The following is a 56,239-nucleotide window of genomic DNA, read 5'->3' on the forward strand; positions in this document are numbered from 1 at the left end:
CACTCCAACAACTGCGGCACTCCCCGCGGTTTCCTCCCCCGAGGCTTGTACGACGCCTGCCCTTAGGTTTACGTGAACTCATCCACGCCAGTGCTCACGGGCAGGCATCCTACAAACCTTAACTTTACCGGAAGAAGAAACACAGGCTCCAGTGCTCCATTTTTGTGCCACCTGCATCACTTTGTGTGACCATTTCTGGGGTGCGACATTCTCTGCGGGTGCTCACTCAACGACCATCATTCAGCGTGATCACGCCAGGTCTTGAAAGTGGTGCCAGAAATTGCAGGCACCGCACCAACTGCGATTGGGCATCCCTCCCGCTGAAACGATCCAGCAAGCTCATTGGCAACGCGGCATGCTCGATTGGCGGCATAAAACGGCCTCTGCCTAAATTCCAGAATGGGGTTGCCACGAATATCTCGCGCCACCAGTGCCGCCATCCCATACGCAGATGGCCCGCTCAAAAGCGAAGTGCAACACCCCTGAGACTAAACCCAGTAAGGTGTAAACATGAAGCTACAAAACCATTACCGACAGATTGACTACCAGGAGCGGGAAACCATCTCTCTGGGCGTTGAGACAGGTCTGAGCATCCGGGCAATTGCCCGGATGCTCAGCCGCGCACCGTCCAGCATCAGCCGTGAGATTGAACGCAACGCAGGAGGCTCGGGCTATAGTTGTCGCTACGCCCAGCAGCGCCGCGAACGCAGGCGCAGTCATGCCAGGCCCGCGGCTAAGCTGGCAGCAGGTAACGCCCTGTTCAATGTGATCACACCCTTACTGCGCCAGCACTGGTCACCCCAGCAAATTGCCTCTCACCTGGCTAAACTGCACCCCAGTGAGCCTGCCAAACGCGCCTCACACGAAACCATCTACAACGTCATCTACGCCCAACCCAGAGGGGAGCTGCGCAAAGAACTCATTGCCTGCTTGCGCATGGCGCGTGCCAAACGCTGGCCACGCTCCAAGGGCGAAGATCGGCGCGGCCAGATCGCTGATTTGCTGAGCATTCATGTGCGAGCGCCCGAGATTGAAGACAGGCAGTTTCCCGGCCACTGGGAGGGTGATCTGATCAAGGGCGCGCTCAATGCTAGCGCCGTTGGCACACTGGTGGAGCGCACCACAAGGTTGCTGATGCTGGTCAAGCTGCCTCATCCACATCCAGCCAGTGCGGCGCATGTGCTGCAAGCATTTACTGACAAGCTTATTGGCATTGCCCAGCCCATGCGCAAGACCTTGACGTACGACCGGGGCAAGGAGATGGCCTATCACCGGGAGTTAACCCAAGCCACGGGCATGGCGGTGTATTTCTGCGATCCTCACAGTCCATGGCAACGTGGCACTAACGAGAACACAAATGGGCTGGTGCGCCAGTACTTGCCAAAGGGAACTGATCTGTCAGGCTATACCCAGGAGCAGCTTGATGCGATCGCTGATGAGATGAACAACCGGCCTCGCAAAACGCTGGGCTGGGAATCGCCCATTGCGGTCTACCGACAGTGGCTGGCCAAGCTTGAGCAGCCCGCTGAGTCCATCCAATAGACTACGATGTGTTGCACTTGGATTTGAGCGCGCCGATTCATAAACGTGCTGTGCATGCTTCTATTTTCAACAGTGAGTGCGTGCAGCGGCAGCGGAGACGAAGGTACCGTTGCCCAGTTTGGAGCGATGTCTACAGCCCGATAGCAGCGACAATCCACACCCAGCCTCTCTCCTCCTGATCCGCCATGGCCAATCGACTCACTGAACTTTCCGATCGCGACTTTCCCTGGTACATACGCTTGGTATTCGCCTATCAGACGCGCAAGTATGGCCAAGTCCTCTCGCCGATGTGGGCGTGGGGGCGGCAGCCGGCGATCATGTTTGTCTTTCTGCTCCTGATCGGGCGCTTCAACCGGCTGGCCTCTCCCAGCGGGCTGCTGCGCACCCTGATGAGCGTGCGCATTTCGCAAATCAACCATTGCGATTTCTGCGTGGACTTCAACGCCCACAACTTCCTGGCCGCGCACGGCGCACACGAGAAGATCGACTTCATCGACCGCTGGTCTGAACACCCCGAGGTGTTCAGCGAGGAGGAGCGCGCGGCGCTGGCCTACGCCGAGGCGGTGACGCTGAACGACGACGCCGGCACCGACCGCGCGATGGCCGAACTGAAACGCTTTTTCAAGGACGACGCGATCGTCGCCATTACGGCGTGGGTCGGCGTGCAGAACCTGTCGAGCAAATTTAACGACGCGCTGGCCATTCCGCCGCAGGGCTTCTGTCGCATCCAACCCAATCCGCCCCGTTCTTCCAACGATTGACCCCGCCATGCGATTCATCCGCGAGCTTCCGTTTTCGATTCTGATCATCGTCACCGTGCTGATGCTTGGCGCGCCCTTCGTGCCCGAGCCGCATCTGGTGGAAAAGGCACGCATGCTGGCCAACGGCACGCTCACCTAGCCGCTCGACATCTTCGACGTGGTCTGGCACCTCTTGCCGGCTGCGCTCCTGGTCTGGAAGGCGGTGCTCTGGCGGCGCGATCGTGCGGCCGCCACGGTGGTGAAGGTTTAATCCCCGCCCGACACCACGAGATAACCCCGGTTCTCCAGCGTGTCGAAGGTGCGCATTGCGGCAATCAGCGTCGGGGCCGGGATCCACACCCATGTCGTGAATCCTTTCTCTCACCGAGTCAAATGATTTGAATGACCACTGTCTGGAAATTTGGCGGTCGGCTTTGGGTCTGTTGCGGGAAAAAAAATACAGGCTCCAGCGTCCCGTTTTGATGTCAAGCAGCAACTTGTTGAACCCTCCAGCAATCTTGAACGCCATGGTGCCACTTGTTGCGCACATTGGATGCATGTGCCCTCGCCTGCCAATTTTTCCAGACTGACCGTGGCCACCTCAAGCAAAAGCACACCCACCCGGACCACCCGAGTTCGGACAACCTCCGCAGGGACTCGCGGGCATTGACACAGCGGCAGGCATTGACGCTGTCGTTCCAAAGACAGACAACAATTTGTCAAGTTTTTGGGAATGACAGCCAGGGCATTCAGGGACTGTGCTTGAACGAACAAGTGCCTCAAACTCGTGACCGCAGTCTTTACAGGCATATTCATAAATTGGCATAGCAATTCCTTCTGTATGGGGGAAATTATCAACGCAAGCCGATGCGTAGCCCGGTTCAACTTGGACACCCTGGTGCAACCTCCCCCCATTGCCCACGCATCTTGATCACATCCATCATGAACACCACCACGAGAGTTGACCGTGCTCAATCTCGCTGGTCGATACCAAGTTCAAAGGGCACGCTGGTCTCCCTGGTGACCCCAACTCACGCCCTCAGGTCATTCAAGCCTCATTGAAGGCATCAAGCAGATGAAGGCGTGGATCACAACTACTGAGTTGTTGATGGGTTCAACGCGCACTGTGCATGGACAGTCCAATCAATATCAGCGAATACCTGCCACGCAGCATCGGCGTTGCAGTTGGGTATTGCAGTTGTCAAAACGTCCACTGAAATAAAACCAATCCATGCACGCTCAGTGCAAGCAATGGTGCTGTCCGTTGGCTCAATGTTTGAGTATTTATTGAATACCATCCCAGAGGACAAAAATCCTTCTTTTTTGAGAAGAAATCGTCTAAATCCTATGAAAGTTAAAAATAACTACGCTGCAAATCATCGAAAGAGATTGCCTTTTTATTTAAAAATGACATCAGACGTCTCGGATCCACAACATAATCTTTAGATACAAATTTTTTGTATATCTTTTACATATGTCACCAGTTTTCCACTAAGTGATTGATTTTAATAACATTTAATTATAAATATACACCTTAAATGATAGCAAAATTTATTTGCATATATAAATATTCTAGTATTTTGATACTTGACACCTATACAAACCAGAAAAGCATTATTAGAATTTAGTCACTTAACAAACAAAGGAAAGTATGAAACAAGCTTTAATAGGACTAACCGGAAATGAAACTCGTCCGTATTGTGGGGATGATCTGGACTCCTTCAAAAAACAATACGGATTAACCACGTCTGAACTTGCAGTTATTTTCGGTCAACCAAGTAGCAGTTCCGCGCTAAAAAGAGTGATTGAATGTAGTGAAGAGGTGTTGTCGCCAACCATTCAACTCCTTATGCGCTTATATATACGCTTTCCAGACACCATTCCTCTCCCAGAGAGATTGACAGTATCTACATTCTTTGAAGACTGCCTCGGTGGAGAAACATTTGTTGCCACGCGATTTCGAGGAATTCTATTCGGCGTGGATAGAAACAGTGGTTACAACTGGGGAAAAGATGCCACACCAATGAGTCAGGTGAGAGCGATCATGTTTGCGGCTAAAAAACTCAAGGAACACAACGGTCTAACACAGGAAGCATTGCTACAACACTTGCTTGATAATTTTAATATGACGACGGCATCCCTCAACGTAAACCCTTTAAAAACTGGAAGTTGGGGTCGGAAAAATACTGCCAATGAGTCGCTCAATTTATCAATTAAAGATGTATGCGATAAAGCTGTCAAGAATCGTGGCCGAAGGGTTACGATTTCCAATATTTCAAAACTTTTACCTAATCAAATTCACGAATTGTCTAAAAATATAAAAGTCAAATTACACAAGGAAATCGATCATCATCAGATTTGATTTCCGACACACATCTCTTTCAACAAGTTATTTAGTTATTTCAATTTTACAAGGAAAATTTAATATGAAAACTCCATTTAAAAACCAATCATGCTCAACCGCATCTTGCACAACCGTATCCTGCGTTCAGTGGACTCAAAAAGGATCTTCACTTGATCAACATTTGAAGTCCGGTCAACTGGCCGGTTTCGAAAACAATTTTCAAGATAGCACAGACCATCTTTCATCGATGTACGTTGGGCTGACGGGGAATCATCGTTTTAAGGTCATCAAGTGGCTTCGGGAACAGGCAAATAAGTTGAGCTTGGATCAACATGTCACAGAAGTCAAAATCATGTTGAAACACACTTATCGGGATCGAATCAATGGTACAGATGAGAAAGGTTTCGCAACGAATGAATATGACTTGACCAAAGCTACCTGTTCTTTGAAAGATAAAATTACTTCAGCATGGTCCAGCGTAGTGATTAAAAACCAGTCGTTTGATGCAAATGACAAAATTGGGTTACTCACAGCCGCATTGTCAGGAAATATCAGCGAATTTATTCCTATTTCATCAATCTTATTTGCACAAACCGTTGAAAAAATGCACTCAGAGTTTAAGAATGCGAACGTGATATTTTTCCCGGCTTTTCCAATTGAGCACGATGAGTGGAAAGACAATCCAGCCAAGCTTGTTGCCTTTAGCAAAGATGTGATTGTCGATGTCAAGTATACCGGTGCCGACACTTGTGCTTATAACTAGAAATTTTTCAAAATTGGCACCCAATCAACAAACCCTGAATCCTCGGGGGTCGTCGACTTTGGGTGGCCATCGGTGATGGTGTCTGAACAGACTGCCAAGCAGTGTGAGTGTCACGACCTCCCCAGTTGGTGACTTCTCAATCGAAGACAGGCCCGCGTCACATCTTTGTGCTGCAAAACGCAATCGGAATTCATCAGCCAAACCGTGATTGCAATTTCTGCCATCAGACCGTCGCCTTGTTCGCCAGCCAGCAGATAAATACGACCTGAACTCGTTGTGGCTTGCATGCGAGTCAAGTCGCAATTCACGAGTTCTGTCGTGACTCGACCGCTGGTTTGAGGTGTGCTGCCTGTCAAGTGCAGCGTTCGCCTAGCCCTTCCGTTTCCGTTGCTATCAAGGTTCCAAACCCGCATGATGCGCCAGTTGGTCAGTACAGTTGCAGGCTCTGTCTCCACGCTTGGACTTGGCCGATCAACGATGAAGCCCACTGATTTTGAATTTTGGTCGCTTCTGTTCATCCAATCACCGTCTTGAGTTTGGCTTCCAAGCTTTTGATGGATGCCTCAACGAGCGAAGATGACTGATCAGCCCTACACATGACCGCCAGTTTTTCTGAAATTTCCACCATCACAGCAGGATCGCTGATGCCCGCAAACTCATGGGTTTTGACATATTTGTCCAGACACCATTTCGGCCAATGCAGCCAGTCATCGTCCAGGGCGATCCAGTCTTTGGGTTTGCGCCGCACGACATCACCCCAGACCTGCATGCCGCGTGGTGCAGCAATAAATTCGGTCTTGTTCATGCGTGAATGAAACGTTGCACCGATCACCCTCTGCTGCAATGATTGGGGTAGGCGTTTTGCTGCACCAGTGCAGCCATAACTTCGCACCCAAGAGGTACTCAGAACAATCAAAATTTGAGGATAAGGTACCAGCAATTTTTCAAGCAGCGGAGCATGCTGAAATAGGCTGTATCCGGGTGGTGCCTTGAGGTAGGGTCCACGCTTGGGGAGCCAAAGGCAATTTTCATGGTGAAGCACGCCGTCAAAATCCAGATACATGATGAGTTCACCAGCACCTTTTGGCACTTTCTGCGGGGGCCACATGGTCAGACCTCCACCTTGAAAGCTGGATTGAACTTCGGGTTTTCGAATCCACCGTTTTTATGCATGTAGCCACGTGGATTGCACACGATCCGGGTTCCGTTGACGTTGTAGTCCACACTGTGGTGCATGTGCCCGTGAATCCACAGTCCAGCTTTGCCCATCAATCGCGTCAGATCGCTGGCATACACCGCTGAAAGCATGTCTTTTGCGAAATGTATTGGCACCGAATTTGGGTGCGGCGCATGGTGCGTGACCACGACCGTCTTTTGCGGGCTATCCCCTTTTTCCAGCTTCTTTGTTAACCATTCGACGCTGCCCTGGTGGCGCATCGCCGCCATTTCTGGCGTCAAATATTTCGAATGTGCCCAATGAAACTCGGCATACCGCGACAAACTGATGCAATGAAAGTCGTTCATTTGGGCTTTGGCCACCCGCATAGCAATGGTTTTTTTGTCTGCGCCAAACAGTTCAAAATCTGTCCAAAGGCTGCAACCCAGGAACCGCACACCTGCCAGATCAATGCCATCGGCTTCCAGAAACTCGATGTCGTATTTCTGGGCAGCGTCGCGCATGTCGTCAACGTGCCTGAACCAGTGCTTGTCGTAAAACTCGTGATTGCCTGCCACCATGACAATAGGTTTATCAGGAAACGCCTCACGCGCCCAACGAAAGCCGCTTAATCCATCATCGATGTCACCAGCCAAGACAACTACATCAGCATGCTCGTCTATGCGTTTGCCATCCGTCACCACCGGAAACGTTCGGTGCGACAGGTGCAGGTCGCTGAGGACAAGGATTTGCATCAAATGGACACTAGCAAATTTGGATCAAATGCCAGGTTTTCAAACTCGTAATCGTTCAAATCCGATGCAAAATTCCTGTTGAGCACGTAACCAGATGGGTTTGCCACGACTCTGCAGCGCCCAACAGAATAGTCGAAGCTGTCGTGCACATGTCCGTGCAGCCACAGGTCAACATTTGGCATCAAATCAGAAAGGTCGCTTACAAATGCGGCATTCAGATGATTGCCTAAATAACGAGGGTGAACTGACAGTGGATGTGGCGCATGGTGCGACACGACTACTGTCTTGCCATCGAATGGCTTTGCCAATTCCGTCTCAAGCCATGCTCGGGCAATTTCATGGCGGTCCAATGCATCTTGCGGAGTGAATTCATGTCTGCCGGTTCGAATTCGATAATGGTCGTTGAGCCGTGTGCCGCAATATTCCATCAACTGTGACTGTGTTCGGTTTGAACGTAAGCGATAGTCAGTCCATAACGTTGCGCCCAAAAACCTGACGCCTTCAATCACAACGGCATCGTTTTCTAGAAAATGGATGTTGTTGAGCGCAGCACCTTTACGGAGCTTGTCGTAAATTGGGTCAATAGGATGACCATAAAAATCATGATTGCCAGCTACATAAATAACGGGTGCACGCTTTTCTGATGGCCAATCCGAAAACAGCGAGCAAGCATAAGTACCGTCTGCAATGTCGCCAGCAAGCACCAGCACATCAGCGCCGGGCACTGGTCCGATGATGCGAACTGGCTGATCTTGGCTATCAATTCGATTGATAAGCTCCAGGTGCAGGTCACTGGCGAGTTGAATTTTCATAACATGCTTGCGCTCATGGTTGAGACCTTTTCCTGTCCCGCATCCGCATCAGTGCCCTAGTTTGGTCAGCGTGTTGTGTTGATTGATTTGCCCTGAGCCATTGCTGAAAAATCCAGGCAGCATCACCATCCCGTCCTGGTCGCCCTAATGCATAGACACGTCCAGACTTGGTTGCGGCTCGCATTCGGACAACATCCAGCGAAACAATGTTTGTTGACACCCTACCCTCGCCACCAGCACGTCCTATCAAATGCCGAGAGAACATGCCGCCGTTGTCGCGTACTTTGATTAATTGCCAGTGCGATAAGGAGGTCTGCGGCTGAGATAGAACAGAGTCAATCATGTGCACATATCCAGGAACAAAAATCAGGCTAGCGTTAATTTTTGTGTCCACCATCACCAGCCCTTAGGTCCCGAATGAATGAGGTGTCCAAGCCCATTCTTGATGCTGCAATAGCCCACCGCCTTGGCATCAAATCCCATTTTGTCGCGCACCAGGGCGTATTCTTCGCTGCGATCATCATGTTGGTGTCCATGAAAGCTGCGAACCACCCGCATTGATCGAGCTAATTCATCAATGGCTTCAAAGCCGTAGGGATGGCAGGATGGCGCTTCGTGCGTCACCAAAATGTCGGCACGTTGCTTGGACAAATGCTCGAAATCATTCGGATAAATGGCGGCATGCAACGATGGATTTGGACGCTGCCCATCCCGCCATTTGTAAGGACCGCGATTCATCGCCTTGTCTTTGCTCTGAAAACTGGCTTGAGCAGGAGGGCTCCAAATACGACCCATGAAGTTACCGCCCAAGCCAGCCACTTTCACGCCATCCAGGTCAATCACTTGCCCATGTAGGGCGACAGCATCACCGGATTCGTGGAGCATCTGCCAGTGCTCGTAGGTGTCGGCATCGTGATTTCCGTAGATAAAGGCGATTTTGGTATCAGAAAAATTTCGACGCAAAGGCTCCAAAATTTCGGCAAACGGCTTGTGATCAATATCAATATCGCCGAGAAAAATCAGCCATCGCGGACTCTCAGGTGCATCAAGCAAGGCTTTCGCGATGTGCTTGAACTCTCCGTGCACGTCCCCCAAAAACCAAAGGCGACTCAGCGCCAGAGCATGCTCGGTGTCGAAGGCTTGCATATTTCGGTTCATATCAGCCTCGCTCGGATCATGTCGCGCAGAGATTGTTTGTCGTGTTCAACAAAACCGCTTGCTGCCGATGTCACCAACAGATTAGGGCAATCTGGTTCAAACCACTTTGGATAGTCATCAACGGCAATCCACACGGCGTCAGGGCTTGCGTTTTCACGCATCCACAGTTCAATTTCCCGCTGCCGCTCGAAATCAGTAGTCACAGGATTAGACAGATGATTGAGTGCTGGATCGTAAAACTTCGTTGTACCAATTACACACAGGCTAATGTCTTCAGAAAACATACGTTTTAAACTCATTAAATCGTAATGCTCACGCCAACTCGAACTGATCACAATTTGCACAGATGGGAATTCGCGCAAAACATCTTCGATGAGCGGTAGCTGACAAAATGCATTCCCCCGATAGGGTTGAGGATGCATCACACCGTCAAAATCGAGAAACAAACAAAGCTTCATTCGTCTTCCGCCTTCGGCCAGATATCAAGATCACCACCTCCGGCTTGCAGTTTTGCATGCATGTCGCAAAGCATCAGAACATATCCCTCGTGCTGGTCAATTTTTCCGGGCGCACCGCACACGATGCAGTGGCCACGTGTTTTGCCCTCTGCGGCATCAATCAGTTCAGAGATCTGATCAAAAAGTGCTTGCGGTTGACCTTTGGAACTTGGTGGACTTGTTTCGTATGAAACAACTTTTTTAGTAGAAATTAAATCGACTCGCACTGAATCCTGTTTTCCTTTGATAGACCAGTAATATCTGGCACTGCCAAATTTCTCCTTTAACTGAATCCAGTGAAAACCACGTTTATTTTCACCCAAGAGTGAATCAATTTTTTTGCATAACTCGCTAAATTCTGGCAACCATCCATTCGCAATGCTAAAACCTAAATTTTTACCTTTAAATTGGTAGGGATAAAGTTGCTTGATTTCTTTGAGTGTTTTCATGTGGCTTCCATATTTAGTGAATTAAGCGTGGTTTTTCATCATCCTGATCTGATTTGCTCTGATGGTCATCGGAGAAGACAAAATTTGGAATATCCCTTATTTCAATGCAAGTTCGATCATCATCATATGCACTGGCATAGGCTCGCTTGAGTAACTGCATTTGCTCTCGCGCAGTCAGATGAGCAAGCAATTTTGAGATATTTGACGGAACCGGTTTCATTTCAGGAATATTTAAATCTTGAAAAACACTCTCAGAAATATATTTAGGAACTTGAAGTGCCTGTTGGCCTAAAGGCGACTGGATAAAAAATTCAATGAACCATGAGCGTAGCGAGGCCGGGACGCGGATTGCATCATCGGCGGTGGCAATCCAGATCACAAAGCTCGCATCAAAGGTCAATTCAACACTCAAATCAGTTAATTAATTTACATTTCAGTTATTATTTTTAGAATATCAGGAAAATATGGAGAAACTTCAGATGAGTCCGAGTAATTTTCAATTACACCAAATTTTGCGAATTTTCTTCGAGCTTCTTCATAGTAAGGAATTTGTACCCTTCTAATGAAATCGACGAATTCATCTATGTTGAGAATGACTTTAGACGAACCTTGGCAAGTTATTTTTTTTATTGGCCCAATACTCAAAAATGAAGTTAGATACACCAACCCATTTACCCCAAGAAAATGATTTAAGGCGGTTGATGATAAATATGATTTTGAATCGCACTTGATTTGATGAATAATTTTAAAATCAAAACATTTTAATTCGTCATTTGTGTTCCAGATAACATATCCATCAGATACATTTTCAATAATGTATCCGCAGACATCGCAGTACCAATATTCAGGAGGTTTATCCATTTTTCTTTCTCTAATGATGCGGGCTAATATTCAAGGCTCAAGGCTCAAGGCTCAAGGCTCAAGGCTCAAGGCTCAATATTATTTAGTCTGAGTTTATGTATCTAATTTATTACTTAATTAATTCAGCACTGAAATGCAAATTAACATCTACTCACCATTAATGCCTCACTCAAAATCCCAAAGCCGTTTTTATATTTATAAAGCTGAAATTCTGATTCACTCCCTGAGACCTGATATTTGTTCTCCCGGATTTGAATTCACATATTTCAAGAGCGCCACTCAAATCGTCGTTATCACTTTCTGCTGTCCACACTTTTGCAACAGGGTCCGCGAACCAATTCATTGAGCCATTGATAGCAACGGCGCTCTTCGTTGTCGCTTGTTTGCTTTCTCGAATGCATTTCAGATGCGTTGCAGGTCAAAAACATCGCGATCATCCTCAAAATGAATCCTATAGATTGTAGCTCTATGGGGCTCATAGTGCATTAATTGCGACATGAACCAACACACTTCACCTCAAAACAATTTTTCAGCAGCACTCAGGCTGTGTAGAAAGGCGTGCAACGTTAGTCAGGAAGCCTTCGGCGTCGTTTCAAGCCGCACCTATGTCAGTTCGCTCGAACGTGGCATCAAGCAACCCACGCTGAACAAAGTCGATGAACTGGCTGGTGTCCTGGGAGTTCATCCTCTTACCTTGCTGGCAATTTCTTATTTGGACAGCGTTGACCCCAGCGCTCAGCAAGCCCTAATGAACGAGGTCTCAGGTGAGTTGACCCGAGTTCTGGCTCAATCAGCCACCATCGAATGAACATAAGGTCAGTTTTTTGGCCAGGAACTTGTGTTGTCCAGATGTCCGGGCTGCCTGCACGCCACAACTGTGGCGCTACCTTTGCCGCCAGAATTGCGCTCAATCAGAAGATCATTCACAACGTTCACAGTAGCGACATGAGCACTACAGTCACACGCGCAAAGCAAGGCCAAAACAAGGGCTACTTGCGATCAAACAAGCGTTGATCCCATATGACCATTTGACTCTGAGAAACAAGAAGCGCTACTGCAGACGGATGCTGTGGATTGACAACCGCCGTCCCTTCCAGCTTCGGGGCGACGGACGGCACGACCAACACCACACTTCTACGCGCGTTGAGCCAATGATCGCCAAAACGGCGGGTGATTGATGGGTCATCACCATCCCAGGCAGGTGGCAGCGACATTGAAACATGACGTTCAACGGGTAGATTTTTGGGAACGTCTGCCACGACGTAGCCATGGGTTCTGGGAATGCGACCAATTTTGGCGTGCACCAGTATTTCCAGCATCGAACAGGCGTAACTTAACGCGCCAGAGATCGCAGGTCGCGCTGGGCTGTTCCATCGCCCAGTCAACCTTTGTGGCTGGTACCGAAAGGCTGCGGCAGAGTCAAACTTATCAACCGCTTTGACCAGCAGCCACAACCACTGCCATAATCCGCTCATCCCCGATTCGCGGGGCTGGTGCCGAAAACACCGTTAATGGACAAGTGGTCTATACCGCCACCGTAAGCGCGGTTTCTTTACGCCCGAAATTTTCCGTTTTGGACGTGGAGGTGTTGCCTATCCGTAAGGACGGCAGCATGGCTTGTCCCATGTTTTCGACGCCTTCACGTCCATTCCTTGTGCCCGAAAAGCGCCTGGAATGGTTTTAAGTCTCGACAAGGAGCAAACCATGACCCACGTCATCCCCCTGGCCAGCATGCGTGCTGGTTTTCATTTGCATTCGCCTGCCCCCTCCCCTGTAATCCACTCCCAAGCCTTTGATGCCATCAAGCGGCGACAACCTACCCGTGATCACTTCACCACGAAGGGGAAATGATCATGTCCGACATTCCTTCCGAACCGCTTCGCCTGGATGCTTTTCAAAGCGACAACTGGTCAAGCAGCACAACCCCTGTTGCGATCCTGAACACCGAATCCACGCTTCATCAACGCATCGCTTATTGCTGGGGATTGGCAAATCAGCTTCATATCTTTTCAGACTTTCTGGTTCAGCATGAGAATTCTGAAATTCGACAGGTTGCGCAGCAGTATTTAAGTCAATTGCAACCACTGGTGAACTTGCTTAACAAATTAGGCACTGACACACGACCAGCAGAAGCTTAAAGAGACGAGACAGGCTCCTGGGCTTTCTGTTTCAACCGCCGTTTGTTTGTAGAGCCTCCCATGTAATGGTGTGAACGGGCTGAGGGAGTAAGCCTTGTCCTTATCCGGCGCATTTAGCAGACAAGCAAGCAATGGCTCAACCTTGAGGGTTCTGTTTCAAACAGAACCCTTTTTTAGATGCAAACGAAAAAATAGAGATATTTAATCTGGAGTGAGGTTTCGCGCTGCGCGGTGCTTGGGTCTGGAGCCTGTTTGGGATGGTGTTGTCACTGGCGGCCGTTGGCATCACGCTGAAGGCATTGGACAGGCTGACACATCCGTGTCTGTCAACCGGGCTGTACCTGGCCATGGGCTGGCTGGTAGTTGTTGCTGCCGTTCCCTTGCTTGAGCGGGTGCCCCTGCCTGGCGTGATGTGGTTGGTGGCGGGTGGACTGGCGTACACGATGGGAGTGGTTTTCTTTGTCTTTGACTCACGCATCCGTTACTCGCACGCGGTGTGGCATGGCTTTGTTGCGATGGGCACCGCCTGCCACTTTGTGGCTGTGCAAAGCTACGCCGCTTGAAACACGTCGTCGCCAGATGCCCACTGGAAATCAACCCACTCACGCCCAGATGATTTCAATACAGCCAAAGAAATTGCTTCTCTCGAAATGGACTGCCATTGCACCTCTGTCCAAAGAAAAACACTTTTTGGTCACAAAGGTGGTGCCACCGGAACTTGAGGGCGGCCGGGTCGAATGGATTGACCTGGAAGCTGTGCAATCCAAGGCTACACGGCGCATGCTATGGAAAGAGCTGAGGGACAGCACCCAATCGGTGCGGGGATGGGTTTAGAACATTTGGTCGGATGCGCGCTTGCCGCAATCGCGCCGGATTAACTCAAATCGACCGATAAGGGTTCCCGTAAACATGTCGCACTTTTGCGAGACCGTCTGAACTTGAACCCAGATGAGTGACGACTGAACCGATCGCAACGTCTTTCCTCACCTACGAGCTTGCAAGAAACCTGAAAGCGCAGAGTGGCATTTAGACAACAGCGAGATGACAAAGACCATCGGTTTTTTTATCGATTTATTGACGCCTCGGTTTGAGCAGGTCTCGTTGTGGCATCGGAGACAACGGTGATGACTGGTGTCATGGTTTTCTTAACAAAATCTTCTGGCATGACCGCAGTTTTTGCAGCTTCACGTCTCGCTGCAATTTTCGTGTTGTGTCCCATTACTCTGGGATTTTGATTTAGTGTCGCAACACTTGCATGACCCATGGATTTAGCAACATCAACTTTGGAAAAACCTGCTGACTTCAAGTTGGCTGCAAATTGATGACGAAAACTGTAGGGCGTTATGCCCTTGCTCTCGCCAAAGTATTGAACCTGGGCAATGCGCAATGCATTTGCACAAAGCGTGACGTACACCTTGCGAAAGTTACTACCTGCCTTGCTTGTCCTCGCGTATGCCTTCCATTGCACGATCGATTCAATTTGTTGGCGCACTGCTTGCACGGCGATGGCATCACTTACCAAAAGTTCTCTCTTATCGCTGCCAGCCTTGCCATTTGTATTTTTTGCGTTCACCACAATGAGATTGATTTTTTTTCCGTCTTCTTCAATCCTTGCGTGTTCCCATTCGCAGGGACGAAGCCCGGTGTACATGGTTGCCCAACACAACTTCAAGGCACGTCTTTGCCATTCACTTCCAGTGAGCTTGATGTACTGGTCGATCCTATACAGCAATTCTGCGTCAACAAATTTGACTTTTGCGCTGCTTGATTTTGCAGACAATTCATTTGAGCGTTGTGCAGCCGATTTACCGACGTTGGATAAAGCTGCAGACCATTTGAGTGTTTTTATCTCAAAAAGTGCTTCTTCAATGACGGCCAGGTTATCGCGCAATTTTTCAGCCTGAATCAGGTCTGTGTTGTTCTCCAGGGCTTGCGTGTAAAAGGTCAGAGCACGCTGCAGGAGGTTGCAAAAACTTGCTCTTGCAAACCGCCATGAGTTGGCTCGGTAGGTGACGCGAACTGATTCAACCCAGCGTTTGATGTCTTCGCAAGTGATGCCTTCGGTCGTTTCCAGACCGTTGTACTTGCCAATGTTTTTGAGTGTGCTTTTTACGAAGTCGAAGTAGGCTTGTTCCGTCTCATCCGTGCGAGTCGGTTCGAGCTTGATTCTGCCACCACTTTGCTCTTTAATTGATAGCGACTTTGGCTTTACACCTTCGAGTTGTTCCCAATTGATCTGCATAACCTAGTTACCCCACTTTTTTCGCACATTCTAGAAGTTATTAAACGAAAAGATGTATCTAACAATACAAAAAAATAACCGTTAATAAACAAAAAACACAAGGCTATAACAGCATTTTTAATATTTTAAAACAAAAACAGCAGTCTGATAACGAAGCATCACCTTTATAACATTAGCATCAATTTCAACAGCTAAACAAAAAACACTGCTTTAAAACAATATAAATTTTGTTAACAAACAAGCAAAATTGGTTGTTTAAACACAATTTTTTAGACTATAAAAACGCTTAGACCGTTTCCATCTACAAACAAAACTTGTATTAAATAACAAAAAATAACAATTGGTAATAAAAAAGCAACTATATAAACAAAAAATTCTGTTTTTAAATACGACCATTTAACGAAATTTACTGTTGTAAAACACAATAAATTTTGTGAATTTTAACACAATAACAAAACATTAAAGTTTGTTAACGCCACAAATTCTTTAGTTGTATATCAGATAAATTTAGTCTTAAGCATCATGACAATGGAAGATGCGCCTAGGAATTTTTTGAAGATGAGCGGACATATTTTTCGACCGCCTGAGCGGATTACCTCGACGTATACACACTTTTGTCGCGCCAGTGGGCAACCGATCTGCAGGCTTTCGCATCAAAACGCGAGCATGATTTGCAAGCACGGTGATCACTAAAGTTGAGGTAAGTTGCTAACGCTGAGTATGTGTATCGCCTAGTCCGGGCTAAGTCAATGATGACTCTGATCTGAGTGCCCGCGTAGTGCGAAATCTGATGGAGCAACACTCAGTCAACAGTTTTGTGCAAGTCCTCTTGTAGCCTTCAATTAGTGTCTCAGGGATCTATTGGCGCAAATTCAGTAACGTAAATCTTGCATGCGGTACGGTTGCGACGGAGTCATTGCGCAGTCAAACCCACAGTGATTTAGACAACTGGTCGGCAATCTTTTATCTGCGCTATTGTCTCGCCTGATGATGCTCGCATGACCTGGCGAAGTTGAAATTTCTGCAACCGATGCACGCCAGATGTTGTTCAAAGCAATATCAAAATTGGTAAACAGGTAGACATTTCTAGAGTGAGCGCTTTGTCAGTGATGAGTCTGATCAAAGTGACTTCGAGTTAAAAGTTCGACCGTTGTGCAATCAGTGGCAAGCCATTGCTGTGATGGAAATGCGAATTCTTGTGCATCTGTGGATCAGCATAGAAAGGACCGAATCCGTGCAGGTCCTGATGATTTTTCTTATCCGTTTCGCTGCAAATTTTCAATGAAAGTTGCATTGAGATGCTCACATAGTGATAGAAGTCGATAGCTAACCAGAAGCACAAAGCCAACTAAATTCGTGGTGAAAACATGTAACCTTTTGGCAAGTGTCCGACTAAAAAAATTGCCACCGTGAAGTTAGCGGGTACTCACAATGAGTAAATTTGAAGAGCGAAATCGCATGATGCCGTGAGTTTAGTGGGAGACCTTTGTGATTTCGAGGGGAAGCCTTCGAAGTAGCCTTAAACCGCGAGGTGGGTCAGTGGAATTGGAGACGACGACCCCGACAATGCGCCAGAGTTTTTGTTGCGACAAATGCAGACGGCGAACAACTCCAGAGCCGGTGCGCTTTCTCGGGCGACGGGTCTTTCCTGGGTTCATTTTGCTTTTTGCTGAGTGGCATGCAGTCCGGCGTTACGGAAATTCTGTTTAACGAATTGCAGTTGCACCTGGGGGTGGCACGCCGGACATTGCATCGATGGCGGCACTGGTGGCGTGAAATATTCGTGGCAACCCCATTCTGGAATTTAGGCAGAGGTCGTTTTATGCCACCAATCGAGCATGCAGCGTAGCCAAATAGCCTACTTGAGCGTTTTAGCGGTATGGATGCCCATTCGAAGTTGGTGCAGTGCCTTCAATTTCTGGCGTCCCTTTCAAAGCCAGGTTTTTTTTCACCCACGATGATGGTCGATGAGCACCCGCAGAGAATCGTCGCAACTCAGAAATGTTCTCAGAAGGTGATGCTGGCGATGTCAAAAACGTCGCACTGGAGCCTCTGTTTGTACTTCCGGATCAGACCCATACCCGACGCTCACCGGAGTCGCATGGAAACCACCGAAAAGTGGGAAAGCTGACCTTCAATTTCGCCGGAAGCAGTCGCTCGCCGCAAGTGTCAAAACTTTGGAAGCAGTCGGCCAAACGGGGATGCCAGTTCTCCTGGCTATCCGGCTCTTGGGCAGCGATACCAGTCGTTCGCGACCGGCAACTTCCCGATGGTCCGTTTCAACACCAGTCAGATGCCGTCAGTGGACTACATGAAAGCGCCCTTAAGCAAAGTCTTGACATATTCAAACCAATCCGTGTTGGCCTACGCTGGCGAAGCCGCATGCGTCTGCTGGGACTGGTGTCGAATGTGATGAATCTGTTCAAAATCACCGCGCAACGCCGCCACCACATCCCCATCGATGGCCCCATCGGCGACCAGTTTGTCGAGCACCGCCAGACACTGCGCGCGCGCCATGCCGCTGCGATAGGGACGGTTTTCGGTGATTGCGGTAAACACATCCGCCACCGCGACGATGCGTGAACCGAGGGTGAGTTCACGTGAGCGGAACGGGTAGCCCTTCCCATCAAGACGTTCATGGTGTTGCGAGGCCCAGGTGTTGACGGTTTCCAGGCCGGGCACCGTCGACAGAATCCGATGTGTGTAGTAGGGATGCTGGCGAATGATGAACATCTCAGCCGGTGTCAGCGGGCCGGGCTTGTCGAGGATCTCGGTCGGCACGGCAAGTTTCCCGATGTCGTGCAGGTTGCCTGCCACCCCGATCAAGCGTGTTTGGTGCGGCGACATGCCAAGACGCGTGGCCAGTTCCTCGCTGGTGGCGGCGACCCCGCTCGAATGGGCCGCAGTGAAGGGGCTGCGGTAGTCAATGATCTTGCCAAAGACTCTGGCCAGTTGGTAAAGGCCATCCAGATCAAGGCTGAGTTTCGAGTTGCCGAAGCGGCATCTGACGATTTCTTCCTTGTGGGGGCTGGTCAGATCGAGCCAGAAGGACTCTTTCTCTGACATGCCGTCAAACGCGGCGGCCACCTTCGGCATGAAGCAGCGCCCGCTCTCGGCGGCAATCGCCATGCGAATGCCCTGAACCTGCGCCAGAACATGGTGGCCGTCCTCCGGCATGACCGAAATGCGATCCGCCAGACGCAGAATGTGGCTGATCAGCGGCACCGGCTCGCCCTCAAATTCGGCACCATAGCCAAAGTTCCAGTTCACGTGGTGGAAACGAATCGCAGCGGCCGCGTTGGCGAATGGTGAAAATTCGCGCAACAACAGGTAGCCTTCTTGTCCATGCTGATGCAAATTCGCAGGCATCTGCTTGTGGCTGGTGTGAGCGCGGGTCAAGGCATCATCGAACAAGTCGAAGTGCATGACGGATGACACGGCCGCCACGTCGTGCAAGGCACCGGCAATCAGCGCATCGTCAATCTCGTTCTGACTCAGGTCAAGCTCTTCGGCCAGGCAGGATGCCACGTAGGCGACACGCAGATGGTGTTCAGAAATCTTCGGGTGAAGGAAGTCAATCGCCCTGGAAAAGCAGAGCACCATGCTGAAAAGCGCGATGTCAAGCTCTTCCGATGGCCCGCGTGTAGTCATCGCCATGGGGGATGTCCAGAATCCGCCAACGCGTCAAAGGGCTTCAATGGCCGGATAGAACACCGTGTCTTCTTTGTGCATCCGGGCATACACGGTCTTGAGAACCGAATTGGCATCCTTGCGGAACCCCTCCGGTTCTCGGGCCACGTTGTCTGCCTGATTCCATCGTGCGGCAAAGCCCATGTAGGCCGACGCAATGGCACCCATGTCGTCCTGAAATTTCGTGCCCATGCGCGCCAGCACGGCGTTGTTGCTGTTGCGTAAAGCCGGGTACAGCACCTGGTCTTCCACCGCAAGATGCAGTTTGATGACCCCACTCATGGCGATGATGAGTCGGGCGATTTCTTCGGCGTTCTCACTGACCCCCGCCTGGCTGGCTTGTCTGAGTGCGGCAATACAGCCGAGGATGTCAAGGTGTTGACGTTTGAATTTGTCGATGTTCATGAGAGCGTTTTTTGAGGTGCATGGTGCCAAAGACGATTCAAGGTTTGACACTGAAGGCATTTTTAATAGATTCATGTAATATGAATCTATTGGAGCACATGCCGCATGGAACCACAAGAAATTTCAAGAATCACCGTGCTCGGTAGATGGGTAAGCGAAGTCATCGGCCCGCCCGCACCGCAAATGGGTAGCCGGTGCCAATGTCGGGTTCGGGGGAAACAGTTGGGTAAGTCGGCGGTCGGCCTTGGGTCTTGAAGAGTCACAGGTCTGGAGGTTGGCCTGTTTCACGGGCGGCCGACTGTTCAAGACCCATAGCCGACGGCCACGACCGGCAGGTTACCGGTTGCCCAGTTCGTCGGCGGTCAGGCGCCATTCATGACGGGCTTCAACGTGCCCTTACCTGACCCTCACCGGATCCGCACGGACAACGCCGAAAAGTGGGAAAGCTGACCTTTAATTCCGCCGACAGCAGTCGCTCACCGTCAGTGCCAAAACCTTGGCGGCTGTCGGCCAAACGGCGGTGCCATTTTTCTTGGCTGTCCGGCTCCTGGACAGGCCAATTCCGTGATCTCAATTACCGCGTAGCTGCAGGGGTGATCCTAAGTCGCTAGAACTGTTTCCAGACCTCAGATTGAAGCCATCTCATGCACCAGGATGGATATTCATCAGCTGCCATGGGCTTGGCTATGCCGTAGCCTTGTGCATAGCGACACCCCATACTTCGCAACGTAACGCAGTGCTTAAGCGACTCCACGCCCTCGGCAATCACCCGACGATCAAAGGCCAGAGCCAACTCGATGACGCTGCGAACAATGCTGAGATCATTAGGATCGCTCAGCATGTCGCGGACAAAGCTCTGATCAATCTTCAGGGTGTTCAAGGGCAACTTACGCAAGTAGGTCAATGATGAGTAACCCGTGCCAAAGTCGTCGAGAGAAAATCGTACACCCAGTTTTTTGCAGCGCTGGAGTATTTCGACAGCCGCCTGCATATCACCGATGGCCGCCGTTTCCAGCACCTCGAGTTCGAGATAAGCCGGATTGACGCCTCCGTGCAGGGTCAAAGCCCGCTCCAGTCGCGCAGAGAAATTTGCCTGCAGCAGGTGGTTGGCACTGATATTGACGCTGACCTTCATCGCAAGACCGCCCCTGAGCCAGGCTTCGATCTGGTTCAGAGCGGTGTCGATGACCCACTCTCCGAAAAGCTGCTCGTGAATTCCACCGCGCAGGTACGGGAGGAAATCGCTTGGCGGCAGCAGCCCGCGCTCGGGATGCTGCCAACGGATCAGGGCTTCCGCACCGATCACCTCGCCGCTGACCAGATCGACCTGCGGCTGGTAATGCAGCACAAACTCATTGCGATCCAGGGCGCGCTGCATTTCCTCGAAGTACTCGAGGTGGTGCTGTGTTTTCCGGTCGATCTCCGTATCGAACATCTGATACCGATTCTTGCCCGCTTGCTTGGCCAGGTACATGGCCTGATCCGCGTGGCGCAACAGTGTGTCGGGATACGAATGGTCGGCCGGGTAGAAGCTGACACCGATGCTGACTGTAATATTGAACACATGCCCGCCTGCATTGATCGGCCGGTTCACAGTTTCCAGTACCCGGTCGAGAATCAGCGTGCATTCGTCAAGCGATTTCACTTCGGAAAGTAGCAGCACGAACTCGTCGCCACCCAGGCGCGACAAGGTGTCTTCAGGGCGCAGGATGGTTTTCAGGTGCTCCGCAACACCTCGCAACAACTGGTCGCCGACGGTGTGCCCGAACTGGTCATTGATATGCTTGAAGCCATCGAGGTCGAGGAAGCAGACCACACACAGTTTTCCACTTCGCTCGGACCGAAGGATGGTTTGTGTCAACCGGTCAGACAGCAGACGGCGATTGGGCAAGTCGGTCAGGGCATCGTAGTTGGCAACCCGCGCAAGTTCCGCTTCATGCTCCTTTATCTGCGTGATGTCAGCGAATACGCTGACGTAGTGCAGGACTTGCCCATATGCGTCGCGAATCGCTGAAATCGACTGCAGTGTCGCATAGAGCTCGCCTGTCTTGCGTCGGTTCCATATCTCTCCATGCCAGAAGTCATGCTCGTTAAGCGACGCCCAGAGTGCCTGGTAAAAACTGGGGTCATGACGGCCCGATGAGAGCATGCGCGGCGAGCGCTCAATGACGTCGGACAGTTCGTAGCCGGTGATCCGCGTGAACGCAGGGTTCACCTTTGTAATCAGTCCCTCGGCGTTCGTCACCATGATCCCCTCGTAGCTACTTTCGAATACGGCCACCGCTTCGCGCTGCGCCTGTTCAAGCTGCCGGCGCTGGGTCACATCGGTGTGGGTTCCCGACATCATTAAAGGGGTTCCATTGTCGGTGCGCGTCACGACCCGACCACGCGTCAGGATCCAGCGCCATCCACCATCCTTGGTCCGGGCGCGAAACTCGACTTCATGGTTAGCGGAATGTCCGCTAAGGTGACGCTCAATCGACGCCAGCGCAAGCGGCAAATCTTCAGGATGCACCAGTTCGGGCCAGTGCGCAGTGTCGACCCGCATTTCGCCTGGCGCATAACCCAGCATTGTTTCCCATCGCGCGCTGACCTGAAACGTATTAGTCGTCAGGTTCCAGTCCCAATAGCCCTGGTCTGTGCCTTCGAGCACACGCGACAACTGCTGTTCGCTCGCGCGCAGTTGCGCGGTCCTCTCAATCACGCGCTGCTCCAGTAGTTCGCTCTGATTGCTGATCGCCTTTTGCACCTCACGTTCCGCGCTCACATCACGAAAGACCAGCACCACACCATTTAGCCGTCCGGTTGCGTCACGAATTGGCGCGGCACTATCGGAAATGGGGTGCTCGCTGCCGTCGCGGGCGATCAGCACGGTGTGATTGGAAAGCTCCTGAATCTCACCGGTTTCGAGCACTTTGGCCACCGGCACCAAGGCGGGTGCACGCGTCTGCTCATGAACAAGGCGAAAGACTTCTTCGATCGGTCGACCTATGGCATCGACCAAGCGCCACCCAGTCAGCTTCTCCGACACCGAGTTCATGCGCGTCAGTCGTCCTTCGGTATCGGTCGCAATAACGCCGTCGCCAATCGAAAGCAGGGTTGTGGCGAGGCTTTCTTCGCTTATTCTGAGCGCACGCTGGCTGGCTTCGGTCTTGCGAAACTGGCGCCGGATCAACTCATAGGTGGTAGCAAGCAACACTAACAGCAAAAAGCTAAACAACGATCCGGTGGCAACCATGACCTGCTGCGCGCGCACCTGCTCGGCGCTGCGACGCGCCAATAAGCCTCGCTCCCAATTTTCCATTTCACTCAAAAGGCGATAGGAACGCTCGCGCGTCTCCTTCAATGGAGCACTGGCAACAAAAGCGCTCGCCGCTTCCTGGCCCTGTGTCTTGCGCAGCAGTTCGACATGTCTTGAGATGACCAGTCGCTCATCGATTACCTCGCGCAGGCGCTTCCAGCGTTCCTGTTGAACGGCATCGTCAGCAGTCAGGGTCTTGACCGCAGCGAGGGCAACTTCACGAGAATCAATTGCCACATTGCGCTCTGCCAGACGTGCTGGATCACCCGAAATCCTGAAGCTCTGTGTCGTGAATTCAATTTGTAGGGTGTCTCCCTGCGTGCGGGCGACCCTATCAATGACTTCATGGGTACGCGTTACCGCACTCGCGGCCTGCGCAGCATCATCCACCAACTTCCAAGTGATAAGCGCCAACACAACAACCACCACCACGGCGGCGGTAAACGCTGTCAGGACTTTTGCTTCAAAACTCGAACGAGTGACCAAATTCAGACTCCCGACACGGTGACGACCAACGAAAAAGCAATTTTCCACCCCCAGATTCCTTAGCTGCATGATCAGCTTGTGGCGGGCATTGCGCAAATGGCTGCTTCGGCTATGTATCTTAAAGAGACCCTCACAATTGCCGGAGTCAGATTGTCAAAATTGAACGTCATGAATGGAGTAAATCCTAGACCCGGTACGCAGCATAACCCGACGTTCTAGGCGAGTCATGAATTTATGTCGAGTTCTCCAGACTGGTCACTCCAGATGCCGGTCCAGTTTGGGCATTTTTCGACCCATCGAACTCGGGAGAAATCGTTCAACCAAGGATGACGGTTTTCTTGGCTGAAAGGCTTTTGAGCAGCGTTATGCACAGTTTTCCTCGGCACACAAGTCGGCGGATGGCATCAAAAAATTCTTGCAGTTAATGCGCTGGCAGACCGGTGATGCAAGAATTAATAGGTGCCTGTTCTCAGCCGGTTGGCTGGCTGTCGGATGGACAACGCACAGATCAGAAAGCGTCATGCTGGAATGCTCTGACATCGGGAACGATGAAACTGCGCTTGAGGGAAAGGAGCTCCTGCCGGTGCAGGCGTGCCAGTTTGTCCAGCAGTAGTTCGCCCTTTTCCAGCAGATGAATCTCGATCTGACGGCGGTCTGCAGCGGAGCGTCGACGCTCGACGTATCCCTGTTTCTCGCAACGGGAGATCAGCGCTACCACACCGTGCTGTTGTGCTTGCAGTCGCTCGGACAGTTCGCCTACCGTGGCCCATTCGCGCGCCGGATAGCCCTTAATGTGGAGCAGCAACAGATACTGCAAAGGCGTAACCCCATGGCTGCGCGTAACCTCCTCACTGAAGCGCTCGAAGCGGCGAATCTGATAACGGAAATCGGCAAGAACTTCGAAATCGCGTTTGATTAGAGGATCTGTCGTGAGCTTTTTTGATGAAATCATGAATGAAATGGTGAAACACCAACTGATGGCTGCTTGAAGGTGAGCGCTTTGTTGGACTGACTAAGCTTGCGCAAAGCAATTGATCCTAACGTGATGTATGTGACGAAAAGCACCAAACCATGCGCTACCTCTACTGCTGTCGTGGTCATTCGTGTCGGAGTTTGCAAGTACATCACGTTGTGATACTTTATCTATCGACTGTATTCAGAGACGTCTGGATACTTCTGGAGAATCCTTCTTAACCGCATTGGGGCCGCACACCATGGCCTCGCCAAGGAGCCTGTTGTGAATGTCTTGCAAATGCCCAAGATGATTTTTTCGTTTACAGAGGGTTGGGACGACCTGATCCGGATTCATCCCTCCGTTATCCGTCTGTTTGCGTTGCTGGTTCTTCCATTTTCCCTGCTACCGCCAGCAATGATTTATTACGCAGGAGGCAGCTACGGCGATGTTTTTGTCCCCGGCTTGACGACCGCGCAGTGGCGCGAGGCGGCCGGTGTATTCTTTCTTGCCGAGTTGCTGACTGTGCCGTTGATGGCGTGGCTGATCCACCTGGTCTGCAAAATCAATAATGTGACGACGAACTACAAGTCCTGCTTCACCTTGGCGGCACTTGCGCCAGTCCCACTTTGGCTTTCTTCGCTGGTTTTGTTCGTGCCAAATCTGTTCGTTGGCGTTGTTGTCGGCGGGCTCGCACTGTTATGTTCAGTCGGGTTGATTTACCGCGGTGTGTATGCACTGTTTCACTTGCGCGATGATCTGCATGCGCTCCAAATGGCCACGGTGATTGCTGGTGTCGGACTGTGCATGTGGCTGCTACTGATGCAAATCGTCCTGATTCACTAACGGTCCGCCAGGCGAACAGGTGCGCGCCGTCAAGGCGGTTTACGTACAAGACATGGGCAAGGCCGACTGGGATCACCCGCAGGATCACTGGATTGATGTAAAAACAGCCTTTTACGTAATGGGCAGTAAACGCCAAGGCTCAATGGGGCCAACGATTGCCAGCCTTGCACAAGAGGCCTATGCTACCAAGTTTGCCGCTGAGCAGGGCGGGAAGCTGCTGCGCTTTGGCGAGATCAAGCCCGATATGGTGGACCTGAGCGGTGGCGCGCTGCACGACACCCGAATGTAAAAACACAGCTGTTTTCATGCCATACCGTCCCTGATGTCGCGCGCCGTTTTCCCGGTTAGTGCGCGTCACAGCTTGACCGGGTTTGCCGTTCTGGCCTTGATTCTCGTGCTGGTGTGGTTGCAGGCGCCTGCCTGGCGCGTTTTTCCGGGTGGCTCTGCGGCCCCGGTGCTTAAGCCCGATGTCTGCATCGTCGCACCGCCCACGCCGTATGACCGTGCGTCCGGACTGCCCATGTAAGCCGCGCGCGGTGCCTGCCGATGTGCGCTGCCCGGTGTGTGGCAAGTACCCGGCGCGCTCACCCGACTGGGCAGCGCAGGTCATTTTCACTAACGGTGATGCCTAATTTTTTGACTCACCTCTGAGCTTTTTCATGTACCTGGGAAATGTGGCCCGTTATAGCCCCGGGCGCTACGCGGGCGACATCGTGTGGCCTACTATGTGACTGATGTGATCAGCAGGCTCTGGATTGAGGCGCGCAGCGCTTTCTATGTGACCGGCTCCACTGCCAAGGGGCCGATGCGTGCGGGTAACCTGCCTGCTTTTATCTCCACGCAAGAGGCTGAGCAGTTCACTTCTCAGCGTGGTGGAAAAGTGCTCGGGTTTGCAGATGTTGACGACGCACTGGTGGCAAAACTGGGCGGGCAAGCTGTTCACGCGTACTGAAACCATGTTTGCCAGCGCAATAAACCTTGCAGGATGAATTGATTTTCTAAACCAGTCTTCGCCAGAAGCGCCAAAGCAGAGGAGCGATTCCTACCGCTAAGCTGATTGGTAAAGCTACGGCCGCTGGCGGATCATGTTTTACCTTGTTGACATTGTTGACTTTTAAGTGTGTGGTGCTTTTTTATAAGATGTATTTAAAATATACCTAAAGGAGAACTTCATGACCTCAATCACCTTGACGCTGGCAGCTGCCGCGCAAATTCGCAGTCAAATTGCCAGACACGGCAACGGCATTGGTTTCCGTGTAGGTATCAAACCTGTGGGTTGTTCCGGATATGCCTACACCTACGCGCTGGCCGATGATGTGCGCGACACCGAGCAACGCATCGAAGCCCATGGAGCTATGCTGCTGGTGGCTATCGAGCATCTCGCCAGTCTTGACGGTGCCAGCCTCGACTTTGTCACCGAGGGGCTCAAACAGAGCTTCCAGTTTGTCAACCCCAACGTGGGCATCACCTGCGGCTGCGGCGAGAGCTTCAGCCTCAAGGCTGGCGCTGGCAAAGGCGTAGCAGCATGAGCGCCGTCCTCGACAACCTGGTCAACCAGCCCTACAAGCATGGTTTTGTCACCGACATTGCCTCCGATGTGGCGGCCAAGGGCTTGAGTGAAGACACCATCCGGATGATTTCTGCCAAGAAGAACGAGCCAGACTGGCTGCTTGAATTCCGTCTGAAGGCCTTTCGCCACTGGCTGACCATGACCGAGCCCGGGTGGGCCAACGTCAAGTACCCCAAGATTGATTTCCAGGCCATCAGCTACTACGCTGCCCCCAAGCCCAAGGCAAAACTCAAGAGCATGGACGAGGTAGACCCCGAGTTGCTGCGTACCTTCGAGAAGCTGGGTGTGCCGATGCACGAGCGCGCGGCACTGGCAGGTGTGGCGGTTGATGTGATTTTTGACAGCGTCTCTGTCACCACCACCTACAAGGCCAAGCTGGCCGAGGTGGGTATCATTTTTGGGTCGATCTCCGAGGCGGTGCAAACCCACCCTGAGCTGGTCCGAAAATACATGGGCAGCGTGGTGCCAGCAGCTGATAACTATTACGCCGCGCTCAATTCGGCAGTGTTCACCGACGGCTCGTTTTGCTTCATCCCCAAGGGCGTCAAGTGCCCGATGGACCTGTCCACCTACTTTCGCATCAACACCCAGGACACCGGCCAGTTCGAGCGCACGCTGATCGTGGCCGAAGAGGGCGCGTCTGTGTCTTACCTGGAAGGCTGCACCGCGCCGCAGTTTGACACCAACCAGTTGCACGCAGCCGTGGTCGAACTGGTGGCGCTGGACAACGCCGACATCAAATACTCCACCGTGCAAAACTGGTACGCGGGCGATGAAAACGGCATTGGCGGCATTTACAACTTTGTCACCAAGCGTGGCCTGTGCAAGGGCGTTAATTCGCGCATTTCCTGGACGCAGGTAGAAACCGGCTCGGCCATCACCTGGAAGTACCCGTCTTGCATTTTGTTGGGCGACAACTCGGTGGGCGAGTTTTATTCGGTGGCGGTCACCAACCATCACCAGCAGGCCGACACTGGCACCAAGATGATCCACATTGGCAAGAACACCCGCAGTACGATTGTCAGCAAGGGCATCTCGGCAGGGCAGTCGAGCAACAGCTACCGGGGCTTGGTCAAGGTCATGCCAGGGGCGACCAATGCGCGCAACTACTCACAGTGCGACTCGATGTTGGTGGGGGCCAAATGCCGGGCCAATACTTTTCCGTACATCCAGGTGCGCAACCCCAGCGCCCAGGTGGAGCACGAGGCATCCACCTCAAAGATTGGCGAAGACCAGATGTTTTATTTTGCCCAGCGCGGCATTGGCGCCGAAGAAGCGGTGTCGATGATCATCAATGGTTTTTGCAAAGATGTGTTTCAACAGTTGCCGATGGAGTTCGCGGTTGAAGCCACCAAGTTACTTGGATTCAAGCTTGAAGGGAGCGTAGGATGATTATTGATAACAGCCCAACTTTGTTGGAGGTGCGTGGCCTGCGTGCCAGCATCAACGGCACTGAAATCCTCAAAGGCCTTGACTTCACCGTCAAGCGTGGCGAAGTGCACGCCATCATGGGGCCCAACGGCTCGGGCAAGAGCACCTTCGCCAAAGTGCTGGCAGGCCACACGGCCTACCAGGTGACGGGTGGCGAGGTGCTGCTGGAAGGCAAAAACCTGCTTGAACTAGCCCCTGAGTTGCGCGCCCGTGCCGGGGTCTTTTTGGCTTTTCAGTACCCGATAGAAATCCCTGGTGTCGGCAACAGCCAGTTCTTGCGCCTGGCCTACAACACGGTGCAGGCCGAGCGCGGCCATGAAGAACTGGATCCGCTGGAGTTTGACGACTTGGTGCGCGAGAAAATGAAGCTGCTGGAGATGAGCCCCGAGTTTTTGCAGCGCAGCGTCAATGAAGGTTTTTCTGGCGGCGAGAAAAAACGCAACGAGATTTTGCAAATGGCGCTGCTCGAACCCAGCATGGCGATCCTGGATGAAACCGACTCTGGCCTGGACATCGACGCGTTGCGCGTGGTGTCGCAAGGTGTCAACCATCTGGCCAGCAAAGTCAACGCCATTGTGCTGGTCACGCACTACCAGCGCTTGCTGAACTACATCGTGCCTGACTACGTGCATGTGATGAGCGCCGGGCGCATCATCCGCACCGGTGGCAAGGAGCTGGCGCAGGAGCTGGAAGAGCGCGGCTACGACTGGATTGAGGCCGAAGCCGAGGCTGCGGGGGTTTCAGCATGAGAAGCGCCACAGCGCAAGGCACAGAGCACAGCGTGCTGGACAGCCTGCTGACTGCTTTGGCGTTGCCGTCGGGTAGTTCAGCCCCCAAGCAACCAGACTGGCTGCAAACACTGCGCGACCAGGCGCTGGAACGCGTGGGCGCACTCACGCTGCCCAGCACACACGACGAGGCCTGGCGTTTCACCCCTTTGGCGGCTTTTTCACACCAAACTTTTCAGCCATTGCGCACGCCCACCGACTTGCAGTCCAGTGACGTGGCCCACCTGACCATCCCGGAAGCGACAACGCGGCTGGTTTTTGTGGATGGCGTGCACGCGCCGCAGCTCTCCAGCCTTGAATCGGATGCTGTGCTGGTGCTTGGCACGCTCCATGCCATGCTAGGCGCACAGGAGTCTCTCATCCAGGCGCATCTGGGCCAGCACGCGCACTTTCAGGACACGCTGTTTACCGCGCTCAACACGGCTTTTTTGCAAGAAGCAGCCGTACTCGTAGTGCCGCCTGATACACCGCTGGCAGCGCCCGTGCATCTGCTCTTTATTTCAACACAGCCCGAAGTTGCCAGCCATCCGCGCCTGTTGCTGCTGGTTGGTGCGGGCAGCAAGGTGACGGTGATTGAAGACTACGTGGCCTTGATTGAGGGCACCTATTTCACCAATACGGTGACCGAGGTGGTGGTGGGCGCAAACGCGCAGCTTGAACATGTGCGCCTGCAGCGTGAGAGTGCCCAAGCCTTTCACATGGCCAGTTGTGCTGTGTCGCTGGGTGCGGCCAGCAGTTACCACTCGACCAGCGTTGCCCTGGGCGGGCAAATCTCAAGGCTTGACCTGAACGTGTTGCAAACCGCCGAGGGTGCGCAATGCACGCTTGATGGCCTGGCGCTGATCGGTGGCGAGCAACTGGCCGACACCCACAGCTTCATTGACCACGCCAAGCCGCATGGCGTGAGCCGTCAGTTGCACAAATGCATTGTGGGCGGCACCGCACATGCGATGTTCAACGGCCAGGTGATGGTGCGCCCCGGAGCGCAACACACCGACTCAGCCCAGTCCAGCCGCAACCTGCTGCTCTCTGCCAAGGCGCAAGTCAACACCCAGCCGCAGCTTGAGATTTTTGCCGACGACGTGAAATGCACGCATGGCGCCACCGTTGGCCAACTCGACAGCGATGAAGTGTTCTACCTGCAAAGCCGTGGCTTGTCAGAACGCGTGGCGCGCAACCTGCTCACCTACGCCTTTGGCGCTGAAATCATCAACCGCATTCCAGTCGCGTCCCTGCGCCAGCAGCTTGAGCAGACCGTGCTTGAGCAAACCACGAGCCCATCATGAGCCAGTTACCAGTCCCAAGCCTCAGGTCGGCCGTCAAAGCGATACGTGAAGCCACCACCACGACCTTTGAGTCCAGCACGGGCACGCCATCTGAGGCATTTGACGTGGACCGCATTCGCGCCGACTTTCCCATCCTGCAACTCAGCGTGGCAGGCAAACCGCTGGTGTACCTGGACAACGCCGCCTCCAGCCAGATGCCACAGTCCGTCATTGACCGGTTGGTGCGCTACCAAACCAGTGAGCACGCCAACATTCACCGCGCGGTGCATTACCTGTCTGAAACAGCCACGGCCGCTTATGAGGCGGCGCGCGTCACGCTGCAGCGCTTCATCAATGCTGCTGAGGCGCGCGAGGTGATCTTCACCAGCGGCACCACAGAGGGCATCAATCTGGTGGCCCAGAGCTGGGGCCGCCAGAACATTCGCCCGGGTGATGAAATCATTTTGACCGTGCTGGAGCACCACTCCAACATCGTGCCGTGGCAAATGCTGGCGAAAGAAAAAGGCGCCACGATCCGTGTGGTGCCCATGAACGACGCGGGCGAACTGCAACTGGATCAGTATGAGGCACTGTTCAACGAACGCACCCGCCTGGTGAGCGTTGGCCATGTCTCCAATGCGCTGGGCAGCATCAACCTCGTCAAGCAAATGATTGCCTTCGCCCATACCCACGGCGTGCCGGTGCTGGTGGATGGCGCCCAAGCCGCACCGCACCTGGCGGTGGATGTGCAAGAGCTGGACTGTGATTTTTACGCCTTCTCGGGCCACAAGCTGTGCGGGCCAACCGGCATTGGCATCTTGTACGGCCGTGCCGCGCTGCTGGAGGCCATGCCGCCATTCAAGGGCGGTGGCGACATGATTCACACAGTCACCTTCGAGAAAACCACCTACGCCCCGATTCCGAACAAATTCGAGGCCGGCACGCCGCCGATTGCTGCCGCCATCGGACTGGCCGCCGCCGTGGATTATCTGAGTGGCATCGGCATGGCAGCGATTGCCGCGCACGAGCATGAGCTGCTGACCTATGCCACCGAGCAATTGGCTGCGCTGTCAGGCGTGCGCCTGCTGGGTACGGCGCAAAACAAGACGGCGGTGCTGTCGTTTGTGCTGCAGGGCATTCACCCGCACGACGTCGGCACGCTACTGAACCAGGAAGGGGTGGCGGTGCGCACCGGCCACCATTGCACCCAGCCGTTGATGACGCGCCTGGGCGTGGTCGCCACCTCGCGCGCCTCGTTTGCGTTTTACAACACGCGCGCCGATGTGGATGCGCTGGTGGCTGGTATTCAAACTGTTCAGAAGGTATTTGCATGAGCGCCGACCCCAAAGCCCTGTACCAGGAGGTGATCCTGGACCACAACCGCAAGCCGCGCAACTATGGTGAGCTCGATAACCCCAGCCACCATGCCGAAGGTGTGAACCCGCTGTGCGGCGACCACATTCACCTGGCGCTGGACATCAAGGACTACACCATTTCGCGCATTGCCTTCCACGGTGAGTCGTGCGCCATTTGCAAGGCTTCGGCATCCATGATGACGGCGGCAGTCAAGGGCAAACGCACCGATGCGGCTGAAACCCTGATCCACGAATTTGTTGACATGGCCACTGGCCGTGTGGCCGCTGAAGACAGCCCGCAAATTGGACGGCTGGCGGTGTTTTCAGGCATCAGCGCGCTGCCCATGCGTGTCAAATGCGCCATATTGCCGTGGCATACTTTGCAGGCGGCCTTCCGGTCAGAGGCCAGCACCTCGACTGAAGCGGCTGCTGACCCGATGCATGCACCTTTGGGCGATGCCTGATGCGCGAGCCCAAACCCACAGGACAACACCATGCCCAAAATCGTTGACATCGACGAAACACCCAACCCGAATGCGCGCAAGTTCCTTTTGCGCGAACCTCTGAGCTGGGGTATTGCGCATTCGTATGACAACGCGCAACAGGCGCAGGGTGATGCCCTCGCCAGCGCGCTGTTTGCCATCCCGCATGTCAGCAATGTGTTTTACATTGACAGTTGGCTCACCGTCACGCAAGACGGCCAGGCCAACTGGGACAAACTGGCGCGCGAAATTGCCATCCCCGTACGGGCCGCACCGGCCGCCAGTGCGCAGTCGGCGGCGGCGGTGTTTGCCGCGCGCGCCACCGTGGCAGAGTTAAGCCCAGAAGACCGCCAGCGCCTCGACGACATCGAGCTAATTTTGGACCAGCAGATTCGGCCCTACCTGCAAAGTGATGGTGGCGACCTGCATGTGCTGGGGCTCACCGGCAACCAGCTCATCGTGCATTACCAGGGGGCCTGCGGTACTTGCCCCAGCGCCATCTCGGGCACTCTGCAAGGCATCGAAAGCCGGTTGCGCACGCTGGAGCCCGACCTTGAAGTCATCGCCGCCTGATGCAGCATGGCACCTCAACCCCACTCTCAACCTTTAACGAAAAATCTCTATGCGCCTGACCACCATGAGCGACTACGCCATGCGCCTGTTGATGTATGTCGGCCGGCACCCGGAGCGCCTGTGCACCATCTCTGAGGTGGCGCGCGCCCACGGCATCTCAGAGGCGCACCTGACCAAGATCACGCACCAATTGGCGTTGGCGGGTTGGCTGAAAACCGTGCGCGGCAAGGGCGGCGGCATGCGCTTGGCGGCCAGTCCGCAGTGCATCGGGCTGGGTGCGGTGGTGCGCAGCATGGAGCCCGATTTCAGCATTGTGGAATGCCTCAGTGGCGACACCACCTGCCAGCTGACCAGCAGTTGCCACTTGCCCGGCATCATCAACGGCGCGTTGCAGAGCTTCATGCAGCACCTTGACCGCTACACCTTGGCCGACCTGTTGGCACCCATTGCATCTGCCGCCGACAGGGAGCTGCCGCTTAACTTTTACAAGCACGCCAAGCTTGCCACACTCTAATGCCATTTTTGGCATCCCTTGTTTGTCTACCGGTACCTTGCCATGATCCAGAAATCCATTGACCTGTCTGTCTCCAAAAGTAAACTTAAAGCCGTGCTTTTCGAGGGCATTCACCCCTCCGCTATTGATGCGCTCCAACAGGCCGGCTTCACACGCGTCGTGACGCATGCCAAGGCGCTCGCCGGCGACGAACTGCGCGCCGCCCTGGCCGATGCCCACTTTATCGGCGTGCGCTCACGCACTCAGCTCAGTGCTGACGTATTGCAACAGGCGCAGCAACTGGTGGCCATTGGTTGTTTTTGCATCGGTACCAACCAGGTTGATCTGAGAGAAGCCACACGGTTGGGCATTCCGGTCTTCAATGCACCATTTTCCAACACCCGCAGCGTGGCTGAGTTGGTGCTGGCGCAAGTCATCATGCTGATGCGCGGCATCCCTGAAAAAAATGCCATCCTGCACCGCGGTGGCTGGGTCAAGAGCGCGGCCGATTCCTATGAGGTGCGAGGCAAAACGTTCGGCATCATCGGTTACGGCCACATTGGCACGCAAATTGGTGTGTTGGCCGAACAGCTTGGCATGCGCGTGTTGTTTACCGACATCGAGGCCAAGCTGCCACTGGGCAATGCGCAGGCCATGGTCACTGTCGACTCCTTGCTGGGCGCGGCCGACGTGGTCAGTCTGCACGTGCCAGAAACCCCCGAGACGGCGGGCATGATCGGCGCTGCGCAACTGGCCGCCATGAAACCCGGCAGCCACCTGATCAATGCCTCGCGCGGCAGTGTGGTCGACATCGACGCGCTGGCTGCAGCGCTGGAGCGCCGCCATTTGCACGGCGCGGCGATTGATGTGTTTCCGGTTGAACCGCAAGGCAACGACTCGGGTTTTGTCTCGCCTTTGAGCCGTTTTGACAATGTGATCCTGACGCCGCACATTGGCGGCTCGACGCTGGAGGCGCAGGTGAACATTGGCACCGAGGTTGCAGCCAAACTCATTCGCTACATCAGCAACGGCTCCACCACCTCAGCCGTGAACTTTCCTGAAGTGGCGCTTCCCGCGCACATCGGGCGCAGCCGTTTGCTGCACATTCACCGCAATGTGCCCGGCGTGTTGGCGCAGGTCAACGAGCGGCTATCAAAGGCGGGTATCAACATTGCCGCGCAATACCTCAGCACCAACGAGACGGTGGGTTATGTGGTGATCGACGTGGACAGCGCCGCCAGCCAAGCAGGCCTCGATGAACTCTGCGCAGTGCCTGAGACGATTCGCTGCCGCATTCTTTACTAATTTTCATGGTCGAGACGGCCACCCCGAATCATGAAAATCGTCTTCATTCAAAATTAATGAAAAAAAATTAGTCGATTGAACGTTCTTTCACATTAACTGCCCATTTTCCAGTTCAACCATGTTGGACATGGCGATCACCTGATGAAGGTCGGGATGGTTAGGGAAAAATTCAGGGCTAATGAAAATACTGCGAGAAACTACCCAACCAGCTCCGGCACACGATCATCTGCAATGCGCTTGCCCACTTTCGCAAGCAAAGCGTCATGCAGGATCGTGTCAAACTAGCTTTGCAAGTCCGCATCCACCGCCCAGCAGTGGCCCGCTTTCAAGTGCCGGTCTAGTTCACGCAGCGCATCCTTGCAACCCAGACCCTGGCGAAAGCCAAAGCTTCTGGCCTCGAATTAATGCTCAAAGATTGGCTTGATCACCAACTTCAACGCAGCTTGTACCACGCGATCCTGCGATCCTTGAAAGCTGGTATTCCGAGCGGACGCCACCCCTTACCTTTTGGTGTGTATACACGTCGAACGGGCTGCGGCGTATTTTGATAGATGTGTTATTTCACGGTAACCTTACTCGTTATCTCGGGGCCACCATGTTCGCGACCACCACGCGCGTGAGCAGTGGCCACGGTGGCCGGCCTTTTGCCGCTGACAACATCGCCTGGAACTTGTGCTGGCTACTGCAAAGCGTCGCGGTATTGCGCGTCATCGCTGCCATTTGACCCGCCGTCACTACCGCATTCACGCTGCTGGCCATTGCCGCCTGAACGGTGGACCCAATAGGCTGTGCCGTTCGCTATGGCCGCTGGTTCGGTCGCCGCCGGCTGGATGGCCGACCTTGGTTGAGCAAAATCCCCGGTTCAACCAGGCGGTGACGCATGCACGTGGCGGCGCTCACCATTCAACCCATGCAGCAAATGCGGACTGATTTGTCGGGCCTCCAATATCGCCCCGCCGCGTGCACTGGCAAATCGCAGTGCAGCTGCCGCGCTGGAAAAAGCGGGCAAGTTGCCAGCACGCATAGGCCCCATGGCATCCGAGCCGCTGACATAAAAGGCCTCATGTGCACTGATCCAGCCACCACTGCTAACATCTTTCACATAACTGGCCGCAATCTCGTTGACCTGACGGCCACGGGTGTAGCGCCCTATGTCTTGCAGGTAGAGGAAAAGGGAAAGTGGCGAGTCAAAGAACTGCGTGTCGCCGTTATCGAAAATGATTTGCGCAGCCCAGTCCGGTGAACGCGCCGGGAACATGCCGCACACCGGGCAGCGAGCATCCGCAGGCACCACTCGGGCTTCATGCAGGCCAAGGCCTGACTTGGGATCATATGGCGTTGGGGGTGCCACGATGCATACCTCGCCTGCCGCCGCCAGCGGGGCGGCATCCGCAGACAGGGTGCGCCAGGGCGTGAACAGCAGGCAGACCGCCAGCGCCAGGCCAGCGAGGCTCGCCCAGTGCAGCGGTTTGAGTGCCGGCAGACGCAAGGTCACCACTACATCTTGCTGTCATGCAGCGCGCCGCCGCTCATGTCCACCATCTCAGGCTTGACCTCGGCATAACGCAACAGTTTGCCGCCCCATTGTTCGGCAAATTTTTTGGCCTCAGACTCATCAGCGAAGCTGGCGATCGTCGGCCCCATCGAGCCATGGCGTTTGCTGCCCAACACATAGAAACTGTTCGTGGCATCCATCCAATTCCCACGCGGCTGTTCCCAGTCAGTTTTGCCCATATCTTGCACATACACGGCCATCACCTTGCGCACCTGTTCAGGCTGCAGCATGGTGTTGAACAGCTCCACCGTGTCACAAAAGAACACCGGCGCGGGCGCACCCGCATAGTGAATTTGCCCCTTGGGGCCGGGGTAGTCGAGCAACAGCATGCCATCCAGTTCGCAGGTGGTCGATGCGTCGATTTCTACCGGCACCAATGCCTGATGTTCGCCGGATCGGTCGCTGCAAGCAGCCAACCCGCCCAGCGCTCCCAATGAAGCCCATACGGCCAGACCAAGAAGTTGGCGGCGCTCGCCGCAGGTTTCATCGACGGGGGTGTGGCGACGGCAGGAACAGGTGAATTTCATGATTTAAATCTCCAGCGTGCCAGTGCAAGCGGCACAACAATCCAGGCCAACATGACCGAGCCCATCAGCCAGGGCTTGCCTAGGGCGGGCGGCACGATGCTGGCCAAGCCATACAGGGTGCGAACATCTTCGAGCGCAAACACATTGAGAATGCGAAACACATCCGCTGGGTTGAGCAGCAACATGTATGCGAATGCGTCACCACCATAGGCGCCGCCAGTGCTCACCAGCGCCGCCAGCAGCAGCAAGTCAAACACCAATACAAAGAAGAACCACATTGCAATCGCCAGCCCCGAAGCGCGTGTGCGCTCACGTGCGATCACCGACATCAGCACCGCCAGGCTCAGGAAAGCCAGACCCAACAGGACCGAGCTGATCATAAACCCTATGTAATGGTACAAACCCGGCCAACTGAACTGATGAAACAGCAAGAGTGCCACCAAGCCAAAACCCGCCAACGTGGAGAGCGTCAGCGCCGCCGCCAGCCCCAGGAACTTGCCAAGCAACAACTCGAGCCGCGTGATTGGCAGAGATAACAACAGGTCCAGCGAACCGCGTTCGCGTTCGCCGACGACTGCATCAAAGCCCAGTAACAAGGCGATCAACGGAATCAGGTAGATCACCAGACTGACCAGACTGGCGATGGTGAACTCGATTGAGCGCAAGCCCAACTGGCCTTGTTGTGCGCCGCCAAAGTAGGCGATCACCAGCGAAAACACCGTGAACACCAGGGCCACGGCCAATACCCAGCGATTGCGTATGCGGTCGCGGAATTCTTTCGCGGCCAGTGTCAGGATTTGGGTCAGTTCCATCGCGTTACCTCAATCCGAAAAACCAAAAAAAACATCTTCCAACGAAGGCTCCTGGATTTTCAGATCCAGCAGTTTGGCACCCAGGCCCATGAGCGCGCCCAGCACGGCCATCTTGGCCTCGCGCGGGCAGCTCATCCGCAGCCCATCTGCGCTCGGTGTACTGGTCACCGCCGGAAGATGGGCGACCGCCTGCTGCGCCGCCAGCACATCGGCGGGTGCCAAACGCAATGCCAGGCTCAGCGGCAGGTGCATCTGGTTGCGCAATTCCTGTACGCTGCCCATTGCCTGAATTTTGCCGACCGACATGATGGCGAGTCGATCCACCCGCTCCTGCAACTCGGCCAGGATGTGTGAGGTGATCAGGATGGTGACCCCTTCATCGCGCAGGCCGCGCAATGTCGCGTAGAAGTCGCGTATGGCTTGCGGGTCCAGGCCGTTGGAAGGTTCATCCAGAAACAGCACGCTGGGCGCGCCCAGCAGCGCTTGGGCAAACCCCAGACGCTGGCGCATGCCCTTGGAGTACTCTCGCAACGGCCGCGTTGCAGCATCCGCCAAGCCGACCCGCGCCAATGTAGGCACACATTGCGCACTTGGCGCGCCCTTGAGTTTGGCAAAGAAACGCATCGTTTCGAGGCCACTCAAGTTGTCATACAGCACTACGTTCTCGGGCAGGTAACCAATGTGGCGACGTGCGGCGCGAAAGTCGCGCCCGCGTACCGATGCGCCATCAATCAGGATGTCGCCCGCGCTGGGCTCTATCAGCCCCAGCATCATTTTGAAGAGTGTGCTTTTGCCCGCGCCGTTGTGACCGATCAGGCCAAAGATTTCACCGCGCTGCACGGTCAGGTCCACACCGTCCACCGCGTGCAGGGCACCGTAGTACTTGGCAACGCTGCGCGCTTGAATCGCGGGTCCACCCAAATCCGGCGGGCTACTGGCCATGGGAATGTTTGTCACGCCACTTACTCCATTGCTTGTTGTTCGGTTGCATACGCGGTTTGGGATCGACCACGCTGGGCACACGCAGTATCGGGAACTGTTGGCCTACCAGGCGCAGGGCTTGTACCGCCGGGCTGGCCAGCAGCAGTTTCATGCTGGGGTAGCGCCAGTTCAGCCGGTCCACCATGTCATTGGCCTCGTAGCGCACATCGCCGAGACCATCGCCGTCGCGATCCCAGCCCAGGTAATTGTTCCAGTGGTTACCGCTTTGGGCGCCCCATACTTCATCGCGGGCGCCGACATAGCGCACCTGCTCGCGATTGGCGATAAAGTCGTTGCCCTCGACCACATTGCGCGTCGAGCCGGCCGACAGGTGCACGCCAACGACGTTGTCCACCACAAGGTTATTTTTCAGCTCAACATACTCTACGTCGTAGATGAAAAAGCCTCGTTTGTTGCCTGCCACCACATTGCCCTCTATCAACGAGTCCTGCACCGAGCGGAGCATGATGCCGTGGTCGGTATTACCCCAGGCGCGATTGTTGCGCACGGTCTGCTCGCGTACCTCCATCAGCGCCAATCCACCCCGGTTGTAATACGTGTCGTTGTCTTCCCATACGTTGTAGTACGAGGTCATGTAGTGCGTACCGTAGCGGCTGTGGTGCAACTTGTTGCCCCGGAACGTGGCGTGGTGGGAGACATCGACATAGAGCGCGTCGCGCACGAAGCTGATGTTGTTGCCCAGAATTTGCGCACCCTTGGTGTTGTAGAGCTGGATGCCGTTGCCGCGCCGCGCCGAGTCCAAGTCGCGCTTGCCGGTAATGGTATTTCCTTCGATGCGCACATCCTTCACCTTCTCGACCCACAGGCCGAAAAGGTTGTAGGTCAGGTCACAGTTCTGCACCACGGCGCGGTCCGCACCGGGATAGAGGTAGATGCCGGCGTTCTGTTTCTGCAGACTACTGCCGGAATCGCGCACGATCAGACCTTCAATCGTGACATCCGGCGCTGTCACGCGGATGGTGTCCCCCGTCAAACCGCCGTCGATGGTGGGCCGGTCCAAGCCGCGCAAGGTCAGCGGCTTGTCAATCAGGAGGTTGGCACGGTAGTGGCCGCGCTGCACCTCGATCACGTCGCCGGGAGCAGCGCTGGCAATGGCGGTCTGCAGGTCCTGCCCCGGCTGCACCAGCACTGTGGCGGCATGCAGCGCGGTCAGGGTGGTCAGGCCCAGCACGATGGCGCAGACCGCGTCGTACACAAATCGCTTCATGGCACCAGCCACCCCATCGACTTGAACAGCAGGAAAAACGCGGCGCCAATCATCAGGTTCTTGAAGCCGACATAACTCACCATGTCCACCACACCCGCTTGGCGGTAGTGGTCACGCCACCACAGGCCATCCTTGACGTAGCGCTTGCCTGACAGGCGGATCAGCACCTCGTAAACGCTCCAGCCAAACCACCAGCCAATGATGGCACCAGAAGACAAGGTGCCCATGGCAGTCATCACCCAGGCCACCGTGGCCGCGATGGCCAGCGAGATGCCCGCCATCTGCAGCGCGCGCTGCGACCGCCAGCCATCGGCGCTCCAGGGCCACAGGTGATCGCGCACCTCCAGCCACAACCACTGCAGGCCATGTGCGCCATTCTTGTGTGCGGGCAGCACGGGTGGCGTGGGCATGCGCGGGTCAGGACCGTTCACAGCCTTTGCGCTGATCTGCTCGGTGAAGCTGGTGGCGGGGTAGATCGGAATGAAATAGCCGTTCTTGCCGATGGGCGTCATTTCCAGGCCATCTTTTTCGCGGCGTTTGCGCTCTTTGGCCAGCGGCGGACAGCCCTTGGTGTCGGTGTACAAGATCATGCAGTCTAGGCAGTGCAGGCATTCGCGGTGGTCGATGCGGCCATCGGCGTCGATCGCCTGTGCGCCGCAGCCCACAGCGCAGGCCTTGCAGCTGTTGCAATCCTGCTTGCGTTTGAGGCCAAACCAGCGGAAGGTACTGGGCATGGCCAGTGACGCGCCCAGCGGGCAAATGTACTTGCAGTAAGGTCGCTCGATGAAGATCGACAAGCCCAGGATCGCAGCCACGAACAAGCCATAAGGCCACGGGCGGTTCAAGATGCCGACCAGGAAGGTGGTCTTGAAGGGCTCGACCTCGGAGAGTTTTTCAGCCAGGCCCATGGAGAACATCGACACCGCGATGAGGCCAAAGAAGATGATGTACTTCAGCCATTTCATCCGGTCGTGCCAGCGCTGGGGCAGCTGTCCCTGGAAACGTTTGAATCCCACCACGCCCGCCACCTTGAAAATGGCCTCCGACAGCGAACCAAACGGACACATCCAGCCGCAGAACAAACCGCGTCCGAACAGGAACACCGTGACGATGATGAAGATCCAGAACAGGAAAATGAACGGGTCAGACAGAAATAGCGACCAGGTCCACTGGAACAAAAGCGCATGAAACCAGGTCAGCACCTGGGTGATGGAGGGCTGCGCCATGACGCCGAAGCCCACGAACACGATGGAGAGGCCCCAGGCGGTGTACTTGAAGGCGTTGACCGGCCACTTATTTTTGTGAGTTGAAAGGCGCGTGAGCCGCTCGCGGTACGCATAGACCACGCCAACCGCCAACAGCAGCACGATGAACAAGCCAATTTCAAGCGCACGTGATTTCCAGATGCGGACCCAAGGAGCATCGGGCTCAACCACCTTGGGTCGTCCACCGTCGAGCATGGAGCCCGGCAGCCAGTAGGACGTGTCAAAGCTGGTGAAACTCCGGGCGCCGGTGGCGCGGTCGACGCGGTTGCCCAGCAGGCTCAGCTTCCAGGGGTAGGCATCTGAAAACGCCTGGGAACGGATGATGAAGATGGCCGATTCGTTGAATTTGGGCGAGCCTGAGGCTTGCACGCCATAAAGGTTCAAATAATCGAGGTCGCGGAAGGTGAACGAATCAGCACCCTGCCTGACCTGGACACGGTCGTACAGACCACCGCGGACAAAACCCGAACCTTTGAACGATTCGCGTCCGGCGGTGCGGATGATGAAGATCGCGTGTTCGTTCTCTTTGAGTTGCAGCTTGATGTTGTCCCAACCGGCGGCGCCGAGCACACTCTTGCCAATGTCGGGGTGGCTGAGGTCGCCAAACCACAGTTCGATGAAGGGGTAGGCGCTGCGTTCCTGGCCCAGCTGTTCAGGCATGACGCGAAGATGCTGCACGGCGCCGCGCCCCACCAGTTCGTCCCAGGTGAGCGCATCGCCAGAAACTTTGTAGCGCGCTGGCTCACGCACTGTGGGTGCCAGAATGCCGACCTGCTTCGCGACAGCCGAGCCCGAAGCCATCATGACCTGGTTTTGCGCAATCACCGTGACAGTTGCGCCGGAGATGGCGTCTAGTCCCACCACGTCCTCGTCGGGGCGTGATTGACCAATTTCAATCTTGTCAGCGATCGACTTCCCTAGGTACTGGTCGTTGAATTTCAGCAATGCGGACTCGGGGATGCCCAGAAGTAGGATGGGCTCGGAATGTTTGAGCACCTTGACACCAACGAAGTGGCCCGTCTTATCCATGCCGATCAGTGTGACCACGGGCTTGCCCGAGTAGGCAGGGGTGTCGGTGATGTCGGTCGAAAGCATCACATAGCCGAGCAATTGGCGACCTTCGCTGGCCTTGTCGTAGGCCTCAACGTAGGGCGGCTGTCCCTTGCGTTCTGAAAAATGGGTGGCACCCGGGAACACCGCCTTGCACGGCAACAGCGCGCACATGTCGGAGACGGTCGCCAGTCCGGCCGGAAGTTCAGCCTCGTAGGTGCCCGTGCCCGCTGCCTTTGCGTCTGGAGTGAGCGCCGTCAGCGCAACCATGAGCGCGATCCAAAGAATCGGCAAAAGACGAAATTTCGGCAAAAGCATCAGATATCCAAACAAAAAAAAGGGCAGCGCAGCCCGGTGACCGCGCTGCCCGGAGCGAGGTTTTTTACGCCTCGACCAGCATGCGCGAGCGCATTTCAAGGTGCAGCGCGTGGCAGAAATTGGTGCAATAACACCAGTACACGCCCGGCTTGTCTGCGATGAAGGTGACCGACTTGGTCTCCTGCGGATTGACGATGAAGTTGATGTCGTACTTTGGAATCGCGAAACCGTGGGTCAGATCTTCCACCTTGTCGAGGTTGGTGAGGATGATGGTCACCTCATCGCCGCGTTTGACCGTCCACTCGCGCAGGCCGAAGGTGGGGGCCTGGGAAGTCAGGTACACGGTGACCTTCTTGCCCTTGCGTTCCACGCGGCAATCCTTGGCGTCCTTGACGGCGTTCGGGAACTCGTTGATGTCGTACACCTGGCGCGTGCGAACGAGGTTGCGCGGGATGATGATGGAGTCGTGCGGCTCGGAATACACCGAGTGGTCGGCCACCAGCTTCATCTTGTCGCCGCTGATGTCGATCAGCTGCGCCGTCTCGGGGTGCAGCGGGCCAACGGGCAAGAAACGGTCCTTGGAGAACTTGTTGTCCGACAGGAAGTATTTGCCATCGGCATCCTTGGTTTCACCCATCGAGGTGAAGCCGTGACCTGGCTGATACTGGACGTCCAGACGGTCCACCACGGGCTTGGCCGTCTTGTCGCCCTTGAAAGACTTGATGGCGGCTTCGACATTCCATTTGACAATCTGGCTGTCGAGGAACAACGTGGTGTAGGCATTGCCGCGGCCGTCAAAGCCGGTGTGCAAAGGGCCCAGGCCAATTTCTGGCTCTGCCACCACGGCTTCACGGGCATCCTTGAGCTCGCCGTCGAACCACTTGAGCACCAGTGCGTGCTCGATCAACGTGGCCGTCGGCGAGAGTTTGCCTGAGCAGGCGTAGTACTTGCCGTCCGGACTGGCGTTCACACCGTGCGGGTTTTTGGACACCGGCACGTAGCAAGTCAACGCAGTCTTGGGATCGGGGTTGGCCGCCTTGGTGCCATCGACCACCGGCACCTTGGAGCCGCCGTAGTTCTTGAACTTGCCCGCCTTGACCGCTTCTTCGATGCGCGCAATGTTGAAGAAGAGACAGGAATCCATCTCAGCTGACATCATGTCTTCGTAGTGCGCGCCGTTTTCGGAGTTGTACTGGTTTGTGCAGGCGAGTTTGCCGTCGTAGGAGCTTGCGACCAGGTCACAGTTGCCGTCTATCAGCACCTGCCAGCGCACTTCCATGCTTTCGGAATCCACACAGGTGAAGATGGAGCGGTAGTCCGCCGTGGCATCCATGTTTTTGCCGTTGTTGTCCAGGGGGATGCTGAATTCGCTACCGCAGAAAACGCGTGTGGTGTAGTTGATGGCGGGATCCACCGGGTCGCGCTTGTCCGGGAAGGTTCCGTGGAAACCCTGCACCAGCGGCAGCTCAACGATTTTGTCGGTTTCCATCGTATCCATGCGTATGCGCGCCAAGCGGCCGTGAATTTTGTCGTTCACAAACATGTACTTGCCGTCGTAGGTGCCATCCTTGTATGAGGGGTGTATGTGGTGCGTGTCACCCGTGTGGTATTTGACGCTGCCGTCCGCCTTGGTGCCGATAATCTTCTTCGATTCGTTGGTGATGCCCCAGCCTACCAGGCAGTCCATGTTGAAGACCGGAATGATTTTGAACAAACGGCCGGATGGCAGGCCGTAGATGCGGGCATCGCCTGCATGTCCGCCGGATGAGAAGGAGTAGTAGTCGTCGAGCTGTCCTGGATGCACCTCGTACTTGCTGTAGTCGACATTGCCATCTGACCCATTTCCGGGTTTGGCGTCGGACGCCGACAGCGCCGCCGGCGTCGCCGTCGAGGCCGACTTCTCGTTACAGCCCACCACACCCACCAAGCTGGCCAGTGCGGCGGTGTTGATGAATCGGCGACGTCCGATGATCGCCGCTGCCATGGTTTTCTGCGTCTTGTCTTCGCTCATGATTTCTCCTGATGGGTTAAGTGTTTCACTGATGTCAGAAACCAGGCAGCCATTGCCGGAGTCTCCATGGTTTGAATGATGCATCTTAAATGCATCTATGTTTTTGATCCATATCAAAGCATGTGATTATAAGAGTCATGTAAAATGAATGTATGTTTAAATGTATGTGTTTCAGCGCACTGAAAGGCGTGACGCACTTGCAGAAAATTTTGTCCTCGTGACGTCGTCCATTCAACCCCAGGAGTGATTCAATGAATAAACCCACCCAACTTCTTACGGCACTGAGCTTGGTTCTGTTGGCCGCTTGCGGTCAAAAAGATGCAGATACGGCTGCGCCAGCGCTTGCACCAACTGCCGCCCCGGAGCCCACACCCGTCGCCGCTCCAGTCGCTGAAAACACGGTTGGAAAGTCGGTCTATGGCAAGGTCTGCGCCATGTGCCATGCGGTTGGTGCGGCGGGTGCGCCAAAGCCGGGTGACAAGGCCGACTGGGGTCCTCGAATTGCCCAGGGCTTGCCACTGCTGCAAAAGCACGCGCTTGAAGGCTTTACGGGTGCCAAGGGCCAGATGCCCGCGCGTGGTGCTTCCCCCAAGCTGACCGACGATGAGGTCAAGGCTGCGGTGGCGTACATGGTAGATCAGTCACGCTGATCTCACTTCGAGAAATACTTTTCGTTCGCAGATGTCAAATCTTATCCAACACGGCCGACGTCGCCTGGTATTGGCTTTGCCGCTGATGGCTTTTGGCTTGGTCGTGGCGCCAGTGCAGGCCAAGGTCGATGTTTACCAATCCTCGCGAACTTTGATGGGTACGCGGGTTGACCTGACGCTGCAGAGCTTGGATACCGCCGCGCTTCCCTATGCAGCTGAGATGGCATTTGCAGAGATGGAGCGGCTGGCCAACATGATGAGCCGCTATCGCAGCACCAGCGTGCTCAATGCCATCAATCTGTCTGCGGGCCTGCAGCCCGTGCCGGTCTCCCCGGAACTGCTACAGGTACTTTTGATGGCACGCCGGGCCGGGCAGTCCAGTGGCGGCGATTTTGATGCCACGGTCGGTTCGTTGCGGAATTGGAATTTCGATCCCAGCCATCCGTCCATCCCCACAGCACGGCAGATCGCAGAGCAATTAAACCTGGTCGATCAAAAAAAGGGCTTGCTGATCGATGAACGCGCTGGCACTGCCTACCTGACAAAAAGAGGCATGCGCCTGGATTTGGGCGGGATTGCCAAACTTCCCATTCTCCAAGCTGGCATGACGCAATTGCAGGGCCTCGGGGTGGTCAACGCAATGATCAATGGCGGTGGCGACGTGTTGGTGATGGGCCAGTTGAACGGCCGCGCCTGGCGGATCGGTCTACGCGACCCGCGTCAACCCGGCAAATTGCTCGGAGCGGTCTCCTTGAACGAGGGATTTGTCGCGGCCTCCGGGGATTACGAGCGTTTTGTGATGCACCAGGGCAAGCGGATGCACCACATTCTTGACCCCAGAACCGGTTACCCGACCCAAGGACCGCATGGGGTGGCGCTTATCAGCGACCAGTTGGAGGCAATCAACGGCCTGGGTGCCGCCATCATGGTGGCGGGCGCCGATGTTGGGCGCGCCAGAGTGGCGAGCATTCCCGGACTGGATGCGCTGATCGTTGATGCCGACAGCAGCCTTTGGCTCTCGCCAGGCATGGCATCGCGTTTGGGTCGTGGCTGAAGTTTGCAGCGCTACAGCGTGACGGGCGAAGCGCTGTCTGAGGGCACCTCGATCCCGGCCTCACTCCTGTTGTTTGCACGGTCGGTCATCTCTGATGATCCGTCGTTCGCGGCCTAAGCTCGGGATCGCCGCGCACCTCATTCGGCTACAAATTAGATAGCATACCGCGATTTAATGACAAGAGAAAGATGCCTGTTTCGCTTGAACTTTGCGTTGAAACAACGCCGTCCAGCGACCGATATCAGAAGACAATGACGTAGTGCAGAGTTGCATTCTGATTGGAACTTAAGTTTTCGTTTGCCCGGATGATCTTCTGCAAAATGTCGCGAGCGCTCTGGGTCCAGATAAAAGGCTTGGGGTTCAGATTTCAATTCCCGCTACGGAAGCTACCTGGTGGCACCGCGTGGTTGACCATCTTGGAGGCGGTCTTGCGACTGATGCCAAACTTCTTTGCTGCAGCGCGTTCGCTCATGGCATCGACCATGACCGCGCGTCTGACTTTGGCGTATAGGTCCACGTCTGTGTACATCCTCTCTGCCCCTCCCGTTCCAATCTTGGACTACAGGATAGGCTTGTGACTGGTGCCCGATCACGCCGCCATCTGGCTCCTTTTTACTCCACTGACCTTGGCATGAGCGAGACGGGAGTTGAATTTCATTAACCAACGTCTAGTCAATGGTGCGTAAATTCTTCATCGTTGTGCCAATTCGATGCGCTGACTGCACTGGATGCAGTCTTTTAACAAACCTGCCTTGCTATTCGTGACTGGGGAAACAGCTTTCTTCTTGATGCTGTTGGTTACGCAATCGTCAAGAATGAACAAGCGTCACTATGCGTTGAATCTTGGCAGATGGGGCCAGTAATCGGCAACTTTCAATTGAAGACCGGGCGGATAATCGGCTCGCAACCAAGACCAGGTCTGGTCGTTGGCGGGTGCAACGATCCACGAAATCAATGCCTATTGCTGACAGGCAGACTACTGGGGTGAATGTCGGGTCTGGAGCGAGCTTTCGGGGAAGACCTACGTCAGTAACCGCTGCCCAAGAGTCCGTCGGCTGAGGAAAATGGCGTCCTCAGTTGAGCGACAGCTTCCGCGTGCCTGGGACCGATGAATGCCCAAACTGGGCGAGCACCGGCAATGACCGCTCAAGAGAACCCGACAGAAATTCCTGGCTCGCGGTGACCGACCGGTAACGCTGCACAGACGAAGTAGATCTGACTCTGAAGCAGTCACTGATATTGACGGTCAAGTCTGTTGTGGCAGTTCGACAAACCGATGATATTCGTTGCCAATGGTGCCCATCACCGAATGTGACCAATAGGCCATCAAATTCGTTGATCACACTCAAAAGTTCAACCGTTGTTGCAATTCACTGACAGCATTGTTGTGATGGAAAACCGAATGCGTTCGAATCTTCGGATCAGCATAGGAGAATACCAAACAGGTTAAACCAACCTTGCGTTTTGCGCCAAATTCGATTTTTCAGCGCTATCGTATTTTCTGATTTCAATCTTTTCATTTAACGTGTCGAGCAATGTTTGCAAAGCTTGGTGTTTTTCAATTGTGTAGTCGTAAGCGTTGTAGTGGGCGTTCTGAATGCCTGTAATGCCGTGACTTTGCAAGCGTCCCCGCGTTTCTTGGCTCACTTGCTGGTTTGCTAATAGCGTTTCCACCCCACTTCTGACACGTTTTAGCTTAAATTCATCAATGCTGGTGCCAACAGCAGCACTGGCCCATCTTGTCAGCGTAAGGGCGTTTACATGGGTTTTACCTGTTTCCGTTGTCAATGCATAGGTTCCGCTTGACTCAATGCTTTGCAATTCGGCTAAGGCTTCTGGTAAAAGCGGTACAAAATGTTCGCGTTTGACGTGATTTTTGCCCTTTGAGTCATAAATTTTGACGAATTTTTCGCTTTTATTCACATCTTGACAAAGCAGATTTACAAGTTGTTCAATACGTTGACCACCTGTTAAAAGGTGAAAGCGAAGTATTGAACCTTTAATGCCCTTCACATTTTTAATGATCATCCAGTATTGAATCATCTCAGTTGGTGTTAGCGGGTTTTTATCAGCTTGGTTCCCTTTTTTGTCTTGCACTGTCGCTAAAACCGGATTCACGATTACATTGAAGTCTTGAAATGCGATGGGAACAGATGGATCAAACTCCGCTGTCAGTGCGATTTTGTACGCTGCACCCGCATACGCTCGCAGCTTGTTGGCTGTGCGCGGCTTGCCTGCTTCTGTAAGCGTTCTAAGTATGGTTGCCACTTGCTTAGAGGTGATGGTGTTAGCTTGCGCTTTGGCTAGATCAGGAAACGCTTCAGCAACATGCAGTCTAAAAATGCCTCTCGCATCCTTATGACTCACTTGCTCTCGTGTTTGTAGCAAATCGCAGTAACCGTATAAAAGGTTTATGAGCGTGTGCTTTGCTTCGCTCTCCGCTTTTGCGACCTCTGCAACTGCAGCAGCGAGCTCGGCCAGCTTCAGCGCTGGTCTGCCACCTTCTTCTCTATGCTCGGCATGTTCAATTGCCATAGCTTCAGCAAATTTCATAGCGGCCAGGACGCTATAGCCTTTTTTTCCCGGTGTATGACTTTTAACAGGTGCAGTTGAATCGTAGATGCCGATTTTTATCCGCTCGCTTTTATTGCTTTCGCGGGTACCAACTGTATAGCGCCAGTACAACATGACAGCGCCATCACCTTGTTTCCTTGCCTGCAACGCCCCTACAGGCTTCACCTTGTCAATGGTAAAAAACGATCCTTGCTTAAGATCGTTAAGAGTCTGCCCAATCGTTTTTTTGGGTTCTAACACTTGGTCTGCTTTCGGTGAATTTTTCATCACTGCAGTGTAGTCCGCAATTCTCTTGTTGCCAGACCGGTTGCCAGACAGAGTCCGAATAGAACCGTATAAACGCAAAGTGTTGTTAAATAGTGCTATAGCGTTAGTACATTTTTAAAGTATTTTTGTGTTAAAAAACAATGACTTATGCTATTGACATCAAATCCAGCAGCTTGTAGAGTTAATTTTGCATGGTGAAAAAATGGCCATGATAGGGACTCTTAATCCGTAGGTCGAGAGTTCGAATCTCTCAGTTCCCACCAAGATAAGCATTACTGCACACCAAAGTCTACTATTAAAATGATAGTGGACTTTTCTTTGGTTTCAACATGTAGGCACGGGCGCAGGCAGGGTTTAACAATTCCACCGCGTATGCACCATGTAGGCAGATCACAGCGCCAGCAGTTCAGCCCGCCCGCTACCGGGTAAGGATGGTTTCGTAACGATCACGGAAACTACTGCGCTGAAAGAAATCTATATCAGCACTTACGGCGGCATGGCAGTGCAGCACTCGCGACAACATCACGCGACTGATGCCAATGTGCTCAACGAAGGCAGTTACGCTCACGCCCAGGTCATCAAGCCAGCCGGTCAGCAGTTTGCCAGGGTATGCGGGGTTGTGCATGTTCATGACTGCTATGACTTCACCACGCCATGCGCCACGGCGTCACGCAGCACGGCATTGATACGGGTCTGCCAGCCCGGCCCGGTTGCCTTGAATGCGTCCAGCACGTCAGCATCTACACGCATGTTCAAAGTCGGGCGCTTGACTGCCACGGGCGGCCTGCCACGGCCACGGGTGATAGTTGCCTTTTGCCAGTAGGCCGACACGGCGGCGTGGTCGTTCGGGTCATACGGCCCGGCCTGGTCATCAATGGGGGCATCAGCGGCGGCCTCACGTTTGACGCGCTCCCAGTCTGTGCCGGTGGGCTTAGTGCTAGTTTTTGGCATACAGCGTCCTTTCCTGTTTGGATGCAAGGTGGGCAATGAAGTGATTGGCGCAGGTGGTGTGGGTGGTGCACCCGGCGGCCATCTGGATGAAAAATGCGCCATGGCAGGCATTGCCAGTGTGCAAGACATGCTGAAGTAAGCCAGCTTCAACCCAACCTAGACAAGACATGGCAAGCAAAAACCCATTTCCCGTCAGGCCCATGGCCGCGCTCCTGGCCGTGGCAGCCTTTGCAGGCCCAGCCCAAGCCCAAGTGGCCCCCAGCGCGGCAGAGGCCGCGCGTTACACAGGCTTGCATGCGGCACAGCGCACAAGGGTAATTTGGTGCAGCTTAAAAAGCTGCTGGCCAGCGGTGCCAGGGTCACTGCGCGAGACCTGTTTGGCCGCACGCCAGTGCATGTGGCCACGTTTGCCAGGCAGCCAGAGGTCATACGTGCGCTGGCCTTGGCGGGCGCGAACCTTGAGCTGCTGGAAAACGACCGCTACGACGCGGTGACAGTTGCGGCGGTGGCCGATGATGAAGACACCTTGCGGGTATTGCTGGGCTTGGGCGCCAGTGCCAAGCTCATCACCAGCCGACATGACGGCACCGCGCTGATTGCGGCTGCCCACTTGGGGCACGACGGGTTGGTGAGGCAGTTGATTGCTTCGGGTGCCCCACTTGACCATGTCAACAACCTGCATTGGACAGCCATGATCGAGGCCATTGTGTTGGGCCAGGGTGGTACCAGGCATCAGGCGGTGTTACAGGCGCTGCTGGCGGCCGGTGCCAGCACCCGGTTGACCGACCGCGAGGGCAATACGCCGCTGGCGCTGGCCAAAGCCCGCGGATATGCAGCCATGGTGGGCATGTTGAAGAAGGGAGGCGCTAGGTAGGTTGTGCGGTGACGGCAATGTTCAGGGCAAACGCATCAGGGCTTCAACGGGCCAGGCCTTGTGACCACGCCTTCAGTCACCTTGCCCCCCGGTATCCATGACTGGGCAGGCATTGAAAAGAACTTTATATTTTCAAATTCGGCTGTCAGAAGATCCAGTGGCGTCAAGGCGCAAGCGGACGGGAGGTTTAGTTGCCATCAGCCGCAGTCAAGCAGGCGCCTGTGCTTGCTAGCAAACTGGCTGCACATCCTAGGTACCAATTCAAAAACCCAGCACGAAGGCTGGGTTTTTCAAAAATACAAACCAGGGTGAACAGAAATGCGATGGTTACCGCCCTTCTCCATCAGCCGCAATCAACCGGCCGAAGGCTACCACCCTGAAGGTCGCTAATTAGCGAGCCTTTTTTGCTTTGGAAGCAGGTGCTACGGATGCGACAGCTGCCGCGCCTTTTTCCATGACTGTGTCGAGCGTGCTTTCGGCAGTCGTTGCAGCGGCTTTCAGGTTCTTGGCTACAGGAGCAAAAGTTTCTGGTGCAGGATGGGCTTTTTCTACCGCATCAACCGTGCTGTGGAACTGGCCCACACTCAAGGAAGTTGCTTCTTTCAGGTTCTTGGCAAACATGGCCATGCCAGCTTCGGCGGAAGCCTTCATGATTTCAAAAGCGGCCTGAGGGTCCTTGATGTCCTTGATGGACGCCACGGTTTCAGCAATAGCAGCTTGCACTTCTTTTGCCTGATTTTGAGCCAGGTCAGCCCATGCCTTCAGGTTCTCCTGAGCTGGCTTGATAGCGTCTTGCATTGAAGTCGCATTGAATTTTGGAGCCGATTCCGACATGGTCTTGGCGATGGCTTCGAAGGGGGTGTTCTTAAACATTGGTGGGCCTTTGGTAAAAATGTTGCAGTGCAGCAATTGTAGCCGGCAATCCAGTCAGTGGCTGTTGAAATACAAAATTGGACGCGATTAGTGACGCAAGCCTATATCGACCAATCACATTCAAAGGTTTCAGAAAGTGTATTGTCGCCCCCAACAGACTTGCTATACCTTGAATGAAAGGGTCGCCAATTTTGAAGAATCGGCGCGGTCATCGGTAGCTTTGACAGTGAGCCTTTGCTGTCCATTCGTCGATTTGCGCTCGATATCGAAAAACTCAAATGGCTGAATTGAACTCACTTCGGCGCTGTACACCGCCTTCCAAAATCGATGAAGCCGTGACCGTCCCAGCGGCGTGACGCCGGTTATTGCAAACGTCATGACTGATAGCCAGGTTTTCCAAGTGGCTGTTGCCACCTTCGCTCAAGGGTTTGATGTGCTCCAGCGTCGCTGCGGCAGGGAACACATGCTCACCGCAAACCCAGCAGGGCACGACTCCGTGCATTTGCCGAGCAACCGTTTTATAAATTTTGTCGCGTGTGTGGGATAGTTTGCTCACGACTAGCAATGTACATCACTGCATCGTCCTTCAGGCTGTCATTGACGCCCCCCTGACCGACCAACTCAACGCCAAAGAATCAGCGCTGTTCCCACCACGGTCAACGTAGCGCCCACCCAGGCACCCAGGGCGGGCAGGCGTTTGAACTGAAACCACAACAGGGGCAACACCAAAATCGGTGACACCGACGACAGGATGGCAACCATGCCCACGTCACCTTTCTCCAGCGCCAGCAACACCAGTGTCATGCCCACACCCATGGCAATAAAACCATTCAAGCCGGTTTGCACCAGCACCCGCAAGGTAGGCGGCGTGTGGGCGCGCGCCGCCTGCAAGCCTGCCGCCAGCAGCACAAAATGGGCACAAGTGGCCACGGTGACACGCACCGCAGAAGCCATCACCGGATCAACCTGCATGGCCATCACCGGTTTTGCGATAAGCGAGCCCACCGCCTGGCACAACGCCGCCACCAGCGCCAGCGCCACACCCGCGCCCACGTGGCCCCGGTCAGCTTCCCAGGCATGGGTTTCGTCCTTGTGGCGGCCCAGCACAATGGCCAGCATCACGCCAGCCAGCGTCAACACGGCGCCAGCCAGAGCCTGCAAATTCATGCGTTCACCCAGCCAGACGAAGCCCAAAGCGGCGCTGAATGCCGCGTGGGTGGCAAACAGCACCCCGGCACGACGAGGCCCTAGCCGGTTCATGGCGGCAAACAACGCGGTGTCGCCAACAAAAATGCCAATCAACCCGCTGATGGCCATGACGCCCCAGGCGTGGCTGTCAAAACTGTCCCATGTGCCGTTGAATGCCACCACCGTCCACAGCATGAATGCCACCATCAGCATGCGCCAGCGGGTGAAGGCAAAAGCGCCCAAATGGCGCGCCGGCATCACAGACATGACACTACCCATCGCCCAGCAAGCGGCCGCACCCAAAGCGAACAGGTCGTAGGTGGCCATCATGGGAGCATCAATTCGTTCTGGGTGGCTTCCACAACGCCGACGTGTACCGGCCATGGTCGGTGCACGTCGGCCCTACAGCACACACTCACTGCTTGCTTAGGGACAGGCACGCAATGTGTCATCGGGCAAACGGTCAATTTCTGCCAGCAGTTGGGCCAGTGCCTGCGCTGCCGAATTGACCATGGCGTGGCCTTTGTCAGCCGTGGCGTTGGCCGCGTTACCAACAGCGCCGGCCGGGTTGTAGTCTTGCATTTGCCAACCCAGCTTGGCGCTTTTGCCGTTGCCCAGAATGGCAAACTGCTGCGCCCGGTCTTGCGAGGTAGAGTGGAAATCTTGCGCCTTCGCCATGTCCACATGCGCGGGGTCAAGCGCCAGCATCATCGAGGTCTCGATGTCGCCGGCGTGAATGCCAAAGCGGTGCTCTTGTGGGCTGAACAGCGCGTTGACATCGCCGCCTTGGGCGTCCAGCAACGGCAGGTTGAACCAACTCACGCTGTACACCAGCATGTTCAGGCGGGCGCGCAGGTCACGCGCCACCAGGTCCATCACACCGACGTTGCCGCCGTGCGCATTAAACAGCACCAGTTTTTGGATGCCGCTGGCCGCCACGGACTCGGCAATGTCGGTCCAGAGACGGATCACGGTCTCGGTTTTCAGGCTCAGGGTGCCGGCAAAGCGCGCATGCTCCGGGCTCAGGCCCACGGCCTGGGTGGGCAAAAAAACCACCTTCAAATCAGCGACCAAGAACGGCAAAGCGGCTTTCACAATGCCATCCATAAGCACCGTGTCGACACTCAGCGGCAGATGCGGGCCATGCTGCTCAATAGCGGCGACCGGCAGCACCGCAATGGTGTGTGCGGCATCACCACAAGCGCGTAAGCGCTCGAAGTCCATCGTGGTAAGGTCAGCCCAGAAGCGTGAAGATGGGGTCATCGTGGAACATCCGGTTTTAAGCCAACAAAACTGTCAGGAGAAACACAAGTGCCAGCTTGAAGAGAGGGCTTGAAGTGAAGACGGCCCATGCCCAGCGCTGGGGCAAAGATCACGCAATTAGGGCTCAGGCCTTCTTCATGAATTCAGCTTTGAGCATGAACGCACCCTGATCTGTCTTGCAATCGACCTCATGGTCGCCCGCGCCCTCAGGTAAGCGGATGCCTTTGATCTTGGTGCCTTTTTTCAGCACGATGGACGAGCCCTTGACCTTCAGGTCTTTGATCAAAATCACGGTATCACCATCGGCCAGCGGATTGCCGTTGGCGTCTTTGATGGGGCCACTGTCAGCCTCACCTTCAGAGGCAGCAGCGGCCTGAGGCCATTCAAAGCCGCAATCCGGGCAGACGTAGTTATCGCCGTCCGGGTAAGTGTTTTCAAGAGAACATTGGGGACAGGAAGGCAAATTGGACATGGCGTAGAGACTCAAAAGGACGCAATTGTAGAGGTCGCTATCATCCAGCCATGACTGAAAAACGCGCACGCAACCTGACCGGCGACAGCTTCTTTGCATGGGACGGTGACGTGCTGGTGGTGAACATTCTGGGCAAACCCAGCGCCAGCAAAGACGCTATAGGCAAACCAAAAGGTACACAACTCAAGGTCAGCGTCACTGCAAAACCCCTGAACGGCAAGGCCACCGACCACATGGTTCGCTTTCTTGCGCCGCTGTTTGGCGTGAGTGTGTCAGCCATTGAGGTGGTGTTCGGGCAGGAAAATGTCAACAAGCAATTGCGCATCAAGGCCCCGTCCAAACTGCCAGCGGTCTTTGCCAAACCAGCAGAGCAGTCCTCACTGTTTTCGTCTGACAACGCCGACGCGTAGCGCGCGGCAACATCCCCCCGGAACTTTGCCATCAGCCACGCATCTTATCTAAATATGACATTCAACACACGCTTGGCGCAGCGTTTCAACGCTCTATTTTTTATAGCTGCTTGCGCAATATCTACGGGGGCTATAGGCCAAAATTCCATAAATTATTTGGTCACCACCGAACAGGTGCGTGCCGAGTTGATGGCGCACGCGCCTGATGGCGTTGACCCTGGCAAAACTGTCTGGGTGGGTTTACAACTCGCTCACCAGCCACATTGGCACACTTACTGGAAAAACTCCGGCGACTCAGGCCAGCCCACCACGCTGGAGTGGAAGTTGCCGCCCGGCGTGCTGGCCGGCGACATTGCCTGGCCGGTGCCACAAAAATTGCCAATTGGCAACCTGGCCAACTATGGTTATGAAGGCACGGTGTTGTTGCCCGTGCCACTCACCATCACGCCAGACTTCAAACCCTCCGCGTTAAGCCCCGAACTGGAAATCAAGCTGCAAGCCAGCTGGCTGGTGTGCAAACTTGAGTGTGTGCCGCAAGACGGTGAATTTGTGCTGCGGATTCCCGTGCGGAGCTCCACCGGCATCAACGGCGCACAGTTTGATGCCGCCTTCAAAGCCTCACCAAAACCACTCAAGGACGCTGGCAGCATCCAGATCAAAGACCACACCCTGTACGTCTCTGTGGCCGGCCTGCCCACCAGCCTGCAAGGTAAAATCCTGGATTTTTTCCCTGAAACCCCCGAGGTGATTGAAACCGCTGCCCAGTGGACACAAAGCTGGCAGGGCGCGGTGTGGACAGCGGCTGTGCCGATCTCAAAGCAGCGCAGCGCCAGCCCGGAGGTGATGCCGCTGGTGCTGGCCGGCGTGGCCGGTAAAGAGCGCCTGGGCTTCACCGTACAGACCAAAGTCAGTGGCAACTGGCCGGCCATGGCTCCGCTGGGTGGCGCTGCAGCCACACCGGCTAACGTCAGCCCCTCTGCCGCCAGCGCGCCTGTCGGTGCTGCGGCAAACCTGCCCACATCGCTCTGGCTGGCCCTGCTCGGTGCGCTCTTGGGCGGCATGATCCTAAACCTGATGCCCTGTGTGTTCCCAGTGCTGGCCATCAAGGTGGTGGGCTTTGCACGCCATGGCACCAACCAGCGCCGCCAGCGCGTGGGTGGGCTGGCCTACAGCGCGGGTGTGGTGCTGTCATTTGTCGCCTTGGGCGCGCTGATGCTTGCCTTGCGTGGCGCGGGCGAGCAACTGGGTTGGGGCTTTCAGCTGCAGTCACCCGCCGTGGTGGCGGCCCTGGCCGTGTTGTTCACCGTGATTGGGCTCAATTTGGCTGGTTTGTTTGAGTTTGGCCAATTTGTGCCCAGCAGCGTGGCCTTGCTGGAGGCAAAAAACCCGTCGGTGGATGCGTTTTTGTCGGGCATTCTGGCTGTGGTGATTGCCTCGCCCTGCACGGCGCCGTTCATGGGTGCCTCGCTTGGTTTGGCGCTGGCCTTGCCCGCCGCGCAGGCGCTGGCCATTTTTGC

At 54.7% G+C, this 56,239-nt stretch carries 57 protein-coding genes and 4 pseudogenes (1 of these 61 cut by a window edge); 30 read left to right on the top strand and 31 right to left on the bottom strand.

Going from position 1 to position 56,239, the window contains the following annotated elements; translation table 11 throughout:
- Positions 1-510: 510 nt before the first annotated feature.
- From PHQ58_RS11670 to PHQ58_RS11680, 3 genes are all read left to right on the top strand, one after another.
- Positions 511-1,542, top strand: a complete 1,032-nt coding sequence (locus PHQ58_RS11670; protein ID WP_300111173.1) for an IS30 family transposase — start codon at positions 511-513, stop codon at positions 1,540-1,542.
- A gap of 185 nt (positions 1,543-1,727) precedes the next feature.
- Positions 1,728-2,303 carry a carboxymuconolactone decarboxylase family protein gene (locus PHQ58_RS11675; RefSeq protein WP_300111174.1) on the top strand — a complete coding sequence of 192 codons (576 nt, stop codon included), beginning with the start codon at positions 1,728-1,730 and terminating at the stop codon, positions 2,301-2,303.
- Positions 2,304-2,310: 7 nt separating this feature from the next.
- Complete coding sequence (locus PHQ58_RS11680) at positions 2,311-2,442, top strand: hypothetical protein (protein ID WP_300111175.1); 132 nt, start codon at positions 2,311-2,313, stop codon at positions 2,440-2,442.
- 441 nt (positions 2,443-2,883) lie between these two features.
- Here PHQ58_RS11680 and PHQ58_RS11685 read toward each other — a convergent pair whose 3' ends face one another.
- A complete protein-coding gene (locus PHQ58_RS11685; RefSeq protein ID WP_300111176.1) occupies positions 2,884-3,108 on the bottom strand; it encodes a zinc ribbon domain-containing protein in 225 nt (74 codons plus the stop codon).
- 825 nt (positions 3,109-3,933) lie between these two features.
- Between PHQ58_RS11685 and PHQ58_RS11690 the strand changes: the two genes are divergently transcribed.
- Positions 3,934-4,644, top strand: a complete 711-nt coding sequence (locus tag PHQ58_RS11690) for a hypothetical protein (RefSeq protein ID WP_300111177.1) — start codon at positions 3,934-3,936, stop codon at positions 4,642-4,644.
- A gap of 64 nt (positions 4,645-4,708) precedes the next feature.
- Positions 4,709-5,389, top strand: coding sequence for a hypothetical protein (locus PHQ58_RS11695; RefSeq protein WP_300111178.1), 681 nt, complete (start codon positions 4,709-4,711; stop codon positions 5,387-5,389).
- A gap of 514 nt (positions 5,390-5,903) precedes the next feature.
- On the opposite strand, the gene PHQ58_RS11700 is transcribed toward PHQ58_RS11695, so the two are convergent.
- From PHQ58_RS11700 to PHQ58_RS11735, 8 genes are all read right to left on the bottom strand, one after another.
- Complete coding sequence (locus PHQ58_RS11700) at positions 5,904-6,497, bottom strand: HAD domain-containing protein (RefSeq protein ID WP_300111179.1); 594 nt, start codon at positions 6,495-6,497, stop codon at positions 5,904-5,906.
- Positions 6,498-6,499: 2 nt separating this feature from the next.
- Positions 6,500-7,300 (bottom strand): metallophosphoesterase, encoded by an 801-nt coding sequence (locus PHQ58_RS11705; RefSeq protein WP_300111180.1) that lies wholly within the window; start codon positions 7,298-7,300, stop codon positions 6,500-6,502.
- Positions 7,300-8,112: a metallophosphoesterase gene (locus tag PHQ58_RS11710; RefSeq protein ID WP_300111181.1), complete on the bottom strand. Its 813-nt coding sequence runs from the start codon at positions 8,110-8,112 to the stop codon at positions 7,300-7,302. Before PHQ58_RS11710 ends, PHQ58_RS11705 begins: the two co-directional genes overlap by 1 nt.
- 396 nt (positions 8,113-8,508) lie before the next feature.
- Positions 8,509-9,258: a metallophosphoesterase gene (locus PHQ58_RS11715; protein ID WP_300111182.1), complete on the bottom strand. Its 750-nt coding sequence runs from the start codon at positions 9,256-9,258 to the stop codon at positions 8,509-8,511.
- Between the two features lie 8 nt (positions 9,259-9,266).
- Positions 9,267-9,728 (bottom strand): HAD domain-containing protein, encoded by a 462-nt coding sequence (locus PHQ58_RS11720; RefSeq protein ID WP_300111183.1) that lies wholly within the window; start codon positions 9,726-9,728, stop codon positions 9,267-9,269.
- A complete protein-coding gene (locus PHQ58_RS11725; protein WP_300111184.1) occupies positions 9,725-10,216 on the bottom strand; it encodes a hypothetical protein in 492 nt (163 codons plus the stop codon). Before PHQ58_RS11725 ends, PHQ58_RS11720 begins: the two co-directional genes overlap by 4 nt.
- A gap of 13 nt (positions 10,217-10,229) precedes the next feature.
- Positions 10,230-10,616: a hypothetical protein gene (locus PHQ58_RS11730; RefSeq protein WP_300111185.1), complete on the bottom strand. Its 387-nt coding sequence runs from the start codon at positions 10,614-10,616 to the stop codon at positions 10,230-10,232.
- A gap of 26 nt (positions 10,617-10,642) precedes the next feature.
- On the bottom strand, positions 10,643-11,077 hold the full coding sequence (locus tag PHQ58_RS11735; RefSeq protein ID WP_300111186.1) for a hypothetical protein: 435 nt from the start codon (positions 11,075-11,077) through the stop codon (positions 10,643-10,645).
- Positions 11,078-11,573: 496 nt separating this feature from the next.
- Here PHQ58_RS11735 and PHQ58_RS11740 point away from each other — a divergent pair, with 496 nt between their 5' ends.
- Positions 11,574-11,885, top strand: coding sequence for a helix-turn-helix domain-containing protein (locus PHQ58_RS11740; RefSeq protein ID WP_300111187.1), 312 nt, complete (start codon positions 11,574-11,576; stop codon positions 11,883-11,885).
- 181 nt (positions 11,886-12,066) lie between these two features.
- Here the strand turns inward: PHQ58_RS11740 and PHQ58_RS11745 are convergent, their stop codons facing one another.
- Positions 12,067-12,552 (bottom strand): RES family NAD+ phosphorylase, encoded by a 486-nt coding sequence (locus tag PHQ58_RS11745; protein ID WP_300111188.1) that lies wholly within the window; start codon positions 12,550-12,552, stop codon positions 12,067-12,069.
- A 229-nt stretch (positions 12,553-12,781) separates the two neighbouring features.
- Between PHQ58_RS11745 and PHQ58_RS11750 the strand changes: the two genes are divergently transcribed.
- From PHQ58_RS11750 to PHQ58_RS11765, 4 genes and pseudogenes are all read left to right on the top strand, one after another.
- Positions 12,782-12,928, top strand: a complete 147-nt coding sequence (locus tag PHQ58_RS11750; protein ID WP_300111189.1) for a hypothetical protein — start codon at positions 12,782-12,784, stop codon at positions 12,926-12,928.
- Between the two features lie 2 nt (positions 12,929-12,930).
- Positions 12,931-13,215, top strand: coding sequence for a hypothetical protein (locus PHQ58_RS11755; protein ID WP_300111190.1), 285 nt, complete (start codon positions 12,931-12,933; stop codon positions 13,213-13,215).
- A gap of 221 nt (positions 13,216-13,436) precedes the next feature.
- Positions 13,437-13,778: pseudogene (locus tag PHQ58_RS11760) on the top strand (hemolysin III family protein); the annotation flags it as partial.
- Between the two features lie 49 nt (positions 13,779-13,827).
- Entirely contained in the window at positions 13,828-14,049 is a 222-nt protein-coding gene (locus PHQ58_RS11765; RefSeq protein WP_300111191.1) for a TIGR02450 family Trp-rich protein, read from the top strand.
- Positions 14,050-14,278: 229 nt separating this feature from the next.
- On the opposite strand, the gene PHQ58_RS11770 is transcribed toward PHQ58_RS11765, so the two are convergent.
- From PHQ58_RS11770 to PHQ58_RS11790, 5 genes are all read right to left on the bottom strand, one after another.
- On the bottom strand, positions 14,279-15,457 hold the full coding sequence (locus PHQ58_RS11770) for a tyrosine-type recombinase/integrase (RefSeq protein WP_300111192.1): 1,179 nt from the start codon (positions 15,455-15,457) through the stop codon (positions 14,279-14,281).
- Positions 15,458-17,821: 2,364 nt separating this feature from the next.
- Positions 17,822-19,114: an HD domain-containing phosphohydrolase gene (locus PHQ58_RS11775; protein WP_300111193.1), complete on the bottom strand. Its 1,293-nt coding sequence runs from the start codon at positions 19,112-19,114 to the stop codon at positions 17,822-17,824.
- A 27-nt stretch (positions 19,115-19,141) separates the two neighbouring features.
- The gene (locus tag PHQ58_RS11780) at positions 19,142-19,552 is read right to left on the bottom strand and encodes a hemerythrin domain-containing protein (RefSeq protein WP_300111194.1); all 411 of its coding nucleotides are present in this window, start codon (positions 19,550-19,552) and stop codon (positions 19,142-19,144) included.
- A gap of 607 nt (positions 19,553-20,159) precedes the next feature.
- Positions 20,160-23,339 carry an EAL domain-containing protein gene (locus PHQ58_RS11785; RefSeq protein ID WP_300111195.1) on the bottom strand — a complete coding sequence of 1,060 codons (3,180 nt, stop codon included), beginning with the start codon at positions 23,337-23,339 and terminating at the stop codon, positions 20,160-20,162.
- A 508-nt stretch (positions 23,340-23,847) separates the two neighbouring features.
- Positions 23,848-24,291 carry a helix-turn-helix domain-containing protein gene (locus PHQ58_RS11790; protein WP_300111196.1) on the bottom strand — a complete coding sequence of 148 codons (444 nt, stop codon included), beginning with the start codon at positions 24,289-24,291 and terminating at the stop codon, positions 23,848-23,850.
- Positions 24,292-24,576: 285 nt separating this feature from the next.
- Between PHQ58_RS11790 and PHQ58_RS11795 the strand changes: the two genes are divergently transcribed.
- The 14 genes and pseudogenes from PHQ58_RS11795 to PHQ58_RS11860 all read left to right on the top strand — a co-directional run bounded on the left by PHQ58_RS11795 (position 24,577) and on the right by PHQ58_RS11860 (position 35,123).
- Complete coding sequence (locus PHQ58_RS11795) at positions 24,577-25,137, top strand: Yip1 family protein (RefSeq protein ID WP_300111197.1); 561 nt, start codon at positions 24,577-24,579, stop codon at positions 25,135-25,137.
- Between the two features lie 10 nt (positions 25,138-25,147).
- A pseudogene (locus PHQ58_RS11800) lies at positions 25,148-25,426 on the top strand (nitrous oxide reductase accessory protein NosL); the annotation flags it as partial.
- A gap of 33 nt (positions 25,427-25,459) precedes the next feature.
- Positions 25,460-25,663, top strand: coding sequence for a hypothetical protein (locus tag PHQ58_RS11805; RefSeq protein WP_300111198.1), 204 nt, complete (start codon positions 25,460-25,462; stop codon positions 25,661-25,663).
- Positions 25,664-25,852: 189 nt separating this feature from the next.
- Complete coding sequence (locus PHQ58_RS11810) at positions 25,853-26,089, top strand: nitrous oxide reductase accessory protein NosL (RefSeq protein WP_300111199.1); 237 nt, start codon at positions 25,853-25,855, stop codon at positions 26,087-26,089.
- A gap of 220 nt (positions 26,090-26,309) precedes the next feature.
- Positions 26,310-26,666 carry an iron-sulfur cluster assembly accessory protein gene (locus PHQ58_RS11815; protein WP_300111200.1) on the top strand — a complete coding sequence of 119 codons (357 nt, stop codon included), beginning with the start codon at positions 26,310-26,312 and terminating at the stop codon, positions 26,664-26,666.
- A complete protein-coding gene (sufB, locus tag PHQ58_RS11820) occupies positions 26,663-28,099 on the top strand; it encodes a Fe-S cluster assembly protein SufB (protein ID WP_300111201.1) in 1,437 nt (478 codons plus the stop codon). The genes PHQ58_RS11815 and sufB overlap by 4 nt, the downstream gene beginning before the upstream one ends.
- On the top strand, positions 28,096-28,887 hold the full coding sequence (sufC, locus tag PHQ58_RS11825) for a Fe-S cluster assembly ATPase SufC (protein ID WP_367187309.1): 792 nt from the start codon (positions 28,096-28,098) through the stop codon (positions 28,885-28,887). Before sufB ends, sufC begins: the two co-directional genes overlap by 4 nt.
- Positions 28,884-30,212: a Fe-S cluster assembly protein SufD gene (gene sufD / locus PHQ58_RS11830; protein WP_300111202.1), complete on the top strand. Its 1,329-nt coding sequence runs from the start codon at positions 28,884-28,886 to the stop codon at positions 30,210-30,212. Before sufC ends, sufD begins: the two co-directional genes overlap by 4 nt.
- On the top strand, positions 30,209-31,525 hold the full coding sequence (locus PHQ58_RS11835; protein ID WP_300111203.1) for a cysteine desulfurase: 1,317 nt from the start codon (positions 30,209-30,211) through the stop codon (positions 31,523-31,525). Before sufD ends, PHQ58_RS11835 begins: the two co-directional genes overlap by 4 nt.
- A complete protein-coding gene (gene sufU / locus PHQ58_RS11840) occupies positions 31,522-32,010 on the top strand; it encodes a Fe-S cluster assembly sulfur transfer protein SufU (RefSeq protein ID WP_300111205.1) in 489 nt (162 codons plus the stop codon). The genes PHQ58_RS11835 and sufU overlap by 4 nt, the downstream gene beginning before the upstream one ends.
- A gap of 30 nt (positions 32,011-32,040) precedes the next feature.
- Entirely contained in the window at positions 32,041-32,601 is a 561-nt protein-coding gene (locus PHQ58_RS11845; RefSeq protein ID WP_300111207.1) for a NifU family protein, read from the top strand.
- Between the two features lie 49 nt (positions 32,602-32,650).
- Positions 32,651-33,115, top strand: coding sequence for an Rrf2 family transcriptional regulator (locus PHQ58_RS11850; protein WP_300111208.1), 465 nt, complete (start codon positions 32,651-32,653; stop codon positions 33,113-33,115).
- A gap of 42 nt (positions 33,116-33,157) precedes the next feature.
- Complete coding sequence (serA, locus tag PHQ58_RS11855) at positions 33,158-34,399, top strand: phosphoglycerate dehydrogenase (protein ID WP_300111209.1); 1,242 nt, start codon at positions 33,158-33,160, stop codon at positions 34,397-34,399.
- Between the two features lie 553 nt (positions 34,400-34,952).
- Positions 34,953-35,123 carry an NnrS family protein gene (locus PHQ58_RS11860; RefSeq protein WP_300111211.1) on the top strand — a complete coding sequence of 57 codons (171 nt, stop codon included), beginning with the start codon at positions 34,953-34,955 and terminating at the stop codon, positions 35,121-35,123.
- Between the two features lie 138 nt (positions 35,124-35,261).
- On the opposite strand, the gene PHQ58_RS11865 is transcribed toward PHQ58_RS11860, so the two are convergent.
- From PHQ58_RS11865 to nosZ, 7 genes are all read right to left on the bottom strand, one after another.
- On the bottom strand, positions 35,262-35,822 hold the full coding sequence (locus PHQ58_RS11865) for a nitrous oxide reductase accessory protein NosL (RefSeq protein ID WP_300111344.1): 561 nt from the start codon (positions 35,820-35,822) through the stop codon (positions 35,262-35,264).
- Positions 35,823-35,896: 74 nt separating this feature from the next.
- Entirely contained in the window at positions 35,897-36,481 is a 585-nt protein-coding gene (locus PHQ58_RS11870) for a nitrous oxide reductase accessory protein NosL (RefSeq protein WP_300111213.1), read from the bottom strand.
- Positions 36,478-37,293: an ABC transporter permease subunit gene (locus tag PHQ58_RS11875; protein WP_300111215.1), complete on the bottom strand. Its 816-nt coding sequence runs from the start codon at positions 37,291-37,293 to the stop codon at positions 36,478-36,480. The genes PHQ58_RS11870 and PHQ58_RS11875 overlap by 4 nt, the downstream gene beginning before the upstream one ends.
- 9 nt (positions 37,294-37,302) lie before the next feature.
- Entirely contained in the window at positions 37,303-38,235 is a 933-nt protein-coding gene (locus PHQ58_RS11880; RefSeq protein WP_300111346.1) for an ABC transporter ATP-binding protein, read from the bottom strand.
- Positions 38,225-39,502 (bottom strand): nitrous oxide reductase family maturation protein NosD, encoded by a 1,278-nt coding sequence (locus PHQ58_RS11885; RefSeq protein ID WP_300111217.1) that lies wholly within the window; start codon positions 39,500-39,502, stop codon positions 38,225-38,227. The genes PHQ58_RS11880 and PHQ58_RS11885 overlap by 11 nt, the downstream gene beginning before the upstream one ends.
- The gene (locus tag PHQ58_RS11890) at positions 39,499-42,087 is read right to left on the bottom strand and encodes a NosR/NirI family protein (protein WP_300111348.1); all 2,589 of its coding nucleotides are present in this window, start codon (positions 42,085-42,087) and stop codon (positions 39,499-39,501) included. The genes PHQ58_RS11885 and PHQ58_RS11890 overlap by 4 nt, the downstream gene beginning before the upstream one ends.
- A gap of 112 nt (positions 42,088-42,199) precedes the next feature.
- On the bottom strand, positions 42,200-44,146 hold the full coding sequence (nosZ, locus tag PHQ58_RS11895) for a TAT-dependent nitrous-oxide reductase (RefSeq protein WP_300111218.1): 1,947 nt from the start codon (positions 44,144-44,146) through the stop codon (positions 42,200-42,202).
- Positions 44,147-44,397: 251 nt separating this feature from the next.
- Here nosZ and PHQ58_RS11900 point away from each other — a divergent pair, with 251 nt between their 5' ends.
- Both PHQ58_RS11900 and PHQ58_RS11905 read left to right on the top strand, forming a co-directional pair.
- Entirely contained in the window at positions 44,398-44,796 is a 399-nt protein-coding gene (locus tag PHQ58_RS11900) for a c-type cytochrome (protein ID WP_300111220.1), read from the top strand.
- 31 nt (positions 44,797-44,827) lie between these two features.
- Entirely contained in the window at positions 44,828-45,850 is a 1,023-nt protein-coding gene (locus PHQ58_RS11905) for an FAD:protein FMN transferase (RefSeq protein WP_300111222.1), read from the top strand.
- Positions 45,851-46,217: 367 nt separating this feature from the next.
- On the opposite strand, the gene PHQ58_RS11910 is transcribed toward PHQ58_RS11905, so the two are convergent.
- From PHQ58_RS11910 to PHQ58_RS11925, 4 genes are all read right to left on the bottom strand, one after another.
- The gene (locus tag PHQ58_RS11910; protein ID WP_300111223.1) at positions 46,218-46,379 is read right to left on the bottom strand and encodes a hypothetical protein; all 162 of its coding nucleotides are present in this window, start codon (positions 46,377-46,379) and stop codon (positions 46,218-46,220) included.
- A gap of 917 nt (positions 46,380-47,296) precedes the next feature.
- The gene (locus PHQ58_RS11915) at positions 47,297-48,694 is read right to left on the bottom strand and encodes an integrase (protein WP_300111225.1); all 1,398 of its coding nucleotides are present in this window, start codon (positions 48,692-48,694) and stop codon (positions 47,297-47,299) included.
- Positions 48,695-49,109: 415 nt separating this feature from the next.
- On the bottom strand, positions 49,110-49,316 hold the full coding sequence (locus PHQ58_RS11920; protein ID WP_300111226.1) for a hypothetical protein: 207 nt from the start codon (positions 49,314-49,316) through the stop codon (positions 49,110-49,112).
- A gap of 11 nt (positions 49,317-49,327) precedes the next feature.
- The gene (locus tag PHQ58_RS11925; RefSeq protein ID WP_300111227.1) at positions 49,328-49,642 is read right to left on the bottom strand and encodes a BrnA antitoxin family protein; all 315 of its coding nucleotides are present in this window, start codon (positions 49,640-49,642) and stop codon (positions 49,328-49,330) included.
- Positions 49,643-49,667: 25 nt separating this feature from the next.
- On the opposite strand from PHQ58_RS11925, the pseudogene PHQ58_RS11930 reads away from it, so the two are divergent.
- Positions 49,668-49,781 (top strand): annotated as a pseudogene (locus PHQ58_RS11930) (heme-binding protein); the annotation flags it as partial.
- A 61-nt stretch (positions 49,782-49,842) separates the two neighbouring features.
- Positions 49,843-50,516 (top strand): annotated as a pseudogene (locus tag PHQ58_RS11935) (ankyrin repeat domain-containing protein).
- A 390-nt stretch (positions 50,517-50,906) separates the two neighbouring features.
- Here the strand turns inward: PHQ58_RS11935 and PHQ58_RS11940 are convergent.
- The 5 genes from PHQ58_RS11940 to PHQ58_RS11960 form a co-directional block, all read right to left on the bottom strand.
- Positions 50,907-51,389, bottom strand: a complete 483-nt coding sequence (locus PHQ58_RS11940) for a hypothetical protein (protein ID WP_300111229.1) — start codon at positions 51,387-51,389, stop codon at positions 50,907-50,909.
- A 274-nt stretch (positions 51,390-51,663) separates the two neighbouring features.
- Positions 51,664-51,891, bottom strand: a complete 228-nt coding sequence (locus PHQ58_RS11945; RefSeq protein WP_300111231.1) for an HNH endonuclease signature motif containing protein — start codon at positions 51,889-51,891, stop codon at positions 51,664-51,666.
- Positions 51,892-52,010: 119 nt separating this feature from the next.
- The gene (locus tag PHQ58_RS11950; RefSeq protein ID WP_300111233.1) at positions 52,011-52,907 is read right to left on the bottom strand and encodes a DMT family transporter; all 897 of its coding nucleotides are present in this window, start codon (positions 52,905-52,907) and stop codon (positions 52,011-52,013) included.
- A 96-nt stretch (positions 52,908-53,003) separates the two neighbouring features.
- The gene (locus PHQ58_RS11955) at positions 53,004-53,840 is read right to left on the bottom strand and encodes a creatininase family protein (protein WP_300111234.1); all 837 of its coding nucleotides are present in this window, start codon (positions 53,838-53,840) and stop codon (positions 53,004-53,006) included.
- Positions 53,841-53,964: 124 nt separating this feature from the next.
- Complete coding sequence (locus tag PHQ58_RS11960) at positions 53,965-54,312, bottom strand: zinc ribbon domain-containing protein YjdM (protein WP_300111235.1); 348 nt, start codon at positions 54,310-54,312, stop codon at positions 53,965-53,967.
- 50 nt (positions 54,313-54,362) lie between these two features.
- Here PHQ58_RS11960 and PHQ58_RS11965 point away from each other — a divergent pair, with 50 nt between their 5' ends.
- Both PHQ58_RS11965 and PHQ58_RS11970 read left to right on the top strand, forming a co-directional pair.
- Positions 54,363-54,722, top strand: coding sequence for a DUF167 family protein (locus tag PHQ58_RS11965; RefSeq protein ID WP_300111236.1), 360 nt, complete (start codon positions 54,363-54,365; stop codon positions 54,720-54,722).
- 189 nt (positions 54,723-54,911) lie between these two features.
- Positions 54,912-56,239, top strand: partial view of a thioredoxin family protein gene (locus PHQ58_RS11970; protein ID WP_300111350.1) — the 5' portion only. Its footprint extends 700 nt past the window's final position; the window shows 1,328 of its 2,028 coding nt (coding positions 1-1,328); its start codon is at positions 54,912-54,914; its stop codon lies off the right edge, out of view.

Source organism: Rhodoferax sp. (assembly GCF_028688795.1).
Taxonomy (GTDB): Bacteria; Pseudomonadota; Gammaproteobacteria; order Burkholderiales; family Burkholderiaceae_C; genus Rhodoferax.

What these genes read in the sequence shown, in the direction of transcription:
- PHQ58_RS11805 (WP_300111198.1), top strand. Translation starts at nt 25,460, where the DNA reads ATGTCGCGCGCCGTTTTCCCGGTTAGTGCGCGTCACAGCTTGACCGGG.
- PHQ58_RS11900 (WP_300111220.1), top strand. Translation starts at nt 44,398, where the DNA reads ATGAATAAACCCACCCAACTTCTTACGGCACTGAGCTTGGTTCTGTTG.
- PHQ58_RS11945 (WP_300111231.1), bottom strand. Translation starts at nt 51,891, where the DNA reads ATGCACGGAGTCGTGCCCTGCTGGGTTTGCGGTGAGCATGTGTTCCCT.
- PHQ58_RS11960 (WP_300111235.1), bottom strand. Translation starts at nt 54,312, where the DNA reads ATGTCCAATTTGCCTTCCTGTCCCCAATGTTCTCTTGAAAACACTTAC.
- PHQ58_RS11850 (WP_300111208.1), top strand. Translation starts at nt 32,651, where the DNA reads ATGCGCCTGACCACCATGAGCGACTACGCCATGCGCCTGTTGATGTAT.
- PHQ58_RS11670 (WP_300111173.1), top strand. Translation starts at nt 511, where the DNA reads ATGAAGCTACAAAACCATTACCGACAGATTGACTACCAGGAGCGGGAA.
- PHQ58_RS11685 (WP_300111176.1), bottom strand. Translation starts at nt 3,108, where the DNA reads ATGCCAATTTATGAATATGCCTGTAAAGACTGCGGTCACGAGTTTGAG.
- PHQ58_RS11675 (WP_300111174.1), top strand. Translation starts at nt 1,728, where the DNA reads ATGGCCAATCGACTCACTGAACTTTCCGATCGCGACTTTCCCTGGTAC.
- PHQ58_RS11880 (WP_300111346.1), bottom strand. Translation starts at nt 38,235, where the DNA reads ATGGCCAGTAGCCCGCCGGATTTGGGTGGACCCGCGATTCAAGCGCGC.
- PHQ58_RS11715 (WP_300111182.1), bottom strand. Translation starts at nt 9,258, where the DNA reads ATGCAAGCCTTCGACACCGAGCATGCTCTGGCGCTGAGTCGCCTTTGG.
- PHQ58_RS11835 (WP_300111203.1), top strand. Translation starts at nt 30,209, where the DNA reads ATGAGCCAGTTACCAGTCCCAAGCCTCAGGTCGGCCGTCAAAGCGATA.
- PHQ58_RS11965 (WP_300111236.1), top strand. Translation starts at nt 54,363, where the DNA reads ATGACTGAAAAACGCGCACGCAACCTGACCGGCGACAGCTTCTTTGCA.
- PHQ58_RS11695 (WP_300111178.1), top strand. Translation starts at nt 4,709, where the DNA reads ATGAAAACTCCATTTAAAAACCAATCATGCTCAACCGCATCTTGCACA.
- PHQ58_RS11885 (WP_300111217.1), bottom strand. Translation starts at nt 39,502, where the DNA reads ATGAAGCGATTTGTGTACGACGCGGTCTGCGCCATCGTGCTGGGCCTG.
- PHQ58_RS11780 (WP_300111194.1), bottom strand. Translation starts at nt 19,552, where the DNA reads ATGAACATCGACAAATTCAAACGTCAACACCTTGACATCCTCGGCTGT.
- PHQ58_RS11690 (WP_300111177.1), top strand. Translation starts at nt 3,934, where the DNA reads ATGAAACAAGCTTTAATAGGACTAACCGGAAATGAAACTCGTCCGTAT.
- sufC (WP_367187309.1), top strand. Translation starts at nt 28,096, where the DNA reads ATGATTATTGATAACAGCCCAACTTTGTTGGAGGTGCGTGGCCTGCGT.
- PHQ58_RS11905 (WP_300111222.1), top strand. Translation starts at nt 44,828, where the DNA reads ATGTCAAATCTTATCCAACACGGCCGACGTCGCCTGGTATTGGCTTTG.
- PHQ58_RS11770 (WP_300111192.1), bottom strand. Translation starts at nt 15,457, where the DNA reads ATGCAGATCAATTGGGAACAACTCGAAGGTGTAAAGCCAAAGTCGCTA.
- PHQ58_RS11705 (WP_300111180.1), bottom strand. Translation starts at nt 7,300, where the DNA reads ATGCAAATCCTTGTCCTCAGCGACCTGCACCTGTCGCACCGAACGTTT.
- PHQ58_RS11680 (WP_300111175.1), top strand. Translation starts at nt 2,311, where the DNA reads ATGCGATTCATCCGCGAGCTTCCGTTTTCGATTCTGATCATCGTCACC.
- serA (WP_300111209.1), top strand. Translation starts at nt 33,158, where the DNA reads ATGATCCAGAAATCCATTGACCTGTCTGTCTCCAAAAGTAAACTTAAA.
- PHQ58_RS11845 (WP_300111207.1), top strand. Translation starts at nt 32,041, where the DNA reads ATGCCCAAAATCGTTGACATCGACGAAACACCCAACCCGAATGCGCGC.
- PHQ58_RS11910 (WP_300111223.1), bottom strand. Translation starts at nt 46,379, where the DNA reads ATGTACACAGACGTGGACCTATACGCCAAAGTCAGACGCGCGGTCATG.
- PHQ58_RS11875 (WP_300111215.1), bottom strand. Translation starts at nt 37,293, where the DNA reads ATGGAACTGACCCAAATCCTGACACTGGCCGCGAAAGAATTCCGCGAC.
- sufB (WP_300111201.1), top strand. Translation starts at nt 26,663, where the DNA reads ATGAGCGCCGTCCTCGACAACCTGGTCAACCAGCCCTACAAGCATGGT.
- sufU (WP_300111205.1), top strand. Translation starts at nt 31,522, where the DNA reads ATGAGCGCCGACCCCAAAGCCCTGTACCAGGAGGTGATCCTGGACCAC.
- nosZ (WP_300111218.1), bottom strand. Translation starts at nt 44,146, where the DNA reads ATGAGCGAAGACAAGACGCAGAAAACCATGGCAGCGGCGATCATCGGA.
- sufD (WP_300111202.1), top strand. Translation starts at nt 28,884, where the DNA reads ATGAGAAGCGCCACAGCGCAAGGCACAGAGCACAGCGTGCTGGACAGC.
- PHQ58_RS11870 (WP_300111213.1), bottom strand. Translation starts at nt 36,481, where the DNA reads ATGAAATTCACCTGTTCCTGCCGTCGCCACACCCCCGTCGATGAAACC.
- PHQ58_RS11955 (WP_300111234.1), bottom strand. Translation starts at nt 53,840, where the DNA reads ATGACCCCATCTTCACGCTTCTGGGCTGACCTTACCACGATGGACTTC.
- PHQ58_RS11815 (WP_300111200.1), top strand. Translation starts at nt 26,310, where the DNA reads ATGACCTCAATCACCTTGACGCTGGCAGCTGCCGCGCAAATTCGCAGT.
- PHQ58_RS11775 (WP_300111193.1), bottom strand. Translation starts at nt 19,114, where the DNA reads ATGGCGATGACTACACGCGGGCCATCGGAAGAGCTTGACATCGCGCTT.
- PHQ58_RS11950 (WP_300111233.1), bottom strand. Translation starts at nt 52,907, where the DNA reads ATGATGGCCACCTACGACCTGTTCGCTTTGGGTGCGGCCGCTTGCTGG.
- PHQ58_RS11745 (WP_300111188.1), bottom strand. Translation starts at nt 12,552, where the DNA reads ATGAGCGGATTATGGCAGTGGTTGTGGCTGCTGGTCAAAGCGGTTGAT.
- PHQ58_RS11790 (WP_300111196.1), bottom strand. Translation starts at nt 24,291, where the DNA reads ATGATTTCATCAAAAAAGCTCACGACAGATCCTCTAATCAAACGCGAT.
- PHQ58_RS11720 (WP_300111183.1), bottom strand. Translation starts at nt 9,728, where the DNA reads ATGAAGCTTTGTTTGTTTCTCGATTTTGACGGTGTGATGCATCCTCAA.
- PHQ58_RS11940 (WP_300111229.1), bottom strand. Translation starts at nt 51,389, where the DNA reads ATGTTTAAGAACACCCCCTTCGAAGCCATCGCCAAGACCATGTCGGAA.
- PHQ58_RS11765 (WP_300111191.1), top strand. Translation starts at nt 13,828, where the DNA reads ATGATTTCAATACAGCCAAAGAAATTGCTTCTCTCGAAATGGACTGCC.
- PHQ58_RS11920 (WP_300111226.1), bottom strand. Translation starts at nt 49,316, where the DNA reads ATGCACAACCCCGCATACCCTGGCAAACTGCTGACCGGCTGGCTTGAT.
- PHQ58_RS11890 (WP_300111348.1), bottom strand. Translation starts at nt 42,087, where the DNA reads ATGGTTGCGCTGACGGCGCTCACTCCAGACGCAAAGGCAGCGGGCACG.
- PHQ58_RS11710 (WP_300111181.1), bottom strand. Translation starts at nt 8,112, where the DNA reads ATGAAAATTCAACTCGCCAGTGACCTGCACCTGGAGCTTATCAATCGA.
- PHQ58_RS11735 (WP_300111186.1), bottom strand. Translation starts at nt 11,077, where the DNA reads ATGGATAAACCTCCTGAATATTGGTACTGCGATGTCTGCGGATACATT.
- PHQ58_RS11700 (WP_300111179.1), bottom strand. Translation starts at nt 6,497, where the DNA reads ATGTGGCCCCCGCAGAAAGTGCCAAAAGGTGCTGGTGAACTCATCATG.
- PHQ58_RS11750 (WP_300111189.1), top strand. Translation starts at nt 12,782, where the DNA reads ATGACCCACGTCATCCCCCTGGCCAGCATGCGTGCTGGTTTTCATTTG.
- PHQ58_RS11725 (WP_300111184.1), bottom strand. Translation starts at nt 10,216, where the DNA reads ATGAAAACACTCAAAGAAATCAAGCAACTTTATCCCTACCAATTTAAA.
- PHQ58_RS11755 (WP_300111190.1), top strand. Translation starts at nt 12,931, where the DNA reads ATGTCCGACATTCCTTCCGAACCGCTTCGCCTGGATGCTTTTCAAAGC.
- PHQ58_RS11740 (WP_300111187.1), top strand. Translation starts at nt 11,574, where the DNA reads ATGAACCAACACACTTCACCTCAAAACAATTTTTCAGCAGCACTCAGG.
- PHQ58_RS11925 (WP_300111227.1), bottom strand. Translation starts at nt 49,642, where the DNA reads ATGCCAAAAACTAGCACTAAGCCCACCGGCACAGACTGGGAGCGCGTC.